This window comes from Vibrio sp. A11 (genome assembly GCF_013048705.1).
Taxonomy (GTDB): Bacteria; Pseudomonadota; Gammaproteobacteria; order Enterobacterales; family Vibrionaceae; genus Vibrio; species Vibrio metschnikovii.
On sequence record NZ_VHSI01000011.1, the window covers coordinates 1 to 57,671 of the forward strand.

Consider the following 57,671-nt stretch of genomic DNA (forward strand, 5'->3'; position numbering starts at 1 on the left):
GGTTAAACGCCTCACGAATAGCCACACCACGCTTTTTCAGTTCAATTTGCACCAAAGGCAAACCATTGACCAAAATCGTCACATCGTAACGGTTGGCATGGCTTCCCGTTTGCTCAAACTGCTTAATGACCTGCACTTTGTTACGAGCAATGGTCTTCTTGTCGAACAAGTAGATATTTTCTATATGGCCATCATCAAAGACAAAATCGAAGATATAGTCACTGTGCACCTTACGGGTTTTATCAAGATTATTGTCGCTTGGGGTGTTTAAGTATTGCTCGCAAAAGCGACCCCACTCGGCATCAGTAAACTCGACCTTATTGAGGGCTTGTAATTGTTTACGCACATTCACCATCATGGCATCGGGCGTGGTTAGCGCAGGTAAATACTCATAGCCCTGATTAGCTAAGTCTTGAATCAGTTCACGCTCTAAATCACCTTCGCTCTGGTAGCCCTCAGCAATTTGGTCTTGGCGTGTGTATTTATCTAAAACAATAAAGTTATTCGATTCTGCAATACTTTTATAGCTGGTCATTGTAACTCCTGCTTCTTGAAGCCATATGTTCTAAACAAGTGATTGACTAAAGCTTCAAGATTTTCCTTATCTTTTTCTTCAATATCTGTAATTTCTTCCCCAGCATGTGCAGAGTGGCTGGCCAAGTTAAGAATTCTGTTTGAAAATGGATCAGGTGAGCCATCAGCGGTTTTTATCAAAAGATCTTCCCAGCGCGGATACCCAAGGAAAGTAGCGGTTTTTTCTAAAATATTTCTCATGAATGAAAAGTGATACTTTCTGACTTGTTTATTTTTAATAGCTTCACGAATTTCAGATAATAAGAATAGATGATACGAAAAGGGGTGATCATTCGAACTGAACAGTTCGAAAGTTTCGTCAATATTTTTAACAAGCCGATGCTTTTCTGATTGATCGCGTTTATACAACCACGTTGGGCTTTTACCTTCTGCTGGGTTTTTAAGGTCGTTATTTAACTCATTGTGTAAAACATTATAAAACAATGGGCTATGAGTAGTGATGACGAATCTGAGACCGCGGCCTTCAAAGTAATAGCTTCTTTTGATTAAGTCAGCTAAATCAACGGCCAGTTCAATAAGGTGGGTATCATCCAATGAACTCACTGGATCATCAATAAATACGTATTCTAAGGCATCAAACTTACGAGTAATTCTATTGGTAGCATCTTGTTCATTAAGGGTGGAAATAACTTGTTGTAAAAGGGTATACATAACACTCCAAACAAAGTTGCTTTCCTCACCTTTTGAAATTTTTATTACTTCGTATTTACCCTGAACGACATTTTCGACACCATCAGACGCAGCAACAGCAGCCTCATAGTCAACTGGTTCATTCGCGGCTACTTGAAAAGTGACCTCAGAAAATGCAGGAACCGTTACTTCTTTTTCATCAATTTTAGCTTTGTATTTTTCATTAAAAATTGGGGTAGCTTTGCTACCCGTATAACGTTGAAAGTTTGTAACGATGTTACCGTCTTCACCTAACTCTTTTAACAAATCTATCAACCAGCCCGTAAAAGTATTTGGTTGTATTTTTAACTTTGGGTTCGAATCTTCTTTTAAATCGTTGTCCCAGTAAAACAAGTCTTCTGTAAAGGCGTTGTAATACAGGAACTTTTCACGCGATTGCCCAGCGTCTCCGTCAGTACCATCGTCTTCTTTAGAAGGAACAATTTCCTCCTTAAATGCTCGTGACAATCGAGTTTTCCCTGTGCCATTAAAGGCATAGATTAACTGTACCTTTTTATTCTTGCTGATTAATTCTTTAGCTATTTCCTTTAGTTCCTTACCCATATTAAGCTGCCGCCTCTTCAGGTTTAGGGAAGCTCAACAACAGGTCACGATAATACTCGTATTGCTTCTGGCGCAGTTCGATTTCGCGGGGAAGGCCTTCCGTGATGGAGTTGGTTAGCGCGTCGAATTTGTCGAGGATGGCGACGATGCGGGCTTGCTCTTCTGGATGTGGAATGGGAATTCTAAACTGCCTTAATGTTGTCAGATTAAGCATTCCGTAGTTACGCATTTCAGATTTAAGCACTTCGTATAAATTTGTTATGTAGTAAAAAACAAATTTGTCACTCACAGCTTCAGGTTTTTTTGACTTAATGCTGGCAATATTTTGATTTGTTGCAGCCGGGAATTCCAAAAACGCAGTTTTGAAAATGGTTGCGCCTACAAGTGCAATCAAGGTGGTTTTTTTCTGCAATAATTTCGCGCTTGACTTTGATAGCCCAAGTTCAGTTATAAAATTATTGGCAAAATAAACTGGCTCGTTGTTGCAAGACTCAGATTTTAGCCAAGGGATGTTTCCGTCATCCCAATACTCTGGCTTCGACTTCGACGGTGTACCACCAGAGCCAACTTCAAAGAAATTTTCATCCCCCAACGTCTTCCACTCAACTTCACCTTCTTCAAAACTTAGCAACTGGTCGCGGTAGTAGTTGTATTGTTTTTTGCGCATGTTAAGCTCGGCGGTCAGCTCGGCGGTCATGGCGGTAAATGCGTCCAGAATGCGTACAATTTCAGCTTGTATTGCCAGCGATTTTTCTGGGTTATCTGGGCATGGGATGGGGATTTTTTTAGCACAGTAATTACTAATCCATTGCCGTTTATGATCACCTTCAATCAAGTCACTCGGTAGCGTATTCATCCAATAATATACGTACTTCAGCATGAACTTCGACTCATCACTAGATTTAATCATTTTCATTGCTGAGGATTTAGCTTTAAAGTCGAAATCAACCCATTTATTAGCAGTAGTGAAGTCATCAAAAATGATTACAGGATTTTCTGAAGCTCGATTTATCCCGTCTATTTCGTCCGTATAACCTAAAATAAAAGTCTTGCCCGCAGTTAATACAGGGACCTCAAACGAATCATCATAGTTTTTTGTTTTTACGAGATATTTTGTCGGCTGTTCGTATTGTGTTACATCCCCTAAAACTAATTCTTTAAGCTCAACCCCACCTGCCTGATCGGCAGACAGGTCCAGCAGTTTCTCTAAATAGTTCAAATGACTCATGCTTCAAGCTCCTGCCTGCCGGCAGGCAGGCCTTCAATGTGCTTTTTCAACCATTCACGGCCAATACCAGACTTGAAATATTTTTCCCTTGCCACAGCTTCTTCTTTGGTATTGAAAATTTCGTAATATGCAATTTTTATAGGTTTATGTTTAGCCGTGTAGTCTGCGCCTTTGCCAATCAAGTGTTGTTGATAACGCTTCTCAAGGTTATTGGTAAAGCCCTTGTAGAAGGCTCCGTTATCACAAAGTAATACATAGGTGTAAAACATTACCTCACCTCCTGCCTGCCGGCAGGCAGGTCAATTTCCGCGATAATGGCGTCAATATCAATGCGAAGCTTATCGATTTTTGCAACAGTGGTTTTTAGATCACGATTGAGTTCCGTAATGTTTGTGACTACGCGATTATCCTTAGCTTCTACATAACTGCTTACCGAAAGATTGTAGCTATTGCCTGCTATGACGTCCAAATCAACCGATTTAGCAAAGTGATCAACGTTCTCTTTGCTGGCAAACACTTTGATGATGTCTTCGATGTGTTGTTCAGTTAGCACGTTGTTATTGGTTTCTTTTTTAAACAAACCGCTTGCATCGATAAACTGGGTGGTAGTATCGGTTTTGTGTTTCGACAGCACTAAAATATTCACCGCAATAGTGGTGCCAAAAAACAGGTTAGGTGCCAGTGAAATCACCGTTTCAACGTAGTTGTTATCAATAAGGTACTGGCGAATTTTTTGCTCAGCACCACCACGGTAAAAAATACCGGGGAAGCAGACAATGGCAGCACGGCCTTTACTTGATAGGTAACTTAGAGCATGCAGCACAAAGGCAAAGTCGGCTTTTGATTTAGGCGCAAGTACGCCAGCGGGCGCAAAGCGGTCGTCGTTGATTAGGGTTGGGTCGTCACTACCAATCCATTTCACTGAATAAGGCGGGTTAGAGACAATCGCATCAAACGGCTTGTCGTCTAAAAAGTGCGGTTCGGTTAAGGTATCACCCAACTGAATATTAAACTTGTCGTAGTTAATGTTGTGCAAAAACATATTCATACGCGCCAAGTTGTAGGTGGTGTGGTTGAGCTCTTGACCAAAAAAACCATCTTCAATGATATGCGCATCGAAGTGCTTTTTAGCTTGTAACAGCAACGAGCCCGAACCCGCCGCAGGGTCATAGATTTTATTGACACTGGTCTGGCCGTGCATGGCGAGCTGTGCGATCAATTTTGAAACGTGCTGAGGGGTGAAAAATTCGCCACCGGATTTACCCGCATTCGCGGCATAGTTTGAAATCAGGAACTCGTAGGCATCACCGAATAAATCAATTTGGTTGTCTTCAAAATTACCGAAGGTTAAACCTGCCACCCCTTTTAACACAGCTGCCAAGCGTTTGTTTTTTGCCTCTACCGTATTACCCAGACGATTACTGGTGGTATCAAAATCCGCAAACAAGCCTTTGATGTCTTTTTCTGAATCATAGCCGTTGGCTGAGTTTTCGATTGCCGCAAAAATTGCTGCCAAATCCGTATTTAAATTTTCATTCTTGTGCGCATTGGCCGCCACATTGCTGAACAACTGGCTAGGGTAAAGAAAATAGCCTTTGGTTTTAATGGCATCTTCTTTAGCAAACTTGATGTTTTCATCATCGTCAGACATGGCGGCATAGTTAACACTCTCATCGCCGCCTGTGATGTAGTTGACAAAGTTTTCACTGATAAAACGGTAGAACAGCGTACCCAGTACATATTGTTTAAAATCCCAACCATCCACTGAGCCTCGAACATCGTTGGCTATCGCCCATATTTGGCGTTGAAGTTCGGCACGTTGTTGTGCAGCACTTTGTTGTGATTGGGTCATCTGTTAATTCCTGTTTTTAATTCGTCATAATTCGTTTATGGGTTACGCAATGTTCACTGTCGTCGAACATCATTGGTTAAACCCTGGAGCTAAATTCAAATTTCCGACCCCGTAGAGTGTCGGAGTATTCTTTAACCAAAGTTGGTATTCAGTGCCTTGAAGGCTGTGTGCTTTGGAACAATCTACATGCCATTGGCGAAGCAAATACCCAGCGGTTGCAGCCCTAATCTCAACCTTTAGAACGCCACCCGTCATGCCATAGTCCAGTTCAATCGCTTCGCTGTACTCTATGCGTGGGTGTGGCACTAACGCCAGCTCAACAAAGCGGTTCCATTGCCGGTCTTGGGTTTCGATCTCGGTTTCAGATAAAGTGGAGTCTTCAAGTACAACCGCTGCTTTAATTCGGGTCAGTACAAAGTCACGGAACTCATTATGCTTGCGATCAAAACCACGAACGTGCCAACGCAGGCCATTGTCCACCAGCGTATGCGGTACAATTTCACGCGTTGTTTCACCGCTCGATAACGACACATAGGTGATACTCAAGGCTTTGCCTTTGTGTATGGCCTCGGTGACTTTCGCCACTATCGATAAACTCGGCTTGTTAAGGTGATAAGGCGCTTCACAAGCAAGGGGTGGTTTTACCTTTCCAGTGAAGCCATCTCCGTACCCTTGGCTAATGGTTGCCAGAGTTCTCACAACGTCGTACTCGAACAATGGGGCAAAAGCTTCACCACGCTTATGCAATTTGAGCTTTTGGTCATACTCAATGTTGCCTGGTGCAAGCTCTCGGTACATTGTGAAGTCTTTCGTTGCTTGTGCAGCGGCAATGCTGAAGCGATCAACTAAATCCGCCCGCACCGCTTCGCCCTTAAACAATAAGGTGAAATCGATGTGGGCAATACGATCCCTGGTTGCTTGTGGCAACTGCGCTATCTGCGAAAGCGTATCTGACTTCGCCACTGCCGTTTGTTTCAGACCATCATTTGTCATGCGTCTTGTTTATCCAATTCAACCAGTTTCTTAAAACTCTGTTTATAAAGTACCGTCATACATCGCGTAATCACATTGAAAGGCATGGTGTAAAGCTGCTCTTTATCCGCAATGACTAATCAATCTCTACTGGTTGAAGCTGGACAGATGGTCATAAAACACTGAATAGGCTTCAACCTAATTAATTTTATTAGGTATCATCCTATCACAAATTATTTTGTAGACAAGCTAACATCAAAACCATAGTTGCTAAAGCTTTTCTGCAACCCTTCCTGCCCAATCTAAGATTGATTCTGTTGGAATCCCTGTATCGTGACCTTCAACAGATTTTGGATGAGATATGCCAATATGTTTTTTGAAGCCAAACATGGCATCCATTTCTTGCGTAGGCCAACTAAGTGAGTTTGCTACTACCCCTTTTTTGATTCGATAAAATTGTTCTTTCCAATTCCGTGTATCAGTCTGTCTAATGCATTTCGTAGAGAGCCACTTACTCAGCCCAGTTACATCCACTTCGAGTAAGTAATTCACCTGGCCATTTAGTTCTACTTCAACGCAGCGAATAGTTCTTTTCGCTCCTGAATCAATCAAATGGCATTTACTACGACCTACTTGATCTAACTCATGTGTGTAGGAATCAATAATTGTGCAGGCATATTTTTCCTCTAACATCTGCACCATCATGTTAAAAGCAGTAAATCGAGAAGCATACTCCTCAGATTGATCAGTGCAATCTTGCATTCCACCTCCCATATCGGCAGCAGGTATTTCACCATCCTGGCCAGGTTCATTTGTACTTACCGTATCACCTGCTTTCTTAGGTGGTTCTTGATTCGAGTCTGGCCTATGGCTCCTTTTTGGCGTAGTGACTTTTGCGGTTGAAAATCGGTTCTTAAATTTTAATGAGCAGGTATTTTCCCCAAGCAAAAATGCTTGGTTAGAATCAGAAGCGTCTCTGTCATCATCGATAACATGATCTTCAGGTAGTTCATATGGTCTAGGTCCTTTTCCACCAATTGTTGGTTGCTGGCTCTCATCTGAATGTGTAAAAGACGGGTTATGGAAGTAGATCCTAGAAGGCATCTGCGCATTAATTTCAATATCCGTGATCTTTTCAACTAAAAAGTATCTACCACTTGAGTCGAGCCTACCGTCATAAGAAAAAGACCACCCTGACATTTGCGGTGGATCAAAATGAAACAACCATCGCTTGTAACCAGACGATACATCTAGGTGGTTCTCGGTGCTGAAGTACCTAAAAATAGATTCAAATGAACGTTTAGCATTTTTATCAATTAGCAACCAGCTTAACATTGCTCGTGTGGCAGAATCGTTGAATGCTGAAGGAGGGAAGTTTGAAGTATGAAGCACTTCAATGTTGGCGTAGTCACGCTGGAAGTTAACGTCTACCCTAAAGTCCGTTAACAATCGTGAAGACATCAGCGACGCTCGCGATAAGTATGAGCTGGCATAAAACAATACCCTAGCCAACTCAAGCTGTGGAATAACCAGTTTTGGCGTATTAACTCTATCTACTACAAATGCACTTTGCTCTGATTCTTTGTTTCTAACAGAGGCTACATTAGTTAGATCTGGAAATTCGGCTAACGTGCTTTTTCTAAGATTATCATTAACGCTAAACCTATGTTCGCCACTTTTGAAGTGGTGTTCAGTCAATGCCCTCTGGTTTATGATTTTACCTCGGTACAAAGCTGGTACATTGGAAAATGCCGTCGCATGAAAACCGTTTTTTTGCTGTGGTGGGTAGCACCACACTTCGATTGAAGGACGGTAGGATGAATCGCTGGTTCGCAGCAACACTTTCCCTATATGTACGATGCGAACATCATCATCACATTTGTAAAATCTAGCTCCCACAGCTCTTCCTTATTTGATGTTTGATTCCGTAACAATCCATTCGAGAAGATTATCTACAATCGGCAATATTCTCTCTTTAGGAAGATTTGCTGAACGCATCAATTGCCAACGACTCAACCCTTCCGCTGCTTTTACCTGCGCTATTACTGTCATGCCAAGCCGTCGCGCCTGAAATTCAACAACACTTTCTTGATATCGATTTAAAGCACTTGCCAAAATTGGCAATAAATATAATTTCTTACCTACCGAATTGGAGTGCTTTAATTGTTTAAGCAAATAGTTCTGCGACCTTCTAGGCCCTTCGACGACAGCATCCAAACGCCCAAGCACTCTAAGCAGCTGCTTAGTCAAAGCCCGATCTCTTGCGCCCCAATCAACTCTGTTCTTTCTTGCTGGCAATTGCGTATGTTTTTGTCGATTAAAGGCCAATAACCAATCTCTATCATTTCGATGCAGCCAAGCATATAGTGCTCCGCCACCTAGAAGAGAGCGAGCCTTCTTAATCGATGTGGTACTAATTAAGTTTATCCACCTTTCACGCTTATCTTCAAAGTCTTTTGGCCCTGGCTGAAAGTAACATTTCGGCACAGCTTCACTTACTTTCCCTTTTGTTTTAACTTCTTTAATGATTTCACTCACCGTCATTTCAGGAACAAAAGCTGACCAAATTGTTAAGTGTTGCAAGTAACTGAACGCTTTACGATGATGACGAAATATTGTGCGTAGCCAATTAGTTTCCTTATCCAAACCAAAACTCAACTCTGGAATGGCAATCTTGCTTACAACAAGGTCTGCTACTTTTTCGTGTGAAACTTGCTTAGCACCTTTACCACAACCGAAGTCATGCGCTAAATAATTATAAAAGCGCCCCCATTGCTCATTAGTCGGGGAATCTTGACTTGGTAAGTGCAACAGCTCTTGCGCTTTTTGAGCTAAATAGCGCATCTGAGCTGTTTTAGTGTTTTCGCAAGGTTGATATGAATGGCATTGCACTCGGCTACATGCATGATACGTATGTCTATTATCATGATATGAGACTGACGACTGGTTCAAAAAACCATGTTCAAGGCAGTAAGGTAAAGATGGCAGAAACCACAATCTAGACCAATAGCTTTCGCCATATTTTTGCTCTTGCTCTGCAACACATACAGGACAAGCACGCAAAGCATCGGACATTTTAACAATGGATGCTGACGCACCTAACATTAAATGAACGGAACCTTGTGAGCGTTTTTCCATTCTAGCCATCGCACGCGACCTTATGTTTTCATTTACAAAGGGAGCGTAGATGGGAAACATTGTGTGCTCATAGATAAGTTGCGAAACATCGTACTTTCCGGTATTGACTAGCAGCTTAGATAGCGCCGACAAATGACTCGGTAAGTCTGTCGTGGCAACCACCTTCCGATCGCCAAACACTTCATCGAGTAGCTGTTTAGAGCTTGTAATAGCACTACGAACCCCAGCCCTAGCGACTAAGCTATAAATCAGTTCATCAGGATAAGGCACTGGAAAATTGCGCAATTCTATCCAGCCTTTTCTAACAATGACTGGATATTTAACACTAGACCCGATTTTGACATTGCTGAGTACATTTCGGTGTCAGAATCGGATTGAGAGTAAACAAACCTCAAGTCATCACTATCAAGTGTATGCCACTGAGCCCGTTTAATTGACGATGCTCTTGCCCCCTTGTTAGGTTTAGCTTCTTTTTTAGGCTGTAATTGTTCAGACTTAGTTAGTTGATCATTGACCATTGGCAGTAAGCCAATCCATGTCAATTCAGGATTTTGGTCAAATAGCTGTCGTATTACGGGCGCTAAAAGCGTTGAGTCAAACTCGTCTTTTAAGGCCATATATACACGGCGCTCTTCATCCGTTCTTAACTGTTGATATGCAAACTCTTCAGGTGTCTGTTGAGCCGATTCCGCAACACGTTGTCGTAGTTCCAATATTTTTTTATCGGTATCACTCAGTTTAAGATCTGAAAACTTAATCATTTCTTCGACATCACCAGAGCGCAGGGCCGCCAGCATTGGGTGAACAGGTTTTAATTCATCTTGATAAACCTGTTGCATTAATTTTGGCGTAATTCTTTCCACTCTTGTGGCAATTGCTCGCAACTGGCACAACACAAATAGTTTTACCACAATGTCTAAAACACCTTGGCTAAGGTCATACCATAACGCTCTAATTTCGTCCGATAGCACTTCATCGCGCTTTTGCAACCATTGGAGTGACCATAACTTATCAGTAAGCGCTTTCCATTCCCGCCCCTCTTCCATAGGGTCCCAAAAAATAGCGCCAAGACCAGATCCTCGTCTTGCAGATCTCATGTCAGCTTCAAATATTTCTCGCGCACGTGGTGTCCCCACTAAAATAACTGGAAGACCAATAGTATTTACCAACGTCACAAAGAAATTGAGCATTTTTTCAGAACCACCAGAACGCGAACGACTAAGGTGCTGTATTTCATCGATAATAAGAACGCCTACCGCATGAGAATTTGCCACTTGCGCCATTGCTGCCAAAAGCGTTTCAATACTGGGCCTTTTGCTCGTTGAATATTGCTTTTGATAGTTGGTAGTCCCTAGCGCTCGATCCATCGCTCGAAAAAAGTTCAAGCACAATTCTTTCAACGAACCATCATGGGAACAATCAATTTTTAGGTATACAACTTGTTCAAAATTTCTATCTGGGTGATAAATCACTTGTGGATATAGTGATAAAAGCTGTTTCATCGCAGTTGTTTTGCCATTACCACTACAGCCTATTAAAGTCATGCTTTGCGCTGTTGAATTAACATCGGTGAATTTTATCGCCTTTAAGTCACCAGATATGACACGTTCATAACCGTTTTGGATGTGCTTTGCCCAATCGCCTGTCTCTGGGTTTCTTCCTACATAACCACCCCGAATCATTAATGAAAGGCGTTCATGTAACTGTATGTGCTGGCTTAGCGGTTGAAAAAAATCATCAATAATACGACAAATACAATGCGCTCTTTCCACACCATTTAAATGAATATCTTCAATGGTGCAACGCAGTGAGCCCTTCAACGCACTTGAGTCATTTAGGAAGCTATTTAGAGGGGGAAGCGCCTCTATCAGCGGGTTACCTTGATAGGCTGATAATTTTGCAGTTTGATAAACAGCAACTACACGATGACTCTCGGCCTTTTTCATCAGCTATCATCCTCATCATCAAATAGTTCGGGTATAAAATCAGGAAGTTGATAGTTTTCTTCCTCGCCTTTTAGCGGTACAACCGTTGCCATTTCCTGTTGTTTAGGCCGATTCGGTTTTATTGCTAATTCCTTTCTCTCTTGCTCACGTGATTGCCGCTTATTAGCTTTAATCTCATTTATTTTTTGTGCATTGCTCAATGTACTAGTTTTACTATTCTTTTTAGCCTTCTTCAGTTTCTTTTCGAGAAGGTCATCAAAATCCCTTTCAACAGGTGCATACTGGTACTTAGCCTCAGCCAAAACTTGCTTTTGGGCCGCTTGACGCTCCCAAACTTGATACCAAGTAAGATCTCTGAATTCACGACTTCTTGTGGAAATATCACAAACCCAAAAAGTATTTTTTCCCTCCTCGGGAAACAGATAAATATGATTAACAGATCCAAGTTCATAGGCAGCATATAGACCTTTAGGCCTAGAAACTTTGGACGAGCGGTGCATCCAGCCTGTTTGAAGAACCTCTTTGCCTGAATAAATGACCCCCCATAGCTTTACGCCTAATTCAGAAACGGAGACCCTTTCGCGAGGTAACAACAAAATTTTTGCAAGATCAGTGTCTATGCTTCTTAACCGTCCTGTGCGGTGTTGAAGCCCCCATCGCCAGAGCTCTATTGGGATAGAAGGAAGGCTTTCTGGCATATCTGGTGCACGATCATATTTCTCTAAAGGTTTATTCAGATTATGAGCAAGAATGGAATAGAGCATAATTTCAACAAAATCGGAGATTGTTACCGCAGCTTCTACTCTATAATCTTTTTCACCATGCTTTTTAACCTTATTGCCGGATACGACACCAGGCATATAAGGTTTAAATTTGGCCTGAAAAGCCCCAAATGACCGTTCAACAATACCTTTGGCATCTCCCCTTCGAGGAGGTGCACTTTCAAGTCGAACTCCAATAGCATCAACTAAGTAGTTAGCTTGATGGCTCATTAATTCCCCACGATCAGCCAGTAACACATCCGGAATACCAACACATGGCCACTGTTCTTCTGAAATATCGATGCCATACCTTGCACACGCTTCAACTTTACTAATAAAGCTGGATATCAAAGCTTTCATTGCAACGGGATAAGACGCATTATCGAAACCAATATAAAAACCAGCAACCATGCGACTAAATACATCGATAACCATGTAGATCGTTGGCCTACCAATAACTTTGTCCGAGTCGTTATCATCCACCAAGTATATATCTGCAATGGTGGCATCAATTTCGTATCGACTACCTGGGCCTAAAGCCTGCTCGGTTGCAGTTCCATGAAGCGGCCTAACATCTTTGTTGTAATTGCCTTGAGGCGTCTGAACACAGAGCAGAGTAACCTTGTTATACTCTGTCTTGTAAAAGTATTGAAACTGTCGAAATGTTGGTATTTGATGCTCTTCGGCATCAGGATGTTTTACTTTGTACGCTTTGCCAAACTTGTTGTATGCGTAGCGAATTGAATAGCCCTTATCGTTCATCAAATACTTATCGCAAATGATTCGAAATTGTTTTCTAATATTTTCTGTTACAGGCTCTCCGCTGCCGATACCGTAAATCCTTGGTCTGCCAGCTTTGCTGGTTGAAAAGTTTCTTCTTTTTCCAGCTGCGCCAGAGTTTTTGTAATCAGGCAAAAGTGCATTTTTTATCTGCCCACGTTGCCAATAGCGCCTAACTAAACGGTAGATCGTTGATTTGCCTTTATCAGAGCTGGCAATAGCATGGTTAAGTCTTCTGGCTCGAATTCTCTTATCGAACGCCTCTTCGCCTTCCACTATAGGCTTGATCAGTTCATAATTACTTTGGCTTTGCTGATAAACACTAGACTCTTTAGCCCAAGATTCACCTTGTAGATAAGCATAGGGATCAGGAATTCTTTCTACACGCCCTTCATCAACCCAATGGTTGCATTCATCAAAGTAAATTTTTTCAGGTAAGCCTTTGTTCTCGTCAAGAGCAATCCAATAGAAGTAACTCGTTTCCGTGAGAAGTATGCGGTAAGGTTTACCATCAAATGAGAGTGTTTCATTAACTTGCCACATAAACATATCCTTCATTTAACGCCACACCTCTAAACGCAAGATCTTCTGCCCTCAAACTATGAAAAGGATAACGAATATCAAACGTAATCAACCTCGCGGCACACATCAGTCGGAGGTCAAACAAGGAGTCACCTAAACCCTGTCCGTATGCCTTGTCATATTCCTTACAAATATCAATCACTTTTCTATTAGGATGGTGAATAAAATAAGTTTTCATGTTTTCATACAATAGTATCAACTCATCAGTGACAAGCTCGTCAAAATAACCTTTAACACCATAAAGCCAGTCAATATTAGTTACGACTACTTTATCTATCTCTTTTTCTGTTACGAGAAACCATGGAATTTTTTTGAGCTGCCAGTACCGGCGCTCAATTTCCAATTTTTCTACCGTTCTCGGATCTTTTAAAGCGTTTGAGTATTTTGCTTGAATAGCGAATTTAGGCTGAGTTTTGGAAGTCGAATTGACCAGAAAATCAGATGACATGACTAGATTGGAACCGCCTTGAGAGGGATGCCAAAGTTGGCCTTCTTTAGAAATATTTAAAGTATCATCCCGGTTAAGTGGGAACTGCTCACGAATATCAGTTACGGCGGAGTTATGATCGAGTAAAAGAAAGACTGCGAATTCAAGATCTGATAAGACATGATGAATCCGGCCAGTAAGATGAGAAAAGACCCTTTGGGAGCGACCTTCCGATGGCACCTCATTAACATACAACCACGGCTTGTAGTTAGAAAGCCTACCAGCACCGCGACCCTCTTTAATCCGCTTGATGATTTGCGTTTCAGTTAAAACGTACTTTGATTTAGCCATAACAAAAATCCGGTCAACTTTTATTCAGTTTAACCGGATTTAAAAAGTTTTCAACTTTAATGTCTCAGTTTCAAACTTTATTGTTTAGTATCAATCTTTATTGTCCACCGACATCAGCTCAGCATCATCGAGGCATGATTATTCCACCGTCACCGCTTTGGCGAGGTTACGTGGCTGATCAACATCCGTTCCTTTGATCAAGGCGACGTGATAAGACAATAACTGCATCGGAATCGTATAATAGATCGGCGCAGTAATGGTACTGACAGGCGGCATGGTGATGATTTTCATCGTCGCATCTTCAGCAAAACCAGCGTCTTGATCGGCAAAGACATACAACAAACCACCACGCGCTCGCACTTCTTCGATGTTTGATTTGAGCTTTTCAAGCAGATCGTTGCTCGGAGCGACCACTACCACTGGCATATCAGCATCAATCAGTGCGAGTGGTCCATGTTTTAACTCACCCGCCGCATAAGCTTCTGCGTGAATGTAAGAGATTTCTTTGAGTTTTAATGACGCTTCAACGGCAATAGGGTAAAACTCACCACGGCCTAAAAATAGCGTGTGGTGTTTATCGGCAAACTCTTCGGCAATCGCTTCAATCTGTTTTTCACAGCCAAGGGCTTGCTCTATTTGTCTTGGTAGAGCATGGAGAGCTTGGACAATCTCCGTCTCTAGTGCACGATCTATCACTTGCTTTTGTTTGCCCAATGCAGTGACAAGCATGAGTAGAGCGGCGAGCTGAGTGGTAAAGGCTTTGGTTGATGCAACACCAATTTCCGTTCCGGCACGAGTCATAAAGGCAAAATCAGACTCGCGCACTAAAGATGAACCCGCGACGTTACAAATCGTCATCGCCGCCATGTAACCTTTCTCTTTCGCTAGACGCAGTGCTGCCAGTGTATCGGCGGTTTCGCCTGATTGAGATAAGGTGATTAATAGGCTATTGGGGCGAGTAACAAATTTACGGTAGCGAAATTCAGAGGCAATTTCCACATCGCAGCTCACGCCGGATAAAGCTTCAAACCAGTAACGAGCCGTCATACCTGCGTTGTACGACGTACCACAGGCGACAATTTGGATGTGCTCAACTTGCGCTAAAATTTCCGCGGCATTGACACCAATACTCTCGGTGATCACGCTATCGTGAGTGATGCGCCCTTCCATCGTATTGATCAACGCTGTGGGTTGCTCGAAAATTTCTTTTTGCATAAAGTGGCGAAACTTACCTTTATCACCAGCATCGTGTTCAGCGTTCGACTCAATCACTTCACGCATTACCTGCTCGCCATTGGCAGCAAAAATATTCACCTCACGGCGCGTCACTTCAGCAACATCGCCCTCTTCAAGAAACATAAAACGGCGAGTCACATTGAGTAACGCCAATTGATCAGAAGCTAAGAAGTTTTCACCCACACCTAAACCAATCACAATCGGGCTGCCTGAACGAGCCACGACAACTCGGCTAGGATCGGTACAATCGAGCACGACGGTACCGTACGCGCCTTCCAGCTGTTTAACCGTTTTTTGTACCGCTTCAAGCAAAGTGCTTGCAGAGCGACGCTCCCACTCAACCAAATGAGCAATAACCTCGGTATCGGTTTGTGATTCAAAGACATAGCCACGGTCTTGTAATACGGTTCGCAGTGATGCGTGGTTTTCAATAATGCCATTATGGACCACGGTAATCGTGCCCGAGAGATGTGGATGAGCATTAATTTCTGACGGTTCACCATGAGTCGCCCAGCGAGTATGAGCAATACCTGTACCGCCAATAACTTTTTGCTGCTCGACCGCATCCGCTAATTCTTGCACTTTTCCTAAGCGACGTACGCGAGTGAGCGTATTCTCACTATCCACCACCGCAACGCCGGCAGAATCATAGCCTCGATATTCCAAACGACGTAAACCTTCGACTAAAATTTCCGCCACATCACGCTGCGCAACCGCGCCAACAATTCCACACATCTTCACACTCCATTTATTTCGATCTTTTTTCCACCAGTAGATCGCCCGTTAACAGCCATATACTGATGAGTAGATAATCATGCTTACGCTCGAATCACTCGCACACGATGCGATTCAATTTGTTTGAGATAGGCGTCGCTGAGATCGCTGTCCGTCACTAAGACATCAATACAATCCCAAGCCAGCTCTAAGTTGGGGATTTTTCGGCCAATCTTTTCTGATTCAATCATCACGATCACTTCACGTGACACATCTGCCATCACTTTGCTTAACCCGGTTAACTCATTGAACGTGGTCGTGCCGCGTTCAAGATCAACACCATCAGCGCCGATAAATAACTGATCAAAGTCGTAAGAACGCAAGACAGACTCCGCCACTTGACCCTGGAAAGATTCAGAATGAGTATCCCAAGTGCCACCGGTCATCAGTAGTGTCGGCTCACTTTCTAGCTCATTGAGGGCATTGGCGACATGCAATGAATTGGTCATAACCACCAAACCACGTTTATCGTTCAACTGCTGGATCAGTGCTGCCGTGGTACTGCCACTATCAATCACAATTCGATTATGATCTCTGATCAGCTTAGCGGCTTGTTTGGCTAGCGCCACCTTTCGAACCGAAACTTTTTCATTCAATTCATCTGCCATCACTTCTTTTGGCAAAGCGATCGCGCCACCATAACGCCTAAGTAATAGACCATTGGTTTCTAATGAGGCAAGATCCTTTCTAATCGTGACTTCTGAGGTGGAAAACTGCTGAGAAAGTGCTTCGACACTGACCTCGCCTTGTTGATTGACTAAACTGGCGATCGCGTGTCTTCGTAGCTGGGTATTTCGTTTCGACATGAGGTTTGATTTTTTAAGTTTCGATTCGAAATCAATTATAATCACTTCGAAACATTTTAGTCTATTTATTTCGATACAAAAAATTAATAATTAGCGCTAAAACCTTGTTCTAAGACAAGTCTTAAATCGTGATATTGGCAGCATTAGATGATAGAATTCGCATCCGAAAAGAAAAAAAATTACAGAACTTGACGTAAATTTTTAACCACAATGGCTATTTGTAGACGTTGTGGGTTTGTTTGTGAAATTTCACCTCAGATAAGCAGTCATAAAATGACTAAATCTGTTGAAAGACTTTCAGCTTTAGAGTGAAACAGACTCGTGAAACCTAAGAGGCAAACGGAGACGCTTGCCATTACCGAGAACACTTTAAGGCTAAGCATTACCCTTTAAATTCATCTTAAATTTATTTACCGGAGAGCACTTTCCATGAAAAAGACCAAAATCGTTTGTACGATTGGCCCTAAAACTGAATCTGTAGAAAAACTGACTGAGCTAGTCAATGCGGGCATGAACGTCATGCGTCTTAACTTCTCTCACGGTGACTTCGTTGAGCACGGTACACGTATCGCGAACTTCCGCAAGGTAATGGAAAACACCGGTAAGCAACTCGCGATTCTATTGGATACCAAAGGTCCTGAAATTCGCACCATCAAACTAGAAAATGGTGATGATGTTGATCTGGTTGCTGGTCAAGAGTTCACGTTTACTACTGATACCTCAGTTGTCGGTAACAAAGACATCGTTGCTGTCACTTACGCAGGTTTTGCTAAAGATCTTGCCGCAGGCAACACTATTTTAGTCGATGATGGCCTAATCGAAATGAAAGTGATTGCCACCACTGAGACTGAAGTAAAATGTAAAGTCCTTAATAACGGCGCACTGGGCGAAAATAAAGGCGTTAACCTACCTAACGTTTCAGTTAACCTGCCAGCGCTTTCTGAAAAAGATAAAGCAGACCTTAAATTTGGTTGTGAGCAAGGCGTTGATTTCGTTGCAGCTTCTTTTATTCGTAAAGCAGACGATGTACGTGAAATTCGCGAATTACTGACTGCCAACGGCGGCGCAGATATCCAAATTATCTCTAAAATTGAAAACCAAGAAGGTGTGGATAACTTCGACGAAATTCTTGAGCTTTCTGACGGTATCATGGTTGCTCGTGGCGACCTAGGTGTTGAGATCCCTGCTGAAGAAGTTATCTTTGCACAGAAGATGATGATCGAAAAATGTAACCGCGCACGTAAAGTGGTTATCACCGCAACGCAAATGCTTGATTCAATGATCAAGAACCCACGTCCAACGCGCGCAGAAGCGGGCGACGTAGCCAACGCGGTAATGGATGGTACAGATGCAGTGATGCTTTCTGGCGAAACAGCAAAAGGTAAATACCCTGTTGAAGCGGTCACTATCATGGCGCAAATTTGTGCTCGCACTGACCGCGTTCTACAAGCGGAGTTGGGTTCTCGTCTAGACAGCCCACGTCTACGCATTACTGAAGCCGTTTGTAAAGGTGCGGTAGATACTGCTGAGAAATTGGCGGCTCCACTTATCGTGGTCGCAACTGAAGCGGGTAAATCAGCTCGTTCAGTGCGTAAGTACTTCCCAACTGCGAACATCATTGCGGTAACAACCAACAAGAAAACGGCCGCTCAACTCGTTCTGACTAAAGGTGTAACACCTGTTGTAGTTGATGCGATTGAAAGCACCGATGATTTCTACCGTCTAGGTAAAGAGATTGCTTTAGAATCAGGTTTAGGTAAGAAAGGCGACATCGCCGTGATGGTTTCAGGTGCATTGGTTGCATCAGGTACAACCAATACCGCTTCTGTTCACGTTCTATAATCGTTGCTCGATACCGAGAAAGTGATCAACTAAACGCAAAACGGGGCTGAAAAGCCCCGTTTTTTTATCTCGCTAATACCGACACCAAGATTATCTTAACCGATGATTAGCTCTCTTGACTTAAAAAAGTCGACACCTGATTGCGCCCCGACTTTTTCGATTCATACAGAGCGATATCGGCGCACTTATAGGAACGCGTTGCATCAAGGGTTAAGTCAGTAATGCCAGCACTGACGGTCACGGATAAATGCGGTTCGGCTTCCACCGCCCCTCTTAATCGCTCAATAATCTGCTGCGCTTGCTCAATGCGGGTTGAGGGCATAATAACGGCGAACTCTTCACCACCAATTCGTGCGATAAAGTCATAACTGCGAAGGTGTTGCGTCAGTAAACGCGCCACGTCGATGATCACTCGATCGCCCTGATCGTGACCTTGTTCATCATTAACACGCTTAAAGAAATCAATATCTAATAACACCAAACAGACGGGATAAGCATCGCCCTCAGCTTGAATACGTTCCACTTGATGGGTGAGCTCTAATTCAAACTTACGTCGATTCCATAGCTGCGTCAGGCTATCTTTCTCACTTAATTCACGCAACTTATTCTCTAATTGCTTACGTTCGGTAATATCAACAATCGACGTAATATAATAACTCACTCGCCCTGACTCTATAATGCCTTGAATGCACATCAGCGTAGTCAACATGTCACCTTGCGCAGTAGCGAACTCGACTTCCCCTTGCCAATAATGCTCGTTGGTAATTCGCTCTAAGACACTTAATATAAATGGCATGCCGTTATGATAAAGCAAGGTTTTCAGTCCGTTACGGCCGATCGCCCACGCTTTTGGTAACCCCGTCATACGTTCAAACTCATTATTAACCATCATGATTTGATGGTGTTTATCGGCAATCATCACCGCTGTCATGCCATTTAGTGCTGCGCGGGCAAGCTTGCTTTCTATATCGCGTCGATGGTAATGCAACACCATCGATAAGGTTGGCAAAGTGAAAAGCATCACCATGAGCAATACAAATAATCCTTCTTTGATTAGGTCATTTAAATCACGTTCGGCGCGCTGTGCTAATTCTTCCGGAGTTAAATGGACAATCAAATACATCGCTTGATCATCGGTTAATGAAATAGATGCAAAGGCAATTAAATGCCCCTGTTCAAGCTGATACCCCGTATTTGCGGTCTGCATACGTTGCCACGTCAGCGGAAAACGGTGTGCGAGATTATCTTCCAGTATAAAAGGCTTCATTAACGCATGTTGTGATAACTTATGGCTCAAGACAACCCCTTGATCAGTAACGATTTCGGGTTGTAAATCGCGTTGTAAGCTATAACTGACTCGCTCTGCTAAACGCCAAAGATTAATATCCATCATGATATAGCCGTAACGCAGCCCAAATACCTTAACGGGCGTGATAAGCTGCATCGATGGCATCGGATGGTGATCATTCCATCCCCAAATACCAATTTGCTCGTCACTGAGCTGCTCAGCAAGTGCAAGTCGTTCGCTACTGGCTTGATTGTCCAGTGCATGGCTGATCACTTTGCTCGACTCTGTAGCCGAGTACATCACCCCGACATTGGCTTGGCCTTCATTATCAAAAAAGACGATTGAGTTATACCATTTTTGGTAATGAGCAACGGACGCAAACGCTTCTTCGAGTAAGCGCTGATTGTTCGGCTCAGGTGAGAAGGCGTAATCGCAGGTCGTCTGACTATGACTGAGTAGATGAATGATAGAAAAAAGCTGATCTTGGATATTGGCGTACTCTCTCACACCGTAAGAGAGTTGATGGAGTGCTTGCTGAGCGGCGTGATTAATATGATTTTGTTTAATTTTTTGATGGCGCTGAGCGTAATAGAAAACGATGATTGAGGTGGTCAAAGCGCAGGCAATGAGAAGAAAAGTAATCGCTCTAGAAAATCTCATAGCCCTAATTATATACACTCAGTCGTCTCAGAATGCGCATTATAACAGCATTTTCTTATTGCTGAACAAAAAACTAGCGCATAGCACTCAAGCGCACCCACGCAACGGAGTGCGCTTGAGGTCAAATTTAGTGGGTCAATTTATAAATCACATCGACTCGATCACGGATAACAATCGTTGAATCTTGATAGCTCTGACTCACTTCTGCGCTATCGGCCATGCTGACTGAACGCATCATCACCGGCTGAGGAGTGATTGAACTGTATTCAATACGCCATACTGGACCCAACTTACTTTGAAACCCAGTAGCCAATGAATTGGCTTTTTGTTTGGCATCTTCAATCGCTGCCATTCTCGCTTGCTGTTGGTATTTCGCTTGTTCACTGACTTTTAGCTGAACGTTATCGACCTGATTAATGCCCAAAGCCAACGCTAAGTCTAAGTACTGATTCAAAGCACTGAGTTTTTCGACCTCAACGGTGACACTTCTCTGCGCTCGATAGCCAACTAACTCAGGCTGTCCAGACTTTGGATAATGATATTGAGGAGTGAGATACAAATTTGAGCTGGAGATATCTTCACTTTTCACACCGGACTGCTTAAGGCTATCGACAAAGTCCGCGACCACTTTATCCACCGTGGCTTTCGCTTGCTCAGCATTCATCGTAGTTTCAACCACCTTAACGGAAAACTGCGCTCTGTCTGGTTGAGCAATGACTTCACCATAACCAGAAGTCACGATATGAGGAAAGTTCATTTGCTGAGCTTGCGCACTCACCGCCGTAAGACTGCATAAGACTATAAGCCATTGACGTAGCGATTTCATATTACTCATCCTTTATGTTGGAAAATGTTGTGATAGATAAATCACGTTAACTCGTTATATCATCATAAACCAATATAGAGTGATTCACTTGGCATTGCTGATAAACTGACACCGTTTTAACTTATTGAACTCACTTAAACTTACTGTGGCAAATGTGTCCTCGCATAATTAACGATCCCTGTTGATAGCTGAGCTAAAATTCCCGTTTCTAATAGCCAATGATGCCAATAGATCACATTGGTTACGGTTTGCCCAGGCGTCACCTCAACCAACTCACCTTTTGCCAACTCCTCTGCAATTTGTAAACGTGGAATTAAACAATAAGCCAACCCCGCTTTTGCAAGGGCAACGAAAGACTCTGAACTGCCGACTTTATGATTGATCCGCATTTCACTCTGCACCGCAAAGTGCTGTTTTAAAAATTGTTTATGTTGGCTATCTTGCATATCAAATGATACCGATGGGGCATGGAGCAGAGTTTGCGCATTCACACCATTCGAAAAATAGCGCGTCATAAAGCTGGGGCTAGCGACACATAAGTAATCCATTTTGCCCAAGTATTCGGCTCGACAACCCGGTAACGGTTGATCATCTAAACTGATCGCTCCCACCACTTCGCCATTCTTCATTTTTTCTATCGAACGGGATTCATCAAGAATAGAGAATTGAAACGCGACGTTTTCTTTACTCATGATCGGCTGTAGAGCTGGAATGACCCAACTGGCTAAACTGTCAGCATTGGTAGCAATTGATAAGGTAACCGGACGTGCCGAGGTATCATTTAATAACTCTGGCATGGTTTCTTGCTCCAGCAAGAGAACCCGACGATACAAGCCAAGCAATTTTTTGCCTATCAGAGTCGGCTTCGGCGGGGCGCTACGCACCAGTGCTGGCTGCGCGATGAATTTCTCCAGTTGTTTGATACGCTGCGAAACAGCAGATTGAGAAATACACAGCTTTTCAGCCGCACGCTCAAAGCCTCCATATTGTAAAACCGCATCCAGTGCTTCTATCCATTTGTAATCTAAGCCACGCATTCTTGTCCACCCTACAGAAAATAAGCCAAACTTATTTGATATTAAAATTATTAATTATACTAATCAAATAACTCTGGGTATCTTGCGGCCATTATTTGGCATTCTATTAATGAGACAACTGTGAACTTCTGGATTTTGCTACAAGGCTTCGGACTCGGGGCAACGATGATTATCCCCATCGGAGCACAAAACGCTTACGTGTTAAACCAAGGCATTAAACGTCATCACCATCTAACCACGGCAACCATCTGTAGCGTATTAGATGTTATCTTTATCTCCTTGGGAATATTTGGCGGCGGCGCATTGCTGTCACAAAATGAAAGTTTATTGATTGCGGTTACTTTAGGTGGGATCGCCTTTTTAACTGGCTACGGATTATTGGCATTAAAAACGGCTTTTAAACCATCGCAAAAACAAGAGTCTTCCTCTGAGATCACGGCAAGAGGTAAACGAACGGTGATTCTTGGGGCATTAGCGGTCACCGTACTGAACCCACATTTATACTTAGATACGGTGGTAATTTTAGGATCGATTGGTGGCCAATTTGAAGGTCATGATCGGCTTTCATTTGCCTTAGGAACGATGATCGCTTCCTTCGTATGGTTTTATTCATTATCGATAGGCGCAGCCAAATTAGGGCCAACCTTATCCAAACCCGCCGTCAAAAAAGGCATCGATCTGGTGATCGCGGCAATGATGTTTACCATTGCTTTTCTATTGGCGAATAACCTTCAGCAGTATTGGAACTAAAATAACAACGGAGGCCTTGGCCTCCGTTGTTATTTTCTGTGGTTGATTAATTTGTTCAACGCAGCCAATAACGTCTGTTAGCTGATTTTATTCAAATGAACATCCATTTGTGGGAATGGAATTTCAATACCATTTTCATCGAGCGCTTCTTTAATCTTATGCGTCAGTTCCCAATAAACGGGCCAGTAATCTGCACTCTCCACCCAAGGGCGAACAATAAAATTAATCGATGAATCACCGAGTTGATGTACTTCAACTCTCACCGCAGGATCTTTTAACACTCGAGGATCGCGCTCAACCACATCACGCAGTACCTGCTTGGTTTTATTCAGATCCGATTTATAAGATACGCCTATCAGTAAATCGACGCGACGCGTGGCGTGGCGTGAATAATTGACAATTGCGCCATTCACTACCGCAGAGTTAGGTAATACCACCATTTTGTTATCGGGTGTTTTTAAAATCGTCTGAAAAATATGAATCGAATCAACCGATCCTGCGGTTCCAGCCACTTCGATATAGTCACCCGATTTAAACGGACGGAAAGCAACGATTAAAACGCCAGCGGCAAAGTTGGATAAAGAGCCTTGCAGCGCTAAACCCACCGCTAAACCCGCAGCACCGATAATTGCCACGACGGAAGCAGTTTGGACTCCGATACGACTTAACGCGGCAACCAATACAATAATAAATAGCGTATAACGTACGATGCCTTGGATAAAATCAACAACCGCCTTATCCATCTCTTTTTTCATCAACACGTTTGCTAAGCTACCCGCAATCGTTTTGACAATGATGTTACCAATAAACAAAATCAAAATAGCGGAAATAATATTCACACCGTATTGAATAAATAAATCTGAGTTATTGGTTAACCAACTATTGACCTGATGTAAGCTTTCAACGCCAGGAACTTCTATTCCCACTGACTCATTCGCCATCTTGTATATCCTCTACAATCAATGATATCGATATTGTTTTTGTTTGATGTATACAAAGGAGTGACAACTGCCTTATGTAATATCCCACGCAAAGTATACTTATTTAAATCTCAGTAAACGATAAGATTATTCTTTAAACTAGCAGATCTATTTCCTAATCACTAGCCATAAAAAAGCCGCCCTAACAAGGACGGCTAATGACTAACTAGACACTAATTACAGTACGTTAACAGCGTTAAGGTCTGCAAAAGCTTTCTCTAGACGAGCCACCATTGAGGTTTGGCCTGCACGTAGCCATACGCGTGGATCGTAGTATTTTTTGTTTGGTGCAGCTTCACCAGTTGGGTTACCGATTTGACCTTGTAGGTAATCGTGGTTTTCCGCTTCATATTTACGGATACCATCCCATGTTGCCCACTGAGTATCAGTATCGATGTTCATTTTGATAACACCGTAGCTGATTGACTCTTTGATTTCCGCTTCAGAAGAACCAGAACCACCGTGGAAAACAAAGTTTAGAGAGTTAGCTGGAAGGCCAAATTTCTCAGAAACGTACGCTTGAGAATCACGTAGAATGGTTGGAGTCAATACCACGTTACCCGCTTGATAAACACCGTGTACGTTACCGAAAGAAGCAGCGATAGTAAAACGATGGCTGACTGCGCTTAGTTTTTCATAAGCGTAAGCCACGTCTTCTGGAGAAGTATACAGCTCAGATGAATCCATATGAGAGTTATCAACGCCGTCTTCTTCACCGCCAGTACAACCCAGTTCGATTTCGATGGTCATACCCATTTTCGCCATACGCTCTAGGTATTTCGCGCACGTTTCGACGTTTTCTTCTAAAGACTCTTCAGAAAGATCTAGCATGTGAGAAGAGAACAGAGGCTTACCTGTTTGAGCAAAGAACTCTTCGCCAGCATCAAGTAGACCATCGATCCAAGGCAGCAATTTCTTCGCAGCGTGGTCAGTGTGTAGAATCACTGGCACACCGTAAGTTTCAGCAACAGCGTGAACGTATTTTGCACCAGCTACTGCACCAAGGATTTGAGCACCTTGGCCTTCAAGTTTAACGCCTTTACCAGCAAAGAAAGCAGCGCCACCGTTAGAGAATTGCACCACGACTGGCGCTTTCACTTTGGCTGCAGCTTCTAGTACCGCGTTGATAGAGTCAGTATTAACAACGTTAACAGCAGGTAGAGCAAAGTTATGCTCTTTCGCTACTGCAAATACTTTCTGTACGTCATCACCAGAAATCACACCAGGTTTTACGAAATCGAAGATCTTAGACATGGATTTGATCCTATTTTTTCTGTCGTTTAAAAATAAAACAGTTAAGTTTACATTCTTGCAAACGTTTGCTCACAACTGGCGCTATTCTAGCAGAATAAATACCCTCGTGCAGCAAACAAGAAAGCGGGAGTTGCCCCCCGCTCTCATCGTCATTATGCTTTCGCGCGTGCTTCTAGCATTTCTACTGCTGGTAGAACTTTACCTTCAACAAATTCAAGGAAAGCACCGCCACCGGTTGAAATATAAGATACGTCAGCTTTGATACCAAACTTATCGATCGCTGCTAGCGTGTCACCGCCACCCGCTACTGAGAAACCTGCCGATTTGGCGATCGCTTCAGAGATACCTTTAGTACCGGCTTCGAAATTTTTGAATTCAAATACGCCGACTGGGCCATTCCACAAAATCGTTTTTGCGTTAGCGATGATTTCAGCCAATGCTGCGGTTGAATCTGGGCCTAGGTCGAAAATCATATCGTCATCTTGCACTTCAGAAACGTGCTTGATTTCCGCTGCGGCGTTTTCATCAAACGCTTTCGCACAAGCAACATCAGTCGCAAGAGGAATAGAGCACTCTTTCATTAACTTTTTCGCTGTATCAAGCAAGTCGGCTTCATAAAGAGATTTACCGACATTGTGACCCGCAGCGGCAATAAAGGTATTCGCGATACCACCGCCAACAACCAGTTGGTCAGCAATTTTAGAAAGGGATTCGAGTACGGTGAGTTTTGTTGATACTTTTGAACCACCAACGATAGCCACTAATGGACGCTCTGGGTTATCCATCGCTTTACCCAATGCTTCAAGTTCTGCCGCCAATAGTGGGCCAGCACAAGCGATCGGAGCGAACATACCAACGCCATGAGTCGACGCTTGAGCACGGTGAGCCGTACCAAACGCATCCATCACAAACACGTCACATAACGCTGCGTATTTTTTCGATAATTCTTCTTCGTTTTTCTTCTCGCCTTTGTTAAAGCGAACGTTTTCAAGAACGACCAATTCGCCAGCGTTCAATTCCAAACCATCAAGGTAATCTTTAGCCAGTTTAACTTCGCAATCTAACGCGTCTTTTAAGTAGTTAACGACGGGTAATAGAGAGAACTCTTCCGTGTATTCGCCTTCCGTTGGACGACCGAGGTGAGAAGTCACCATTACTTTAGCGCCAGCCGCTATGCAGTGCTGAATGGTTGGTAAAGACGCAAGAATACGTGCATCCGAAGTCACTTTGCCATCTTTCACTGGTACGTTTAGGTCAGCACGGATAAATACGCGTTTACCTGCTAGATCCAGGTCGGTCATCTTGATTACAGACATGGTTTGTCCTCTCAAATATTAATAAATAAAGTTTTTGGAAACCCGGCAACCTTGCCGAGCTTAGTTATTCTTCAAACTGGTTATTGATATGGAGACCGTCACGATGTATTTCAAGTTCAATACTCAGCCATCCCCATCATCCTGCTCCTACTCGGATGCTTGCATTGCGAGCGCCGTATCCAGCATGCGGTTCGCAAAGCCCCATTCGTTATCGCACCAAACCAACATTTTAACCAGTTGCCCGTTACTGACTCGGGTTTGTGAACCATCCACAATCGCACTGTGTGGATCATGGTTAAAATCGATGGATACCAATGGAGCTTCAGTATAGTCAACAATGCCATCTAATGTACACCGAGATGCGTGTATGATGGTTTGATTTACGTCATTAACTTTCACATTTGTATTTAATGTGACACTTAAATCCATCGCTGTGACGTTAACTGTTGGCACGCGCACTGAAATTGCCTCAAATTTGTTAGAAAATTTCGGAAAAATTCTTTCAATACCTTTATGCAATTTAGTATCAACGGGAATGATCGATTGGCTAGCAGAACGCGTACGACGCAGATCGGTATGGTAAGCATCAATAACGGGCTGATCATTCATCGCCGAATGAATGGTGGTGATGGTACCAGAGTCAATACCAAAGGCTTCATCCAAGACTTTTATGATCGGCACAATGCAGTTGGTGGTACAAGAGCCATTGGACACCACGCGGTGCTCAGCAGTCAGCGTTTGATGGTTAACACCATAAATGATGGTGTTATCGAGATCATGGCTCCCGGGATGGGAAAAGAGCACTTTCTTAGCACCCGCGGTAATATGGGCTAGACCATCGGCTTTGGAACCATAGACTCCGGTACAATCGAGAACAATATCAACCCCAAGATCGCGCCAAGGCAGTAGTTTGATTTCGCTAAGATGAAGGATCCGAATCGAATCATAGACACCTGCCTCATGATGCACATAGATATGCTCTTGATCATTGGTGATTTTTTTACCAAAACGGCCATGACTCGTATCGTATTGCAGAAGGTGGGCCATCGCATCGGGTAATGCCAGTTCATTGACTGCCACTACTTTGATTTGCTGATTTTTTCCACTCTCATATATCGCTCGCAAGACATTGCGCCCGATACGCCCAAACCCATTGATCGCAACTTTAAGCATCATTCCATCGTCTTAATTGTTTTCGAGAGGAGGATAGTAACTGATAGCCTTTAAGAGCAACACCCCCACTCATCCATCGTCGATAAAAAAAGGCTCACTAAATAAAGTGAGCCCGGTATAACGCTTTTAGAAACTGATATCCGCCCCTATCCAGTAGCTGCGTCCATCCAGCACTTTGCCATGTTTATCTTGTGAAATATCGGTATCGGTGAGGTTATAGATACCAAACAGTAAACGTGTCTCTTTGTTGACTTGATAATTACCACCAATATCTAAGGTTTGGTAAGCATCGTATTTATCTCCAACAGCCCCGCCTCGCACAATCGCATATTCACTGCCTTTGTATTTGGCATGTGTCCAAAACGTTAGCTGCTCACTGGCATCCCAATCTAAATTGATCGATGCTTGATGGCGTGGAGTTCGACTTAATGGATCGCCACGATTCGCCCCACTGCGCTGCTCTGAGTCCGTAAAGGTATAGTTGGCCGATAGAGCGAGTTGTTCCATGACTGGTATTTTAAAACTGGTTTCTATCCCTTGAATCCGTGCTTTATCGACATTTTCTCGTTGCTGAATAAAATCATGCTGACTGCCTGAAGGTGAAACACATCCTCCACCGTTGCTGGCATCATCACATAGAGTGGTAATCAACACTTTATCTTTAAAGTCGGTATTAAATAAGCTGAGTGATGCCTGAAACCCTGTTGGTAGCTGATAGAAGATCGCAATTTCTTGGTTCAATGTTTTTTCAGGTTTGAGATCAGGGTTGCCTAAAATCACCCCATTACGACGCCCACCACCGGTCACTTGTCCCCAATCGCTAGAGACTTCACGCAACCCTGGAGCACTGAAGCCATTAGTCACACCACCTTTTACCGTCCAGTGATCACTTAATTGCCAAACAGCATAGGCACGGGGGGTAATTTCATTGCCATAATGCTGATCGCGATTAAAACGTGCCCCAAGTGTTAAGGCAAAGTCTTGTGTCATTTGCCACTCATCTTCAATGAAAAAGGCACCGCGCCAACGTTCTAATGAATTTACGCTAGGATTGTATTTGTTACCGGCATCATCCAACGATTCGTTAAAGTATTGTCCACCAACAGTCACGAAATGATCGTCAAACGCACGTTGTAAACTGGCGTCAACCACTTGGTTAGTGATCGTCATTTGACGGCTTTCATTGTCTGTTTTTTCGTGACTATAGCTCAATTGGCTGGTTGCAAACTCCCAACGTCCTTCATGAGAAAGGGCATAATACGAACGTTCATAATCCCCTTGTGATGGACGTTCGGCACTTTTTTTAGAACTGTCCCGCTGTTGACGACTTTGATTAATATCGATACGAATATCTTGCGTGTCAGTCGGGGTGAGATCAAAACGGACATTGGCACTGTTCATCTCTTGTTCAGGGTAATAACCGATTTTGTCATCTTCAGCACGTCGAGAAACGGAACCAGAAAGCTGAACCCCAAGTAAACCATCAATCAAAGGACCAGCGATAGTTGCACTGGCTTGCTGGCTATCACCGGCATAACCACGATCGCGCAGTTGGCTTTCTAGACGAAGTGAACCATTCCAAGTATCCGACACTTTTTTAGTGATAATATTAATCACCCCGCCCATTGCATCAGAACCATACAACGAAGACATTGGGCCGCGTACAACCTCGATTCGTTCTATCATATTGAGTGGTGGGATCCAGCCTTGCTCTATGCCTGGTCCATCGCTGTTAGGGCGCGTTTGACGGCTGCCTTGTCTTTTTCCATCGACTAAAATCAGCGTATATTTAGCATCTAAGCCGCGAATACTAATGTCTTGACTGGCGCCGCCACCAGAAATATAAATGCCCGGTACCGAGCGCAACGCATCGGTTAAATCTCTAAATGAGCCCTTGGCCATCTCTTCGGCACTGATCACCGTGATACTGGCTGGCGCATTTCTCACCACCTGCTCAAAACCTGACGCAGTCACGACCAGTGTTTCGTCAACTTGACGCTCTTGCTGAGCACTCACTGGTACCGACGCAAATAGACCAAACGCTACGGCCAAAGCGACGCGGGTTGGATTTAATCTAGACATTCACCACTCCATAAATGATAATGATTATTAATTTCGAAGTGGAATTATTCACAATTTGAATCATTGAGATAGACCGACAGATGGAATAGTCAGTCCCAGATATGGAACAACACGATTATTGAATAACGAGGTCACTGTTATCATGCATGATTTAAGTGCTATCAAAGCCTTCCATGCACTCTGTCAGCACAAAAGTCTGACCGCTGCCGCTAAAGCGCTTGAACAACCAAAATCGACACTAAGTCGACGGCTTGCTATGCTCGAAAGTGATTTAGGGCAAGCGCTGATCACTCGTCAAGGCAACCGACTCACATTAACTAAGGCCGGACAAGTGTTTGCCGTTTATAGCGAGCAATTAGTTGAATTGGCATCAAAAGGTATTGAAGCTCTTCAAGAGCTGAACAATCAAATCAGCGGTAACCTGACGTTAGTCGTTCATCCCAACTTAGTCCGAGGGTGGATAAGCCACGTTCTCGATGAGTTTATGCTGGCACACCCCGAAGTAACCATTCGAGTACACAGTCACTACGTAGCCGAAAATAGCCTGTTAGAACCTGATTTGATGATTTGGATCGGGGCTATCACCCCCTCTGGATGGCGACGCGAGCTTCTCGGTAATTGGCATTATTCACCGTACGCTTCTCCGAATTATTTAGCCACTCACCCTAAGCCCGAACATCCTGAGCAGCTTATAAATCATACTTGGATAGATTTTATCGCCTGTCGCCAAGAAGGATTAACCCTAACTCATCAGACTCAAGGAGATTGGGTATTACCAGCTCTGAAAAGTCGTTTACAAAGTGATAGCTTAGCCATGCAAGCCGACGCGATAGCCAAAGGGCGAGGAATTGGCTTGCTACCCACTTGGTTTGCAGAAGGCTTTGAACGCGCTCATCCGGGGAGTCTTGCTGCTTGTTTACCAGAGTGGTTATCTCCACCCAGTGAGGTGGCTTGTTACTATCCAGCGGGGCGTCACCCTTTGCGTTTACGCTTGTTTATTGATGCTTTGCGTCATGCTTGCCCTAATGAATGGAAAACGGCTTAGCTCCATAGAAAAAGCCCAGCAAATAAGCTGGGCTCAGTTAGAACTCAATATCAACCATTAAGCCAGTAGTTCGTTTAAGCCAACAGTTCGTTAGCTGTTTTCACCACATTTTCAGTCGTAAAACCAAACATTTTGAACAGTTGATCCGCTGGTGCCGATTCACCGAACGTCGTCATGCCGATGATCTTGCCGCCAAACCCAACGTACTTGTACCAGAAATCCGCAATGCCTGCTTCAATCGCGATACGTTTGGTCACGTCTGCAGGTAATACCGCTTCACGATACGCTGCATCTTGCTTGTCGAAAGCATCGGTCGATGGCATTGAAACCACGCGAACGTGCTTACCTTCAGCGGTTAGCTGCTCTGCCGCTTTCACCGCTAGCTCCACTTCAGAGCCGGTCGCAATCAAGATAAGCTCTGGTTTGCCAGCGCAATCTTTAAGGATATAACCACCTTTGGCGATATCAGCCACTTGCGCTGCCGTACGAGACTGCTGAGCGAGGTTTTGACGTGAGAAGATCAACGCTGATGGCGCCTCTTTACGTTCAATGGCCAGTTTCCAGGCGACTGCAGATTCCACTTGGTCACAGGGACGCCATGTGCTCATATTCGGAGTTAAACGCAGTGAAGCGATTTGCTCAACCGGTTGGTGAGTCGGGCCATCTTCACCCAAACCAATCGAGTCATGAGTATAAACCTGAATGTTTTGGATCTTCATCAGCGCCGCCATACGCATTGCGTTACGAGCGTATTCCATAAACATTAAGAAGGTCGCGCCATAAGGGACAAAGCCACCGTGCAACGCGATACCGTTCATAATAGCCGTCATACCAAATTCGCGTACGCCGTAATGGATGTAGTTGCCAGAGAAATCTTCAGCGGTGAGTGATTTTGAGCCAGACCACATGGTCAAGTTTGATGGCGCTAAGTCTGCGGAGCCGCCCATAAATTCTGGTAATAATTTACCGAACGCTTCAAGGGCATTTTGCGAGGCTTTACGTGACGCAATATTGGCAGGGTTAGCTTGTAATTCAGCAATGATAGCATTGGCTTGCTCTTCCCACTGCGCTGGAAGGTCACCATTAACACGGCGTTTGAACTCAGTCGCTTCTACTGGGTACTCGGCAGCGTAAGCGGCAAATTTTTCATCCCAAGCCGCTTCTTTAGCTTGGCCCGCTTCTTTGGCGTCCCACTGAGCGTAAATATCAGCCGGAATTTCAAATGGAGCGTATTGCCAACCCAAGAATTCACGCGCCGCTTTAATTTCATCGTGGCCTAATGGCGCGCCATGGCAGTCATGAGAACCCGCTTTATTGGGCGAGCCAAAACCGATGATGGTTTTGGTACAGATCAATGTTGGACGAGGATCGGCTTTGGCGGCTTCAATTGCTGCGTTAATCGCCTCTGCATCGTGACCATCAACCGCTGGGATCACATGCCAGCCATAGGCTTCAAAACGCTTAGGCGTGTCATCAGAGAACCAGCCTTCAACGTGGCCGTCAATCGAGATGCCGTTGTCATCCCAAAACGCGATAAGCTTACCAAGGCCAAGCGTGCCAGCCAGTGAGCAGGCTTCGTGAGAAATGCCTTCCATCAAGCAGCCATCACCCATAAAGACATAAGTAAAGTGATCAACGATGTCGTGACCTGGCTTGTTGAACTGAGCCGCGAGCGCTTTTTCAGCCATCGCCATGCCCACTGCATTAGTAATCCCCTGACCTAGAGGACCAGTCGTGGTTTCAATACCTGGCGCGTAACCGTATTCTGGATGACCTGGGGTTTTGGAATGCAACTGACGAAAGTTTTTCAGATCATCAATCGATAACTCATAACCACTTAGGTGCAGCAGTGAGTAAATCAGCATTGAGCCATGGCCGTTAGACAACACAAAACGGTCGCGGTCAGCCCATTGTGGATTGTGCGGATTATGGTTGAGGTGTGAGCGCCACAGCACTTCAGCGATATCCGCCATGCCCATTGGGGCTCCCGGATGCCCAGAGTTAGCTTGTTGAACACCATCCATGCTTAACGCACGAATCGCGTTAGCCAGTTGTTTACGCGAAGACATATCAGCTCCTAAAAAGCGATGAAATAAAAAGCGATCTCCCAAACCAATCAAAGTTGCAAATCAACGATGGGTGCTCTCGCTCCTACCAGCAACATTATTGCTCTGAATAGAAGGCAAACCAAATCACTGAACCGCCGCCGCTTAAAGTGGGAAGGGTATAGAAAAAGTGCTCAATATTGTCGCAAAGCCCCTTACGCTCTGCAAACCTTTTACTGCCTCTTAGGCTGATTTTTGCAATCGGTTACATGAAATTTCATCGTAATTATAAAAACATCACAAAACCAAGCAAACGTTTGGCCATAAGATAAACTAAAAAAGAGCTTGTAATTTGAGCATTGAAAACTAGAATAGACGTCTAGATGTAGAAACGCCTACATATTGAACAATTTTACCGACGCGTTTATCGAATAACGGGTCGCTACTAATATGAAAATTGGAGCTATCATGGCTAAACATTTGTTTACTTCTGAATCTGTATCAGAAGGTCATCCTGATAAAATTGCCGACCAAATCTCTGACGCGGTTCTTGATGCCATTTTAGAACAAGATCCAAAAGCTCGTGTCGCGTGTGAAACCTATGTCAAAACCGGAATGGTCATGGTTGGCGGTGAAGTAACGACGTCAGCGTGGGTGGATATTGAAGAGCTTACTCGCCAAACGGTACGTGAAATTGGTTATGTTAACTCTGAGATGGGCTTTGATGCCAACTCGTGTGCGGTACTCAATACCATTGGTAAACAGTCGCCAGATATCAACCAAGGCGTTGATAAAGCCGATCCTAAAGATCAAGGCGCAGGTGACCAAGGCATCATGTTTGGTTACGCTTGTAACGAAACCGAAGTGCTGATGCCTGCACCGATTACCTATGCACACCGTTTAATGCAGCGTCAAGCTGAAGTGCGTAAAAATGGTAGCCTAGCTTGGTTGCGCCCTGATGCAAAATCTCAGGTCACTTTCCAATATGACCAAGGTAAGATCGTCGGTATTGATGCTGTGGTACTGTCTACTCAGCATTGTGATTCCGTCTCTACCGCTGATCTGCGTGAAGGCGTGATGGAAGAGATCATCAAGCCTGTTCTACCTGCAGAATGGCTAACCAAAGACACCAAATACTTCATTAACCCAACTGGTCGTTTCGTGATTGGTGGTCCAATGGGTGACTGTGGCTTAACGGGTCGTAAAATTATCGTCGATACCTACGGCGGCGCAGCACGTCATGGTGGTGGTGCTTTCTCTGGTAAAGATCCATCAAAAGTTGACCGTTCAGCCGCTTACGCTGCTCGCTATGTTGCCAAAAACATTGTCGCTGCCGGTCTTGCGGATCGCTGTGAGATTCAACTTTCTTACGCCATTGGTGTCGCTGATCCAACGTCGATCATGGTAGAAACCTTCGGTAGCGAGAAAGTACCACACGATATTATTATTGAAGCGGTCCGTCAGTTCTTCGACTTACGTCCTTACGGTTTGCAAGAAATGCTCAGCTTACTACAGCCGATCTACAAGAAAACCGCCGCTTATGGTCACTTTGGTCGCGAAGAATTCCCTTGGGAAGCGACAGATAAAGCTGCCCTATTGCGTGACTTTGCCGGTTTAAAATAATTATCCATAGCCGAAGTGGCTTACTCTCCAACGAGTGGTAAGCCATGATTGGATAAACCTCAGATCCGTCTGAGGTTTTTTATTGGAGGTCCTTTGATCAATTTTGAATTGCATTATCGTGCCCAGCAGCAAATACAACGCTGTATTGAACGGGCCTCAGAATACTTTAATACCCCTTTCTCCCGACCAAACCTCAGCCTAAAACTACGCGGTAAAACCGCAGGTAAAGCCTATTTGCAACGCTGGGAAATTCGCTTAAATCCGATTTTATTGGCTGAAAATCCGCAAGCTTTTATCGATGAAGTGATCCCCCATGAAATTGCTCACCTGATCACTTATCAACGTTATGGACGAGTACGTCCTCACGGTCGTGAATGGCAATCCGTTATGTCACAGGTGTTTAATCTGCCCCCCAGAACCACTCACAGCTTCGATGTTGGCTCTGTCCAGGGTAAAATCTTTGCTTATCGCTGCGCGTGTCAAGTTCACTCATTATCAATTCGTCGTCATAACAAGGTGTTACGTCAACAAAGCAGCTATCATTGCCGCCACTGTCAAACACCTCTGGTCTTTACTGGATAAACCGACTCCTCATTCATCTATCAATAGGCAAGTCATTTTTTGAGTGGTAGACTGCGAAAAATCATACTTATCTCAGTCTTTTGCCATGTTTTATTTACGTTTGCTGTCGATTTTAGGTTTATTTGTTTTTACTACCAGTAGCCTCGCTGCTGCCCCAACTTCTTTTGCTCAAGCCAAACGTATCGCCGTTAAACTTTATCAAGATCATCCGGTTAGCTTCTACTGTGGCTGTGAGATTAGCTGGCAAGGTCAACGAGGTATTCCTGATCTTGAAGGCTGTGGCTATGAAGTTCGCAAACAAGCCACCCGCGCCAATCGAATTGAATGGGAGCACGTGGTGCCTGCTTGGCAGTTTGGTCATCAGTTACAATGTTGGCAAGAAGGCGGGCGCAAACACTGTGCACGCCACGATGAGCAATTTCGTCAAATGGAGGCCGATTTACACAACCTCACTCCCGCGATTGGTGAAGTGAATGGCGATCGCTCTAACTTCAATTTTAGTCAATGGAACGGGATTGATGGTGCGACGTATGGTCGCTGTGAAATGCAAATTAACTTTGCTCAGCGTAAGGCTATGCCGCCGACAAGAGCTCGTGGCGCTATCGCCCGTACCTATTTGTATATGAGTCAGCACTATGGGTTTAAGCTATCTAAGCAACAAGCACAATTAATGCAGGTTTGGGATAATCAATACCCGGCTGATGAATGGGAGTGTGAACGTAACCGACGCATTACCACCATTCAAGGTCACTCTAATCCATTTGTTGATACACAGTGTTCTCGTCGCCACCGTGAATAGAGCCAAGATCGTCATCAACAACAATGACTAAAATTTCAAGCTGAGCGCTTAAACGAATAGGGGCAGTGTCATCGCATCTTAAACGGTGACCGTCCCTCAAACGCCGCAGAAAAAGATATTTCCCTTCAACGCGGTGATCAGGTGAGCTATCATCACTAGATTGTGGTTATCAAGACATCGGTCGGGTAACACGGATACTCCATGACTTGAACCCGTCACTTAACGTACCAATATTATCCATACTGTGCGATCTTCAAGTCACCAAAGTATCGCTTTGTCATCAATTATTAGGAACTTGGCATGCGTATTCCTCGAATTTATCATCCCTCCCCTATCCACCAATTGGGCACGCTTGCCCTCAGTGACGACGCCGCCAATCATATCGGTAAAGTTCTGCGTATGCAGCCCGGTCAATCGGTGACGTTGTTTGATGGGAGTGATGCTGAATTTCCTGCGGTGATCAGTGAGATCAGCAAAAAGCAGCTGACCGTTGACATTCAGCAACGCATTGAAAAAAGCATTGAATCACCGCTCAATTTACATCTTGGGCAAGTGATTTCTCGCGGTGATAAAATGGAATTCACCATCCAAAAATCGGTCGAGCTTGGCGTGAATACTATTACGCCTTTATTATCAGAGCGTTGTGGGGTAAAACTGGATCCAAAACGCTTTGAAAAAAAACTTCTGCAATGGCAAAAGATAGCGATTGCTGCCTGCGAACAATGTGGCCGAAATCGGATCCCTGTCATCCGCCCAGTGATGGAATTAGAAGCTTGGTGCGCTGAGCCTAGTCAGGCACTTAAACTCAATTTACACCCTCGCGCGTCCTATTCGATCAATACCTTACCTGAACCGGTAAGCAACGTCCGTTTATTGATAGGTCCAGAAGGCGGCCTATCTGAGCAAGAAATTGCCATGACCGAACAATACCACTTTGCAGAAACGCTGCTCGGTCCTCGCGTATTGCGCACCGAAACCGCAGCACTGACTGCCATTACAGCGCTACAAGTTCGTTTCGGCGATCTTGGCTAACTCGGAGAAATTCAATGATTAAACTTGGCATCGTGATGGATCCCATTTCATCAATTAATATTAAAAAAGATTCCAGCTTTGCCATGATGCTTGAAGCACAGCGTCGTGGTTATCAAATTCATTACATGGAAATGGCTGATCTGCACTTAGAACAAGGTGTGGCTATGGCGGATACCAAAGTGGTCAGCGTCAAAGAAGATCCCGCGGCTTGGTATCAATTTCAGTCTGAGCAAACCATTCGTCTCGCGGATCTTGATGCCGTATTGATGCGTAAAGATCCCCCTTTTGATACCGAGTATATTTACGCAACGTATATTCTGGAAAGAGCGGAAGAAGAAGGCACACTGATCGTCAATAAACCGCAAAGCCTGCGTGATTGTAATGAAAAATTATTTACCGCTTGGTTTCCAGAATTAACGCCTACCACACTGGTGACTCGTAAAGCGGAAAAAATTAAAGCCTTTCGTGAGCAATACGGCGATGTGATCTTAAAACCGCTCGATGGTATGGGCGGATCATCAATTTTTCGCATTAAACAAGGCGATCCTAACGTATCGGTGATCATCGAAACGCTGACCAACCACGGACAAACCTACTGCATGGCACAAACCTTTGTCCCCGATATCAGTAACGGTGACAAACGGATCCTAGTTGTCGATGGTGAGCCAATGCCATATTGCTTAGCACGTATTCCTGCTCAAGGTGAGACCCGTGGTAACTTAGCGGCTGGAGGAAGGGGAGAAGCTCGACCACTGAGTGAAACCGATAAAGCGATTGCGTTAGCTGTGGCTCCAACATTAAAAGAAAAAGGCTTGATCTTTGTCGGTCTTGATGTGATTGGTGATAAACTCACCGAAATCAATGTCACTAGCCCAACCTGTATTCGTGAAATCGAAGCCGCTTTTGATATCTCGATTACCGGCAAGCTGATGGATGCGATTGAACGTCGTATTAAGGCCTTATCTATGTAGGAGCTTAACGCTCCTCAATACCAAAGGATTGAAGATTAGATGAATCTGACTAATCATTTTCTCGTTGCCATGCCCAGTATGCAAGATCCTTACTTCAAACGCAGCGTGATCTACGTCTGTGAACATAATGAAGAGGGTGCAATGGGGCTAATGATCAATGCTCCGATCGATATTACGGTCAGTGGGATGCTAAAACAGGTCGAGATCGAGCCCGCTTACCCACACTCTCGAGAGCAAAGCCTAAAGAAACCGGTCTTTAACGGTGGGCCGATTTCCGAAGATCGTGGATTTGTTCTGCATCGAATGAAAGATCATTATGAGTCGACCATGAAGATGACCGACGATATTGCGGTAACCACTTCGAAAGATATCCTCTGTGTACTCGGTACTGAGGCGGAACCGAATGGTTATATTGTCGCATTAGGTTATTCTGGTTGGTCTCCAGGCCAATTAGAACAAGAGTTAACCGACAACTCTTGGCTAACCATTGAAGCGGATGCCGATTTAATCTTTGATACGCCAGTCCATGAAAAATGGCAAAAAGCGATTCAAAAATTAGGCATTAATCCCGCCCAACTGGCTCCTCAATCAGGCCATGCCTAACTTAACCTTTAAGGCGCATTAACCATCGAGTTAATGCGCCACAGCAATGAGACGTCTATTATGTCGCGTACCATTATGGCCTTTGATTTCGGCACTAAAAGTATCGGTAGTGCTATCGGTCAAGAAATTACCGGAACGGCCTCGCCATTAAAAGCCTTTAAAGCCAATGATGGCATCCCCAATTGGGATGAGATAGAAAAACAGATCAAAGAGTGGCAACCCAATCTATTAGTGGTTGGCTTACCCACTGACTTACATGGCAAAGATTTAGATACCATCACTCCACGGGCGAAAAAATTTGCTAACCGCTTACACGGACGCTTCGGCTTACCCGTTGAGCTGCACGATGAACGCCTATCGACCGCAGAGGCACGCTCCGAGCTGTTTGCCCACGGCGGCTACAAGGCACTCAGTAAAGGCAATATAGACTGCCAATCAGCGGTCGTGATCTTAGAAAGCTGGTTTGAAAGACAATGGGCAAACTAGTCTCACTCCATATCAATCTTAATATTATCCAACGCACCAGAAGAGTAGCCCTCTCCCCGCTGGGTTTTGAGCATAAGGCGTAAATCATTGGCTGAATCGGCGCTGTGCAGCGCATCTTGCTCAGTGATTTTATCGTCAATCACCAATTGATACAGCGCTTGATCGAAGGTTTGCATTCCCACTTCTTTCGATTTAGCCATGGTTGCTTTTAATTCGTGCAAATCGCCACGGCGGATCAAATCCGCCATTCTTGGACTATTGAGCAAAATCTCAAACACGCCATGACGCCCTTTACCTTGTTTATCACGCAGCAGTTGCTGACCAATCACTCCTTTTAAGTTCATCGATAAATCAAACAGAAACTGTTCTTTTTTCTCTTTCGGCATCAAATGTAAAATACGCTCTAAGGCTTGGTTGGCATTGTTGGCGTGTAAGGTTGCCATACATAAATGCCCGGTTTCGGCAAAGGTCATCGCGTATTCCATGGTTTCACGACTGCGTATTTCACCAATCAAAATCATGTCCGGCGCTTGGCGAAGTGAATTTTTCAATGCCACTTCATAGCTCTCAGTATCTAAGCCGACTTCACGCTGAGTCACAATACAGCCTTGATGAGGATGAACAAATTCAATCGGATCCTCGACAGTAAGAATGTGCCCGCGGGTTTTCAAATTACGATAACCGGTCATCGCCGCCATGGTGGTTGATTTTCCCGAGCCTGTCGCACCGACCACTAACACTAAACCCCGCTTGGTTAGCGCCAGATCTTTAAGCACCTCCGGTAACTGCAAGTCATCAAAACTAGGAATTTGCGTTTCGATCCGGCGAATCACGGCACCCGGTAGCTCACGCTGAAAAAAGGCACTGACTCGGAAACGGCCAAAATCACGCACAATCGCAAAATTGGCCTCACGCGTTTGGTTAAACTCCGTTTGTCGGTCGCTATCCATCATCCGCAACAACAACTCTTTGACCTGAGCTTCACTTAACGCTTCCCCCTGAGGTTGGAGATCACCATTAACGCGATACAAAATTGGAGCCGCGACAGTGATGTAGAGATCGGACGCCCCTTGGGTGAGCATCTCTTGTAATATTTGATCCAATTGCATGATGCGCTCCTTAGAATGATGAGCTGTCTAAACCAAGTTTTTGTTGGACCTCTGGTAAATCCACAACCCCTTGAGCGACCAACTGCTTAGCATGCTGCTCCATAGTTTGCATCCCATGCGCAGCGCCCGTTTGGATGATCGAATACATCTGTGCGACTTTATCTTCCCGGATCAAGTTACGAATCGCAGGAGTCGCTAACATAATTTCGTGACACGCCACGCGCCCCCCTCCGACTCGCTTAAACAGTTTTTGCGCAATCACCGCACGCAGCGATTCCGATAACATCGAACGCACCATGTCTTTATCGCTGCCCGGGAATACATCGATAATCCGATCAATGGTTTTTGCGGCAGAACTAGTGTGTAGCGTACCAAACACTAAATGTCCCGTTTCAGCGGCGGTTAACGCTAAACTGATTGTCTCTTGATCACGCAGCTCACCGACTAAGATCACATCAGGGTCTTCTCGCAGCGCCGAACGTAACGCATTTTTAAAACTATGGGTATCACGATGAACTTCACGCTGGTTAATCAAACACTTATTATTGCTATGCACAAATTCTATCGGATCTTCAATGGTCAAAATGTGTTTATTATGATGAGTATTGATATAATCAACCATTGCCGCTAACGTTGTCGATTTACCGGATCCAGTGGGGCCAGTAACAAGGACTAACCCTTTCTCATAATTGGATATTTTTCGAAAGATCTCCGGAGCATTCAACTGATCCAACGTTGGGATCACTGTAGGAATCGTTCGAAATACGGCGGAGCTGCCGCGCGACTGATGAAAGGCATTAACCCGAAAACGTCCCACATTCGGTAGCTCAAATGAAAAATCGACTTCGAGGCGCTCTTCATATTCACTGCGCTGGGCATCATTCATGATGGCAAAGATTAATCGATGCACGTCAGCATGACTAAAAGCAGGCACTCCCAGCTTACGGACTTCACCATCAATCCGGACCATGGGCGGAACACCTGCAGAAAGATGTAGATCTGACGCATTATGCTTTACACTAAAATCCAGTAACTCTGAGATATCCATTTATTTTTCCTTAATAAAGTCGAGCCATGAGTAGTATTCAACAAAACATTGAACAGATCACCTCACAGATTAAGAGCGCACAACAAAAGTGTGGTCGCTCTCCAAGCTCTGTGCAACTTTTAGCGGTCAGTAAAACCAAACCTGTCGAGGCAATTCTCGAAGCAGCCCTTGCTGGGCAACTTGCTTTTGGAGAAAACTATGTTCAAGAAGGGGTGAATAAAATTCGCTATTTTGCTGAGCATCATCCACAACTCGATTTAGAATGGCATTTTATTGGCCCATTGCAATCCAATAAAACTCGTCTTATTGCCGAACATTTTGACTGGATGCACACCGTGGATAGAGCAAAAATCGCTCAGCGACTGAGTGAGCAACGTCCGGCTCACAAAGCACCGTTACAGGTCTTAATTCAGGTAAACACCAGTGGTGAAACCTCAAAATCCGGTATTAGTGAGCAAGCGTTGTTTCCATTAGCAGAGTTGATTTCTGAACTACCGAACCTCACATTAAGAGGGTTGATGTCCATCCCAGAGAACGTCGCTGATTATGCTGAGCAATTGGTTGCTTTTCAGCGCTTAGCTGACCTGCAAGCACGCTTAAGGGAACGCTATCCAGCACTGGATACTCTATCAATGGGGATGAGTGGTGATATGCAAGCGGCCATCGAAGCCGGAAGTACGATGGTACGCATTGGAACGGCGATTTTTGGCCAGCGCGATTATCCAACCTCAACGAAACCATGATCCTTGCTCAAAGCAGGTTTACTTTTCGTCGAACAATGACCCGCTACCACCAGAGTAGCCAACTGTAGGATAGAACATCATTATGGAACAAAGAACGATTGCTTTTATTGGCGCAGGAAATATGGCTCATGCGATCATCGCTGGCCTGATTGCCAGTGGTTATCCAGCGCAGCGGATCATTGCCAGCGCGCCGTCCCAAGCCAACTTAGCCTCGTTACATACTCAGTATGCGATTAAAACCACCAGCGATAATCTCGCCGCCGCTCAGCAAGCGGATGTCGTGGTGCTGGCGGTAAAACCTCAATTAATGGCTGAAGTATGTCAACCGATGCAAGCTATTGATTGGTCAAATAAATTAGTTATTTCTATCGCCGCGGGGATTTCGGTAGCGCGCTTGCAACAATTGCTCAATACTCAACCTGCGTTAGTACGGGTGATGCCAAACACCCCCTCATTGGTTAATCAAGGCATGGCAGGGTTATTTGCCGCACCAGAGGCAAGTGAAAGTGACAAAAACTTCACTGAGCAGTTGATGAGTTCGGTGGGAAAAACTTGCTGGGTGAGTGAAGAATCAGCAATCAATAGTGTCATCGCCGCCGCAGGTAGCGCACCGGCCTACTTTTTCTTGTTTATGGAAGCCATGCAAGCCGAGGCAATCGCTCAGGGATTTGATAAGCAAACCGCACGCTTATTGGTGGAGCAGTCGGCGTTAGGCGCAGCGCAGATGGTTGCAGCAAACCCGCAGCTAGAGCTAGCAATCTTACGTGAGCAAGTGACGTCCAAAGGAGGCACGACAGCACAAGCTATCGCAACCTTTGAGCAGCATCAGCTATCGGATATTGTTGCTAAGGCCATGCGTGCCGCAGTCCATCGTGCGCAAGAGATGGAAAAACTATTTTAAATAGACCGCCATTTCAGTACTCTATTCATTAATTTATCATAAGGGCTTTCTCATGAATGCTATGAGCTTTTTAATCTCCACCTTGTTTGATATCTATATCATGGTGGTTATTCTGCGTGTTTGGCTACAAGCCGCTCGCGCCGATTTTTATAATCCGTTTTCACAATTTATTGTCAAAACCACTCAACCCGTGGTTGCGCCATTACGTCGAATGATCCCCTCGGTGGGTAATCTGGACCTTGCCACCATCCTCTTTGCTTATGTGTTATCGGTGCTCAAATTCGTCGTTCTGATCCTGATGGTCTCTAAGGGTGCGATGGTCTTCAGTCTCGATTTCTTATGGTTTGGCTTATTGTCTTTAGTCAAAGCAGCCGGTGGATTACTGTTTTGGATCTTACTGATCCGGGCAATTTTGAGCTGGGTCAGCCAAGGACGTAGCCCAATAGAGTTTGTTTTCCATCAATTAACCGAACCTATGCTAAGCCCTATTCGCCGGATCATCCCAGCGATGGGTGGTTTCGATTTAAGCATTTTAGTGCTGTTTATTATTCTACAATTCGCTAACTTTTTAATGGGTGATTTCATTGGCCCCATTTGGTATCAGTTGTAATGTCAATCGCTTGGCTTGATGGGCAAGATCTTTGCCTGCGGATTTATGTCCAACCTAAAGCCAGCCGCGATAGTTTAGTGGGGCAGCACGGTGATGAGCTCAAAATAGCCATCACTGCGCCACCTGTTGATGGAAAAGCGAATGCCCATTTAAGCCGCTATCTTGCCAAACTGTGTAAAGTATCGAAAAGCGCGGTTGAAATAGAAAAAGGCCAGCTAGGGCGGCATAAACAAGTACGCATCCTCTCACCTACGGTGATCCCTGCCGAAATTCAAGCTCTGTTCCCCACTTAATGTGGGGAATTTTTTTCTCCGAACTGTTGTACAATAACCGTTAGCGATGACGACAAGTCTCATCGAGCTCCCTATTCAGACGTGAGAGATTTATGAATAAGATTGTTTTAGCCACTGGTAACCGAGGAAAAGTCGCGGAAATGGCCGATTTATTAGCCGATTTCGGTTTTGAGGTTATCGCACAAAGTGAATTAAATGTGCCAGATGCTGATGAAACAGGCTTAACCTTTATTGAAAATGCCATCATCAAAGCACGTCATGCCGCTGCCCTTACTGGTCTACCAGCGATTGCCGATGATTCTGGACTCGAGGTTGACTATCTTGATGGCGCACCGGGCATTTATTCTGCGCGCTATGCCGGAGCCAATGCTTCAGATAACGATAACCTGCAAAAGTTATTAACCCGCTTAGAAGGTGTGCCGAGTGAACAGAGAACCGCTCGCTTTCACTGTGTTTTAGTCTATCTGCGTCATGCTAACGACCCAACACCTCTGGTTTGTCATGGTCAGTGGCAAGGTGAAATCTTAACTGAGCCTCGTGGTGAGCATGGCTTTGGTTACGATCCCATTTTCTGGGTTCCCGAAGAAAACTGCGCTTCTGCCCAGTTACCTGCCGCCCGTAAAAAGCAGCTCTCTCATCGCGCTAAAGCTCTACAATTACTGTTCCAAGCCTTAAAAGAGCAACGCGCCTCATGCTAACACCGCCCAAGTTGAGCTTGTACGCCCATATCCCGTGGTGCGTACAAAAATGCCCTTATTGCGATTTTAACTCTCACGCCTTAAAAGAAGAGATCCCTGAAACGCAATATATCGCTGCACTACTGGAAGATCTGGATCGTGATATTGAGCGCTATCAGCTTGCTAACGATCCAAGGCGATTGCATTCGATCTTTATCGGCGGGGGGACGCCGAGCTTAATTTCACCACAAGGCATCCAAGATTTGATTGACGGCATTGCCGCGCGCATTCCGTTTCAACCTGAGATTGAGATCACCATGGAAGCCAACCCTGGTACGATTGAAGCTGAGCGTTTCGCGGCTTATCGCCTCGCAGGCGTCACTCGAATCTCGATTGGCGTACAAAGCTTTGCCACCGAGAAGTTAGCCCACTTAGGTCGTATTCATGGCCAACAAGAGGCAGTACGTGCGGCAAAACTGGCGCATGCCATTGGTTTAAAAAGCTTTAATTTGGATTTAATGCACGGCCTGCCCGATCAAAGCCTAGCGCAAGCCTTGGATGATTTAGACCAAGCGATAGCGTTAAATCCTCCTCACCTGTCTTGGTATCAATTAACCATTGAACCTAATACGCTGTTTTATTCTAAGCCCCCCACTCTGCCCGATGATGATGCACTGTGGGATATTTTTGAACTTGGCCATCAAAAACTCACTGAGGCAGGTTATGTACAATATGAAATCTCTGGCTACAGTAAGCCTGGTTATCAATGCCAACATAACCTCAATTACTGGCGATTTGGTGACTATCTGGGCATTGGCTGTGGAGCGCACGGTAAATTGAGCTTTGCTGATGGCCGAATTATTCGCACCACTAAAGTGAAACATCCACGTGGTTACTTAGCGGCTTATCAAAATATGGTGAAGCCTTATTTGAGTGATGAACAGCTCGTTGCCGCCGGCGATCGCCCTTTTGAATTTTTCATGAACCGATTTCGTCTGCTCGAAGCGTGTCCAAAACAAGATTTCACCACCACCACAGGGCTAGCGTTAAGTGTAATTGAGCCAACCATCCAATGGGCGTGTGAGATGAATTACTTAACCCAAGATGCGACTTCGTGGCAGATCACTGAACATGGTAAGTTATTTTTGAATGATTTACTGGCGGCATTTATGGCTGAAGAGTAACTCAACAACAACTCGCTACTGACAATCGAATGATTGCCAGTAGCCATTTTAATCAGCTAGAAAATTGAGCGGCCAATGCGCTCGGACAACAGCTCCAGCGCTTTAGTGCCCGCTAACGAATTACCTGATGGATCAAGCTCAGGAGACCAAACCGCAATGGTCATTTCACCGGGCACAATAGCGATGATGCCACCACCGACCCCCGATTTACCCGGCATGCCCACTCGATAAGCAAATTCACCCGCACCATCATAAAGACCACAGGTAGCTAATAACGCATTGATTTGCTTACTTTGCGTCACACTAACCACGCGCTGCCCCGTGTGTACCGAGACCCCTTTGTTGGCCAAATAGCTGAATGTTTTCGCTAATTCAACACAGCTCATTTTTAGTGCACAAGCGTGAAAATAGTTATTTAAGACCGGAATCACTTCGTTTTCAAAATTACCAAACGAGCGCATTAAATAAGCAATCGAAGCATTACGATCACTGTGCATCATTTCCGACGCTGCCACCACTTTGTCATAGATGATCTGCTCTTCACCACTTAACTGACGCACAAATTCCAGCAAACGCTGGCGAGGGGCGGATAAGCGGCTATAAAGCATATCCGCGATCACAATCGCTCCGGCATTAATAAATGGATTACGCGGGATGCCCTGCTCCATTTCCAGCTGAATCAATGAATTAAAAGCTTGTCCAGAAGGCTCTTTGCCAACCCGCTGCCACAGCTCCTCTGGCTGATATAAACCCATCGCCAAGGTTAAACTTAACGCTTTGGAAATCGATTGGATGGAAAATCCCTCCTGCGCATCACCAGCAGCAAAGATCTCGCCTTGGTTAGTGTAAACCGCGATACCGAGTTTATCGCTCGCCACTTGGGCCAGAGCGGGAATGTAGTTAGCCACTTTGCCTTGTCCAATCAATGGACGAACTTCATCGAGAATGGTCGCTAAAATAGCGGAGCTTGGTTTCATAGTCTGAGTTTACTTTTATTATTATTGCCGCTGAAAACAATGGAACGGCCAAATGAGTTACCGTCTCATCGCCCAACAGATTTTTAATGTAGGGAGAGTCAAAAAAGCCAACACGATAAACCATGTTGGCTAAGTTCTAAGCAGTATCTTGCCGAGCTTGATACTTGTCCAGCATAAACTGGTAGGACAGGTTAACTCACTCGTTGGAATTTAATATCCCATACGCCATGGCCTAGGCGATGGCCGCGCTGTTCAAACTTGGTTAACGGACGCTCTTCTGGACGTGGAATATAATCCCCTTCCAGGGCGAGATTACGATAACCAGGTGCTTGATTCATCACTTCAATCATATGCTCAGCGTAATTTTCCCAGTCCGTTGCCATATGAAATACCCCTTCGCCAACGATCAGTTTTTGTCGCACCATTTCTGCAAACTCTAACTGCACAATACGGCGCTTATGGTGACGTTTTTTATGCCAAGGATCAGGAAAAAACAGTTGTAGCGTCGCCAAGCTATTATCAGGGATCATGTTAGCAAAAACTTCAACCGCATCGTGGCACATCACTCGTAAGTTAGTCACACCAGCATCGCGGGCGGAAGCCAAACAAGCACCAACACCAGGGCTATGCACTTCAATACCAATGAAATTTTTATGTGGGGCATTTTTTGCCATTTCAACCAATGAGGCTCCCATGCCAAACCCAATTTCTAACACCACTGGATTTTGGTTACCAAACACCTGAGCCCAATCCAGTAACTCGGTTTGATAATCAATCCCCATGGTTGGCCAGCAGGCTTTCATCGCCGCTTCTTGACCTTTGGTTAGTCGACCTTCACGACGCACAAAACTACGGATTCTACGTAGCACTTTGCCATCTTCTGTCAATTGATTGGTGGTAACTTCACTCATTGCGATTGCCTGTCTATTTTTTCGTCTTCACTCAAAGGGAGTGTGATTATCCAAAGAATTGCTTGCCATGCAAGTGTTATTATAGTCCAGCGCTTCACTAGAACGATCACCTGAAACCTTAAAGATACCCTTATAATTTATCGGTTGTACTCGACGGGCATTCTGTGGTGCAATTTTGATTCATTATTTTTATTATTACAGAGCATGTCGTGACTCCATTCGCTTCCGCAATTTTGACTTGGTATGACGCCTATGGGCGAAAGCATCTGCCTTGGCAGCAAAATAAAACGGCCTATACGGTATGGCTATCAGAAATCATGCTGCAACAAACCCAAGTAACCACCGTGATCCCTTATTACCAGCGCTTTGTTGAACGTTTTCCTAGTGTTGCTGACTTAGCGGCGGCTCAACAAGACGAAGTGCTGCACTATTGGACCGGCCTTGGTTACTACGCTCGGGCGAGGAACTTACATAAAACTGCAAAGATCATTGTCGATCAGTATCAAGGCCAGTTTCCAACCGAGCTGGAGGCGATGAATGCGTTACCTGGTGTTGGTCGCTCGACAGCAGCGGCAGTGCTCTCTTCAGTGTTTAAAAAGCCGCATGCTATTTTAGATGGCAACGTTAAACGGACCCTAGCTCGCTGCTTTGCTGTTGATGGATGGCCGGGAAAGAAAATCGTTGAAAACCAGCTTTGGCTGCATGCGGAGCAACAGACCCCAAGCGTCGATGTCGATAAATACAATCAAGCGATGATGGACATGGGAGCGATGATCTGTACCCGTAGCAAGCCAAAATGTACACTGTGTCCAGTGGAATCCTTATGTATTGCCAAGCAACAAGGTAACCCCTTAGATTATCCTGGTAAAAAACCGAAAAGCGACAAACCAGTCAAGCAAACGTGGTTTGTCATTCTTTATCATCAGGGTCAAGTCTGGCTTGAACAACGCCCACAAGTCGGGATTTGGGGCGGATTATACTGTTTTCCACAACATACCGATCAGCAGATTGAAACAACGTTAGCGCATCGTGCTGTACAAGATAACCACATTCAATCTCAGCGCCCATTAATTGCCTTTCGGCATACTTTTAGTCATTACCATTTAGATATTACCCCGATTCTATTGGAACTGACTCATAAACCAGACATCATCATGGAAGGAACGAAAGGTCTTTGGTATAACTTACAACAGCCTGAAGAAATCGGCTTAGCAGCCCCTGTAAAGCAGTTGTTGCACAGCTTACCCTTTGAAATTCATCCGTAAACGATTAAGAGGAAGTCATTATGAGCCGCACGGTATTTTGTGCTCGATTACAGAAAGAAGCTGACGGTTTGGATTTTCAGCTCTACCCCGGAGAGCTGGGTAAACGTATTTTTGATCATATTTGTAAGCAAGCTTGGGCAGAGTGGCAAACCAAACAAACTATGCTGATCAATGAAAAAAAACTCAATATGATGGATCCTGAACACCGCAAATTTCTCGAAAATGAAATGGTCAATTTCCTCTTCGAAGGTAAAGAGGTCCATATTGAAGGTTATACTCCACCAAGCCAAGCTTGAGTTTCACAGATAATCTCTAGACAATTTGATCTTGCAGCTGTTTATTTTCGCTGCAAGATCAAATCAGCAGGGAAATTGATTTGCCTAGGAAAGCGATGAAAAAATCACTGTACTGTTTAACCACACTCTTACTCTTAGTCGGCTGCAGTCGTGAGTTTGTTGAACGTTTCTATGCGGTGGATTATGAGCCAACCAACCGTTTTGCAAAAAATCTCGCTCAATTACCCGGGCAATTTGAAAAAGACACCGCCGCATTAGATAGCTTGATCCTCAGTTTCTCTGGCAATATCGAACGCCGCTGGGGTAGCCGAGAAATCAAAATTGCTGGTAAAAGTAATTACGTAAAATACATCGATAATTACCTTAGCCGAACAGAAGTCAATTTTAGTGATGGTAAAATATTGGTTGAAACCATCTCACCCACGGATCCTCAAGGACACTTAAAAAGAGCGATCATCACCACGTTATTAACGCCTGACGATCCGGCTAGCGTCGATCTTTTTTCATCACAAAACATTGAGCTAAAAGGACAACCTTTCTTATACCAACAAGTTGTCGACCAAGATAAGCAACCCATTCAGTGGCGCTGGCGTGCCAACCGCTACGCCGATTACCTGATTGCTCATCACCTCAAAGTCAAACAAGTTGATTTTAAGAAAGCCTATTATGTTGAAATTCCGATGGTCGCGGATCAAATGCAGATCCGTAGCTACCAATACGCCGACATTGTTCGCCGAGCTTCCCGTAAATATGGTATTCCGGAAGATCTTATTTACGCGATCATCAAAACAGAAAGTAGCTTCAACCCTTATGCGGTCAGCTGGGCTAACGCTTATGGCTTAATGCAAGTAGTGCCGAAAACTGCGGGACGGGATGTGTTTAACTTGGTAAAAAATAAACCCGGTGAGCCAACACCTGAATACCTCTTTAATCCAGAAAATAACATAGATACCGGTACCGCCTATTTTTATCTACTCAAAAACCGTTATTTGAAAGATGTCCGTCATCCTCTTTCTCTTGAGTACAGCATGATTTCTGCTTACAACGGAGGCGCTGGCGGTGTTCTGCGAACATTCCATCAAGATCGACAGCGAGCCATGAATAATTTAAATAGCCTACAACCTAATCAGGTGTATTGGGCTTTGACCAACCGTCATCCTAATGCGGAAGCACGGCGCTACTTAGAAAAAGTAACTCAATTTAAACGAGAATTTAACGCGAAGTAATCTTTCACGCCCTACTTGCCTAAAATAGCGACACTTAAACCAGTTTTCTATTTTTTTTTAAAATAGTGGTTGACGTACAGAGGGAAAATCCGTTTAATAGCGCTCCGTTGCCCGGATAGCTCAGTCGGTAGAGCAGAGGATTGAAAATCCTCGTGTCGGTGGTTCGATTCCGCCTCCGGGCACCACAAATTTTATTGTTGGTGCTGTCGTCAGTAACAACAAGCAATAAATTAAGTGCGCCGACTTAGCTCAGTAGGTAGAGCAACTGACTTGTAATCAGTAGGTCACCAGTTCGATTCCGGTAGTCGGCACCATTTATTGCCTCGATAGCTCAGTCGGTAGAGCAGAGGATTGAAAATCCTCGTGTCGGTGGTTCGATTCCGCCTCGAGGCACCATATTAAAGCTGTTCCTCCTTAGCTCAGTTGGTAGAGCGACGGACTGTTAATCCGCAGGTCGCTGGTTCGAGCCCAGCAGGAGGAGCCACTTTTCAAAGCCCAGTCATTGACTGGGCTTTTCTTTATCTAAACATCACTGACGATCACTCGATTCCCTCTGCCCCGTTCCATGGTAGGCAAACGGTTTAAACTCATCAGTCGATACTCTGTTCTACACCTTACCGAGAAGATAAGGTGGTTTCCTTTTTGCGCGATTAAAAAACTTTTATCGCGGACAACGTTTAACCGCAAACCATTCACTTGTTCCAGCTTGAGCTTAATCAAACGATTCTTCCCTATCCGATTAGCGACACGATAAAGACGTTAAGTCGAAGGATAGGTAAGAATTTACCGCTGTTTCTGTTAGCTTTTCTAAACAAAAATGGATAAAAACAGCCCACTAAGTATAGAAAATCAGCAAACGAGTTTTTTTTTGCATTTTACTGTTGACGAAGGATCGGAAAACTCGTTTAATACACCCCGTTGCCTCGATAGCTCAGTCGGTAGAGCAGAGGATTGAAAATCCTCGTGTCGGTGGTTCGATTCCGCCTCGAGGCACCATATTCTGATAGATATTGGTGCAAGCGCAACCAGTATCTTAACTGATAAAGTGAGCCGGCTTAGCTCAGTTGGTAGAGCAACTGACTTGTAATCAGTAGGTCGCCAGTTCGACTCCGGCAGCCGGCACCATTATCAAAAAATCTGTTCCTCCTTAGCTCAGTTGGTAGAGCGACGGACTGTTAATCCGCAGGTCGCTGGTTCGAGCCCAGCAGGAGGAGCCACTATTATTAACTGATGATACGTCATCCGTTATTAATGCCGACTTAGCTCAGTAGGTAGAGCAACTGACTTGTAATCAGTAGGTCACCAGTTCGATTCCGGTAGTCGGCACCATTATTAAAAAATCTGTTCCTCCTTAGCTCAGTTGGTAGAGCGACGGACTGTTAATCCGCAGGTCGCTGGTTCGAGCCCAGCAGGAGGAGCCAAATTTTAAAGCCCAGTCATTGACTGGGCTTTTTTTATGGTGATTCAATGGTGAGTAAAAAGGCTTATCCCTCTCAAAGATAAGCCTTACTAGCACTAATCGTTACGCCTTCAATCAGCGTAAAGAAACGCGATCACTTAAACCCCTGCTCTTTCTTTATCAAATCATAAGCATGTTGGATCTCTTGTGATTTCTCTTTTGCCATGTTCATCATCTCAGGGGGTAAGCCTTTAGCCATTAATTTATCTGGGTGATGCTCATTCATCAATTTACGATAGGCCCGTTTAATGGTTTGTACATCCGCATCTTGATTGACACCCAGCACAGAAAAGGCATCCGCCAATCTATCTCGACTAGAGGGTTGCTGCCATTGACTTGAACCCGATGACCCGCCCTGCTGACCGGTAAAACCACCACTTTGCTGAAAACGAAATGCCGCTTCTTGCATACGTAAACGGCGCTCTAGCTGATCCGATGAGAATCCAAGTCCCTGAGCAATTTTATGTAAAACCTGACGTTCGCTAGGGTGTAAATCACCATCAGCAAAGGCAGCAGACACTTGTAATTCAAGGAAGAATTGCATTAAATCAAATCGACCACCCGTAAAAAAACGGACATTTTCTAATGTTTGTTGCAAAGGAAAGTCGGCTTCTTTACCTTCGCGAAAAGCATCTTGTGCAGCGCGGCGCTGGTCACCATGCAAGTTCATTCTGTCCATCATGATGCTGGCCAATTGAATCTCTTGCTGGGTGACTTGACCTTTCGCTTTGGCAACGTGTCCCATTACTGCGAAAGCAGATTTAAAGAATTCTTCTTGCCTCTCGGTTTGTGTTGGTCCTGAACTGAACTGCCCATTAGCAAACGGGTTTTGGCTTCGATAGCGAGCCTTATCAAACTGGTGGCCAAGAAATAGACCAAAGATTGCGCCCAATGGGCCGCCAAATAGCAGGCCAAAGAAAGCGCCAAGAATTTTGCCAAAAATATGCATTATGTGCTCTCAATCTATGAATTTTTTAGGTGTGCTGTGGTCTGATAGTGCCGGGAGCGTTATTTTCCTTTATGATAAGGAAGCATTTTATTGACTTAACACTCTTAAAGTCGGAATCAAACAGAACAACAGGATAGTACAACTCGATGTCACGTTTTTCCCGCACATTTTTAGCCGCTTCGATCAGCGCCGCGCTCTTTGCGCCACAGACTCAAGCAGAAGCAACGGTGGATAACAGTGTGCAGGAACTGCCCACTCTTGATCAATGCTTAGTGAATGAACCCGAGTCGGAAAATCCGAATCCACAGCCTATCAAGGTCAAAGCGGATAAGCTAGAAGCAATTAGTGGTCAACGCGCCACTTATTCTGGCGATGTCGTCGTTTTACAAGGACAAAAGCAGATCCGCGCTAACAATGTGACACTCCATCAACAAGAAAATATTGTTGTGGCCGAAGGTAATGTGACCTTTAGTGATGGCCAAGTCAAAGCAACCTCAGATAGAGTGACCAATCAACTCAATATTGATCAAATCACATTAGAGAACACCCAATATCAGTTTTTATGTCAACCGGGTCGCGGTCATGCGGCTTATATCGCCAAAACCGGTAAAGCCGTTTATGAGATTGAAGATGGCTCAATCACCTCTTGTCCAGAAGGTGATAGCGCTTGGCGTTTGCGTGCCTCAAGTATTGACGTTGACCAAGACGCTGAACAAGCGACGTTTTACAATCCTCGTTTAGAAATACAAAACGTCCCCGTGTTCTATTTACCTTATCTTACCGTACCGATTGGTGATACTCGTAAAACGGGTTTCCTCTATCCAGACATTTCCTATGGTTCACGTGATGGTTTTGAAATCTCAGTTCCTTTTTATTGGAATTTAGCGCCTAACTACGATTTAGAAACCACCCTGCGTTATATGGATAATCGTGGAACTCAGTTGAATACCGTGTTTCGTTATCTCACCGAATTTGGTTCAGGTAGCCTTAAAGGCGAATTTTTACCTGATGATGAACTTCATCCTGAACAAGGGAAACGTTGGGGTTTCCAATATCGCCACGATGGTATTTATCAACAAGCATGGAAACTGGATCTGGATTACTCCCGCGTTAGTGATGTCGAGTATTTTTCCGATTTAAGCTCAGGGATTGGTAATCGAGAAGATGGTCAACTGATGCAGCAAGCACGAGTGACTTACCGCTCTTCGGCTTGGGATACCTCATTGTTGGCAAGAGACTTTCAAGTATTAACTGATAAAGATAACCTCCCCTATCGATTGATGCCGCAAGTCGCTTTTAACTACTATGCACCAGAGCTGCTGCGCTATCTAGATTTAGACATTAAAAGCCACATTTCACGTTTTGAAACCGATGCAATCGGTAAACCTTCGGCAACTCGTGCCCATATCGAACCCGGCATTAGCATCCCGCTAGGAAACACATGGGGAACATGGACCACAGAAGCAAGGCTGTTAGCAACCTATTACCAACAAGATTTATCTGGCGTTATCAGTAGTGATTACCAAGAGTTAGAAGAGAGCGTGTCGCGGGTTATCCCTGAATTCAGAACGCATGCCGGTATCGTCTTAGAACGAGACACCACGCTATTTAATGGCTATACCCAAACGCTTGAGCCACAAGTTCAGTACTTGTATGTTCCAAAAGAAAACCAACAAAACATCGCACGTTATGATACGACATTATTACAAACTGATTACTACGGCCTATTCAGAAGTAGAAAGTACAGCGGAGTAGATTTTATCTCTGCCGCCAATCAAGTCAGCTACGGCGCATCAACACGGTTTTTTGATGACCAATACAAAGAACGATTAAACATCGCGTTTGGACAAATTTTCTATATCGATAAAGGTTTAAAATCAAGCAATACCGATAGTAGCCAAGTGGAAGATACTCAATCGAACTATTCCGCTTGGGCCGTAGAAATGGATTTTAATTATGATGATTTTCTCTTTTATCACGGCGGTATTCAGTACGACATCGACACCAGTGCGATGCAATTGGCCAACAGTACGTTGGAATACCGCTTTAACGGCGGCTACCTACAAACCAATTATCGTTATGTTACCAAAGAGTATATCGAAGATACGGTGGGCGACAGTATTCCGGTGAGCAGTATTACTCGACGAGGAATATCTCAAGCAGGCCTACTTGGCGGCTATCAGCTTTCTCATAAGTGGCATGTCACTGGACAGTATTTTTACGACATGACAACCAATGAAGCACTGGAATGGCTAGTGGGCATTCGCTATACCTCTGATTGCTGGTACATGGGTTTCTCTTACAGTAATCAGTTAAAAGATTGGAATAGAACCCCAAGTGGCAATTATCTGGGTTTCGAAGATCCAAACTATGAAAATAACTTTAGTTTTAACATTGGTATTATCGGCTTTGGCACCAAAGTGAGCTCCAGTGAAAGCATGGCTGGAATTAAAAGTTCTGATAATTCCTTGGGTTATGGACGCCCGTTTTTCTTAAATAATTAGGGCAGTAAATTTGGGCATCGTAGCCTAAAAAACTCTGAATTTTTCGAATATACCCAAACCACTTGAAGTTGCAGGTAGGCGGTAAGTGAGTCTCCATGAGCATAGACAGACTATGTGATTGCGGCGAACGAACGTAGCCAACATCGCTGTAGCTTCAAGTAGAAAGGGGATAATGACCGTGAGCAACAACGATTAACGCTCGATAATGAATAGGATTTCTAATGAAACTGTGGACATTGGCTTTATATACGTTAACCAGCTTAGTGAGTATTGCGACGGTGCAAGCTCAACCCGTCGAGCTTGATCGCGTAGCCGTGATTGTGAATAGTGGGGTGATTTTGCAAAGCGATATAGACAGCGCCTTACTAACAGTAAGAGCGAATGCAAAAACAAACCAGCAAACACTCCCCCCTGAAAATATTTTGCGTGAACAAATCATCGAAAAACTGATTGTCGATACTTTGCAACAGCAAGAAGCCGATCGTATTGGGGTACGTATTGATGACAATACCCTAAATGACGCGATTACCGAGATTGCTCACAATAATCAACAAACACCGGAACAACTTCGCTTATCGATTGCTGAACAAGGATTAACCTACCCAGAATTTCGTGAACAGATCAGAAAAGAGATCGCCGCCAGCGAAGCACGTAACGCATTAGTACGCCGTCGTATTAACATTATTCCAGCCGAAGTCGATACCTTGGCAGAGCTGCTCGCTCAAGAAACCAGCGCGACCGTACAATATAAAATCAGCCATATTCAACTGCGTTTTAACGATGGACAAGACAAATCCGAGGTTGAAGCACAAGCCAATAAATTAGTCGCTGAACTCAACCAAGGCGCAGACTTTAGCACCATGGCCATCACCTATTCAAAAGGCCCACGGGCACTACAAGGGGGAGATTGGGGATGGATGCGTAAAGAAGAAATGCCGACGATTTTCGCCGACCAAATTAAAATGCAAAATAAAGGCAGTATTATTGGCCCATTTCGTAGTGGTGTCGGTTTCCACATTCTAAAAATTGATGATATCAAAGGCTTAGAAACGGTTGCGGTGACGGAAGTCAATGCACGTCACATTCTGATTAAACCAACGATTATTTTGAGCGATGAAGGTGCCAAAAATCAACTTAATGATTTAGTACGTCGCATCAATGCTGGCGAAGCCAGCTTTGCTGAATTAGCCCAACAATATAGCCAAGACCCAGGCTCTGCAGCGCAAAATGGCGAATTAGGTTATCAAACACCTGAACTGTATGTTCCTGAGTTTAAACATCAAATCGAGACACTTCCGGTTGGAATAATTAGTGAACCCTTTAAAACCGTACACGGCTGGCATATTGTGGAAGTCTTGGATCGCCGCGAAGTTGACCGTACTGATGCCGCAATGAAAAATCGAGCTTATCGCATTTTGTTTAACCGTAAATTCAATGAAGAAGCCAGTACTTGGCTACAAGAGCTGCGCGCCGGTGCTTTTGTTGAAATCCTACAGGATGATCAAGATGACGATTAAACGTATCGTAGTCACCGCCGGAGAACCTGCCGGTATCGGACCTGATTTAGTACTGGCACTATCGCAAAATGATTGGCCACATCAACTGGTGATTTGCGCCGATAAACAGATGCTCGCAGAGCGCGCCAAAGCACTGGGAATTGCAGTAAAGCTACTTGATTATCAGCCCGATCAAAAAGCCACACCGCAAAAAGCGGGGTATTTGCTGGTTGACTCAATTGCCGTATCAGAACAGGTCATTGCTGGACAGCTCAATTCCGCGAACGGTCATTATGTATTAAAAACGCTAGAAAGAGCGGCATTGGGCTGTATGAATGGTGAATTTGATGCTATTGTCACCGGCCCAGTGCATAAGGGCGTGATTAATCGCGCAGGCGTCGCTTTTAGTGGTCATACGGAGTTTTTTGCCGAGCTATCCAATACCCCATTAGTGGTAATGATGCTGGCAACGGAAGGACTACGCGTCGCTCTCGTGACCACACACATACCATTGGCAACCGTCTCTGCTGCGATAACGGCTGAACGTCTAGAAAGCATCATTCGTATTCTTCACCATGATTTGGTCGAGAAATTTGCGATTGCTCAGCCGACAATTTATGTTTGCGGTCTTAATCCTCACGCAGGAGAAGAAGGGGTATTGGGTCATGAAGAGATAGATACCATCACCCCAAGTTTAGAAAAACTTCGCCGACAAGGTATCGATTTAGTGGGCCCTTTACCGGCAGATACCATCTTTAGCGAAAAATATTTGCAAAAAGCGGATGCCGTTTTAGGAATGTATCACGATCAAGTTCTCCCTGTACTAAAATACAAAGGCTTTGGTCGTTCAGTTAACATTACCTTAGGCTTACCTTTTATTCGAACCTCGGTAGACCATGGAACAGCGCTCGATTTAGCCGCAACGGGATTAGCCGATGTGGGCAGTTTT

49 protein-coding genes and 9 tRNA genes (1 of these 58 running past the window's edge) are annotated in these 57,671 nt (G+C 44.5%); 31 read left to right on the forward strand and 27 right to left on the reverse strand.

Annotation, left to right across the window (positions count from 1 at the left end; genetic code table 11):
- The 13 genes from FKQ60_RS12090 to FKQ60_RS12150 form a co-directional block, all read right to left on the reverse strand.
- Window positions 1–535, reverse strand: a 535-nt coding sequence (locus FKQ60_RS12090; RefSeq protein WP_249374292.1) for a type I restriction endonuclease, incomplete at its 3' end; no start/stop codon positions are given.
- The gene (locus FKQ60_RS12095) at window positions 532–1,827 is read right to left on the reverse strand and encodes an AAA family ATPase (RefSeq protein ID WP_032482324.1); all 1,296 of its coding nucleotides are present in this window, start codon (window positions 1,825–1,827) and stop codon (window positions 532–534) included. The genes FKQ60_RS12090 and FKQ60_RS12095, both read right to left, overlap by 4 nt.
- Window position 1,828: 1 nt before the next feature.
- The gene (locus FKQ60_RS12100; protein ID WP_170906560.1) at window positions 1,829–3,055 is read right to left on the reverse strand and encodes a restriction endonuclease subunit S; all 1,227 of its coding nucleotides are present in this window, start codon (window positions 3,053–3,055) and stop codon (window positions 1,829–1,831) included.
- Complete coding sequence (locus FKQ60_RS12105) at window positions 3,052–3,324, reverse strand: GIY-YIG nuclease family protein (RefSeq protein ID WP_170906561.1); 273 nt, start codon at window positions 3,322–3,324, stop codon at window positions 3,052–3,054. The genes FKQ60_RS12100 and FKQ60_RS12105 overlap by 4 nt, the downstream gene beginning before the upstream one ends.
- A complete protein-coding gene (locus FKQ60_RS12110; protein WP_170906562.1) occupies window positions 3,324–4,907 on the reverse strand; it encodes a type I restriction-modification system subunit M in 1,584 nt (527 codons plus the stop codon). Before FKQ60_RS12110 ends, FKQ60_RS12105 begins: the two co-directional genes overlap by 1 nt.
- Before the next feature lie 69 nt (window positions 4,908–4,976).
- Complete coding sequence (locus FKQ60_RS12115) at window positions 4,977–5,900, reverse strand: WYL domain-containing protein (protein WP_170906563.1); 924 nt, start codon at window positions 5,898–5,900, stop codon at window positions 4,977–4,979.
- Window positions 5,901–6,149: 249 nt separating this feature from the next.
- A complete protein-coding gene (locus FKQ60_RS12120; RefSeq protein ID WP_170906564.1) occupies window positions 6,150–7,778 on the reverse strand; it encodes a Tn7-like element transposition protein TnsE in 1,629 nt (542 codons plus the stop codon).
- 9 nt (window positions 7,779–7,787) lie between these two features.
- Window positions 7,788–9,302, reverse strand: a complete 1,515-nt coding sequence (locus FKQ60_RS12125; protein ID WP_170906565.1) for a TnsD family Tn7-like transposition protein — start codon at window positions 9,300–9,302, stop codon at window positions 7,788–7,790.
- Between the two features lie 2 nt (window positions 9,303–9,304).
- The gene (locus FKQ60_RS12130; protein WP_166697017.1) at window positions 9,305–10,963 is read right to left on the reverse strand and encodes an AAA family ATPase; all 1,659 of its coding nucleotides are present in this window, start codon (window positions 10,961–10,963) and stop codon (window positions 9,305–9,307) included.
- On the reverse strand, window positions 10,963–13,047 hold the full coding sequence (locus FKQ60_RS12135) for a transposase (RefSeq protein ID WP_249374293.1): 2,085 nt from the start codon (window positions 13,045–13,047) through the stop codon (window positions 10,963–10,965). The genes FKQ60_RS12130 and FKQ60_RS12135 overlap by 1 nt, the downstream gene beginning before the upstream one ends.
- Entirely contained in the window at window positions 13,034–13,864 is an 831-nt protein-coding gene (locus FKQ60_RS12140) for a TnsA endonuclease N-terminal domain-containing protein (protein WP_170906567.1), read from the reverse strand. The genes FKQ60_RS12135 and FKQ60_RS12140 overlap by 14 nt, the downstream gene beginning before the upstream one ends.
- Window positions 13,865–14,002: 138 nt before the next feature.
- On the reverse strand, window positions 14,003–15,835 hold the full coding sequence (glmS, locus tag FKQ60_RS12145; RefSeq protein WP_154169213.1) for a glutamine--fructose-6-phosphate transaminase (isomerizing): 1,833 nt from the start codon (window positions 15,833–15,835) through the stop codon (window positions 14,003–14,005).
- A gap of 83 nt (window positions 15,836–15,918) precedes the next feature.
- The gene (locus tag FKQ60_RS12150) at window positions 15,919–16,680 is read right to left on the reverse strand and encodes a DeoR family transcriptional regulator (RefSeq protein ID WP_170906568.1); all 762 of its coding nucleotides are present in this window, start codon (window positions 16,678–16,680) and stop codon (window positions 15,919–15,921) included.
- A gap of 429 nt (window positions 16,681–17,109) precedes the next feature.
- Here FKQ60_RS12150 and pykF point away from each other — a divergent pair, with 429 nt between their 5' ends.
- A complete protein-coding gene (gene pykF / locus FKQ60_RS12155) occupies window positions 17,110–18,522 on the forward strand; it encodes a pyruvate kinase PykF (protein ID WP_004396037.1) in 1,413 nt (470 codons plus the stop codon).
- A gap of 106 nt (window positions 18,523–18,628) precedes the next feature.
- On the opposite strand, the gene FKQ60_RS12160 is transcribed toward pykF, so the two are convergent.
- From FKQ60_RS12160 to FKQ60_RS12170, 3 genes are all read right to left on the reverse strand, one after another.
- The gene (locus FKQ60_RS12160) at window positions 18,629–20,470 is read right to left on the reverse strand and encodes a diguanylate cyclase (RefSeq protein WP_170904733.1); all 1,842 of its coding nucleotides are present in this window, start codon (window positions 20,468–20,470) and stop codon (window positions 18,629–18,631) included.
- Window positions 20,471–20,597: 127 nt separating this feature from the next.
- Window positions 20,598–21,305, reverse strand: a complete 708-nt coding sequence (locus FKQ60_RS12165) for an oxidative stress defense protein (protein WP_170906569.1) — start codon at window positions 21,303–21,305, stop codon at window positions 20,598–20,600.
- 131 nt (window positions 21,306–21,436) lie between these two features.
- Complete coding sequence (locus FKQ60_RS12170; protein WP_170906570.1) at window positions 21,437–22,333, reverse strand: LysR family transcriptional regulator ArgP; 897 nt, start codon at window positions 22,331–22,333, stop codon at window positions 21,437–21,439.
- A 120-nt stretch (window positions 22,334–22,453) separates the two neighbouring features.
- Between FKQ60_RS12170 and FKQ60_RS12175 the strand changes: the two genes are divergently transcribed.
- On the forward strand, window positions 22,454–23,083 hold the full coding sequence (locus tag FKQ60_RS12175; protein WP_154169220.1) for a LysE/ArgO family amino acid transporter: 630 nt from the start codon (window positions 22,454–22,456) through the stop codon (window positions 23,081–23,083).
- Between the two features lie 77 nt (window positions 23,084–23,160).
- On the opposite strand, the gene mscS is transcribed toward FKQ60_RS12175, so the two are convergent.
- From mscS to FKQ60_RS12200, 5 genes are all read right to left on the reverse strand, one after another.
- A complete protein-coding gene (gene mscS / locus FKQ60_RS12180; RefSeq protein WP_154169222.1) occupies window positions 23,161–24,024 on the reverse strand; it encodes a small-conductance mechanosensitive channel MscS in 864 nt (287 codons plus the stop codon).
- Window positions 24,025–24,240: 216 nt separating this feature from the next.
- Window positions 24,241–25,317, reverse strand: coding sequence for a class II fructose-bisphosphate aldolase (gene fbaA / locus FKQ60_RS12185; protein ID WP_004396043.1), 1,077 nt, complete (start codon window positions 25,315–25,317; stop codon window positions 24,241–24,243).
- 152 nt (window positions 25,318–25,469) lie between these two features.
- The gene (locus FKQ60_RS12190) at window positions 25,470–26,633 is read right to left on the reverse strand and encodes a phosphoglycerate kinase (protein ID WP_040904704.1); all 1,164 of its coding nucleotides are present in this window, start codon (window positions 26,631–26,633) and stop codon (window positions 25,470–25,472) included.
- A gap of 147 nt (window positions 26,634–26,780) precedes the next feature.
- Complete coding sequence (epd, locus tag FKQ60_RS12195; protein WP_154170701.1) at window positions 26,781–27,806, reverse strand: erythrose-4-phosphate dehydrogenase; 1,026 nt, start codon at window positions 27,804–27,806, stop codon at window positions 26,781–26,783.
- 126 nt (window positions 27,807–27,932) lie between these two features.
- Window positions 27,933–29,888, reverse strand: a complete 1,956-nt coding sequence (locus FKQ60_RS12200; protein WP_158137786.1) for a TonB-dependent receptor — start codon at window positions 29,886–29,888, stop codon at window positions 27,933–27,935.
- 142 nt (window positions 29,889–30,030) lie between these two features.
- Here FKQ60_RS12200 and FKQ60_RS12205 point away from each other — a divergent pair, with 142 nt between their 5' ends.
- The gene (locus tag FKQ60_RS12205) at window positions 30,031–30,933 is read left to right on the forward strand and encodes a LysR family transcriptional regulator (RefSeq protein WP_154169226.1); all 903 of its coding nucleotides are present in this window, start codon (window positions 30,031–30,033) and stop codon (window positions 30,931–30,933) included.
- A 74-nt stretch (window positions 30,934–31,007) separates the two neighbouring features.
- Here the strand turns inward: FKQ60_RS12205 and tkt are convergent, their stop codons facing one another.
- Window positions 31,008–33,002: a transketolase gene (gene tkt, locus FKQ60_RS12210; protein ID WP_154169228.1), complete on the reverse strand. Its 1,995-nt coding sequence runs from the start codon at window positions 33,000–33,002 to the stop codon at window positions 31,008–31,010.
- 444 nt (window positions 33,003–33,446) lie between these two features.
- Here tkt and metK point away from each other — a divergent pair, with 444 nt between their 5' ends.
- From metK to ruvX, 7 genes are all read left to right on the forward strand, one after another.
- The gene (gene metK, locus FKQ60_RS12215) at window positions 33,447–34,601 is read left to right on the forward strand and encodes a methionine adenosyltransferase (protein WP_154169230.1); all 1,155 of its coding nucleotides are present in this window, start codon (window positions 33,447–33,449) and stop codon (window positions 34,599–34,601) included.
- Between the two features lie 93 nt (window positions 34,602–34,694).
- Window positions 34,695–35,183, forward strand: a complete 489-nt coding sequence (locus tag FKQ60_RS12220) for a SprT family zinc-dependent metalloprotease (protein WP_170906571.1) — start codon at window positions 34,695–34,697, stop codon at window positions 35,181–35,183.
- A gap of 85 nt (window positions 35,184–35,268) precedes the next feature.
- Window positions 35,269–35,982, forward strand: a complete 714-nt coding sequence (locus tag FKQ60_RS12225; RefSeq protein ID WP_161439132.1) for an endonuclease — start codon at window positions 35,269–35,271, stop codon at window positions 35,980–35,982.
- Window positions 35,983–36,282: 300 nt separating this feature from the next.
- Window positions 36,283–37,014 carry a 16S rRNA (uracil(1498)-N(3))-methyltransferase gene (gene rsmE, locus FKQ60_RS12230; protein ID WP_154169232.1) on the forward strand — a complete coding sequence of 244 codons (732 nt, stop codon included), beginning with the start codon at window positions 36,283–36,285 and terminating at the stop codon, window positions 37,012–37,014.
- Between the two features lie 14 nt (window positions 37,015–37,028).
- Entirely contained in the window at window positions 37,029–37,985 is a 957-nt protein-coding gene (gene gshB, locus FKQ60_RS12235; protein ID WP_170906572.1) for a glutathione synthase, read from the forward strand.
- Between the two features lie 39 nt (window positions 37,986–38,024).
- Window positions 38,025–38,588, forward strand: a complete 564-nt coding sequence (locus tag FKQ60_RS12240) for a YqgE/AlgH family protein (RefSeq protein ID WP_170906573.1) — start codon at window positions 38,025–38,027, stop codon at window positions 38,586–38,588.
- 60 nt (window positions 38,589–38,648) lie between these two features.
- Window positions 38,649–39,074, forward strand: coding sequence for a Holliday junction resolvase RuvX (gene ruvX / locus FKQ60_RS12245; RefSeq protein ID WP_004396054.1), 426 nt, complete (start codon window positions 38,649–38,651; stop codon window positions 39,072–39,074).
- Window positions 39,075–39,076: 2 nt separating this feature from the next.
- On the opposite strand, the gene FKQ60_RS12250 is transcribed toward ruvX, so the two are convergent.
- A complete protein-coding gene (locus tag FKQ60_RS12250) occupies window positions 39,077–40,183 on the reverse strand; it encodes a PilT/PilU family type 4a pilus ATPase (RefSeq protein WP_158144300.1) in 1,107 nt (368 codons plus the stop codon).
- Between the two features lie 10 nt (window positions 40,184–40,193).
- The gene (locus tag FKQ60_RS12255; RefSeq protein ID WP_154169236.1) at window positions 40,194–41,231 is read right to left on the reverse strand and encodes a type IV pilus twitching motility protein PilT; all 1,038 of its coding nucleotides are present in this window, start codon (window positions 41,229–41,231) and stop codon (window positions 40,194–40,196) included.
- Between the two features lie 26 nt (window positions 41,232–41,257).
- Between FKQ60_RS12255 and FKQ60_RS12260 the strand changes: the two genes are divergently transcribed.
- The 6 genes from FKQ60_RS12260 (at window position 41,258) to hemW (ending at window position 45,639) form a co-directional block, all read left to right on the forward strand.
- Window positions 41,258–41,974 carry a YggS family pyridoxal phosphate-dependent enzyme gene (locus FKQ60_RS12260; protein WP_154169238.1) on the forward strand — a complete coding sequence of 239 codons (717 nt, stop codon included), beginning with the start codon at window positions 41,258–41,260 and terminating at the stop codon, window positions 41,972–41,974.
- Window positions 41,975–42,056: 82 nt separating this feature from the next.
- Entirely contained in the window at window positions 42,057–42,875 is an 819-nt protein-coding gene (gene proC, locus FKQ60_RS12265; RefSeq protein ID WP_158144302.1) for a pyrroline-5-carboxylate reductase, read from the forward strand.
- Window positions 42,876–42,927: 52 nt separating this feature from the next.
- Window positions 42,928–43,485, forward strand: coding sequence for a YggT family protein (locus tag FKQ60_RS12270; protein ID WP_040904707.1), 558 nt, complete (start codon window positions 42,928–42,930; stop codon window positions 43,483–43,485).
- Window positions 43,485–43,778, forward strand: a complete 294-nt coding sequence (yggU, locus tag FKQ60_RS12275; RefSeq protein ID WP_004396060.1) for a DUF167 family protein YggU — start codon at window positions 43,485–43,487, stop codon at window positions 43,776–43,778. The genes FKQ60_RS12270 and yggU overlap by 1 nt, the downstream gene beginning before the upstream one ends.
- A gap of 92 nt (window positions 43,779–43,870) precedes the next feature.
- Entirely contained in the window at window positions 43,871–44,476 is a 606-nt protein-coding gene (locus tag FKQ60_RS12280; RefSeq protein WP_158137781.1) for an XTP/dITP diphosphatase, read from the forward strand.
- Complete coding sequence (gene hemW / locus FKQ60_RS12285) at window positions 44,470–45,639, forward strand: radical SAM family heme chaperone HemW (RefSeq protein WP_170904737.1); 1,170 nt, start codon at window positions 44,470–44,472, stop codon at window positions 45,637–45,639. The genes FKQ60_RS12280 and hemW overlap by 7 nt, the downstream gene beginning before the upstream one ends.
- Window positions 45,640–45,695: 56 nt before the next feature.
- Here hemW and glsB read toward each other — a convergent pair whose 3' ends face one another.
- Entirely contained in the window at window positions 45,696–46,616 is a 921-nt protein-coding gene (gene glsB / locus FKQ60_RS12290) for a glutaminase B (protein ID WP_154169242.1), read from the reverse strand.
- Between the two features lie 191 nt (window positions 46,617–46,807).
- On the reverse strand, window positions 46,808–47,527 hold the full coding sequence (gene trmB, locus FKQ60_RS12295) for a tRNA (guanosine(46)-N7)-methyltransferase TrmB (RefSeq protein WP_154169244.1): 720 nt from the start codon (window positions 47,525–47,527) through the stop codon (window positions 46,808–46,810).
- A 209-nt stretch (window positions 47,528–47,736) separates the two neighbouring features.
- Here trmB and mutY point away from each other — a divergent pair, with 209 nt between their 5' ends.
- The 12 genes from mutY (at window position 47,737) to FKQ60_RS12355 (ending at window position 51,735) form a co-directional block, all read left to right on the forward strand.
- Window positions 47,737–48,792 (forward strand): A/G-specific adenine glycosylase, encoded by a 1,056-nt coding sequence (gene mutY, locus FKQ60_RS12300; RefSeq protein ID WP_161425471.1) that lies wholly within the window; start codon window positions 47,737–47,739, stop codon window positions 48,790–48,792.
- Window positions 48,793–48,812: 20 nt separating this feature from the next.
- A complete protein-coding gene (locus FKQ60_RS12305; protein ID WP_004396066.1) occupies window positions 48,813–49,088 on the forward strand; it encodes an oxidative damage protection protein in 276 nt (91 codons plus the stop codon).
- Between the two features lie 95 nt (window positions 49,089–49,183).
- Window positions 49,184–50,314 (forward strand): membrane-bound lytic murein transglycosylase MltC, encoded by a 1,131-nt coding sequence (mltC, locus tag FKQ60_RS12310; protein ID WP_004396067.1) that lies wholly within the window; start codon window positions 49,184–49,186, stop codon window positions 50,312–50,314.
- A gap of 109 nt (window positions 50,315–50,423) precedes the next feature.
- A tRNA-Phe gene (locus FKQ60_RS12315) sits at window positions 50,424–50,499 on the forward strand.
- 53 nt (window positions 50,500–50,552) lie between these two features.
- Window positions 50,553–50,628: transfer RNA gene (locus tag FKQ60_RS12320), tRNA-Thr, on the forward strand.
- Window positions 50,629–50,634: 6 nt separating this feature from the next.
- Window positions 50,635–50,710, forward strand: a tRNA-Phe gene (locus FKQ60_RS12325).
- Window positions 50,711–50,722: 12 nt separating this feature from the next.
- A tRNA-Asn gene (locus FKQ60_RS12330) sits at window positions 50,723–50,798 on the forward strand.
- A 436-nt stretch (window positions 50,799–51,234) separates the two neighbouring features.
- A tRNA-Phe gene (locus tag FKQ60_RS12335) sits at window positions 51,235–51,310 on the forward strand.
- Window positions 51,311–51,363: 53 nt separating this feature from the next.
- Window positions 51,364–51,439 (forward strand) — tRNA-Thr (locus tag FKQ60_RS12340).
- Between the two features lie 16 nt (window positions 51,440–51,455).
- Window positions 51,456–51,531 (forward strand) — tRNA-Asn (locus tag FKQ60_RS12345).
- Between the two features lie 36 nt (window positions 51,532–51,567).
- Window positions 51,568–51,643: transfer RNA gene (locus tag FKQ60_RS12350), tRNA-Thr, on the forward strand.
- Window positions 51,644–51,659: 16 nt separating this feature from the next.
- Window positions 51,660–51,735, forward strand: a tRNA-Asn gene (locus FKQ60_RS12355).
- A 132-nt stretch (window positions 51,736–51,867) separates the two neighbouring features.
- Here the strand turns inward: FKQ60_RS12355 and djlA are convergent.
- Window positions 51,868–52,722 (reverse strand): co-chaperone DjlA, encoded by an 855-nt coding sequence (gene djlA / locus FKQ60_RS12360; protein ID WP_158144308.1) that lies wholly within the window; start codon window positions 52,720–52,722, stop codon window positions 51,868–51,870.
- A gap of 146 nt (window positions 52,723–52,868) precedes the next feature.
- Here djlA and lptD point away from each other — a divergent pair, with 146 nt between their 5' ends.
- The 3 genes from lptD to pdxA form a co-directional block, all read left to right on the forward strand.
- Window positions 52,869–55,226 (forward strand): LPS assembly protein LptD, encoded by a 2,358-nt coding sequence (gene lptD, locus FKQ60_RS12365; RefSeq protein ID WP_170906574.1) that lies wholly within the window; start codon window positions 52,869–52,871, stop codon window positions 55,224–55,226.
- Window positions 55,227–55,447: 221 nt separating this feature from the next.
- Window positions 55,448–56,743, forward strand: coding sequence for a peptidylprolyl isomerase SurA (surA, locus tag FKQ60_RS12370; protein WP_154169252.1), 1,296 nt, complete (start codon window positions 55,448–55,450; stop codon window positions 56,741–56,743).
- On the forward strand, window positions 56,733–57,671 hold the 5' portion of the coding sequence (gene pdxA / locus FKQ60_RS12375; protein WP_161425473.1) for a 4-hydroxythreonine-4-phosphate dehydrogenase PdxA. It continues 51 nt past the right edge of the window; the window shows 939 of its 990 coding nt (coding positions 1–939); it begins with the start codon at window positions 56,733–56,735; its stop codon lies off the right edge, out of view. Before surA ends, pdxA begins: the two co-directional genes overlap by 11 nt.

Coding starts and splice junctions, on each gene's coding strand:
- rsmE (WP_154169232.1), top strand. CDS start 36,283: ATGCGTATTCCTCGAATTTATCATCCCTCCCCTATCCACCAATTGGGC.
- epd (WP_154170701.1), bottom strand. CDS start 27,806: ATGCTTAAAGTTGCGATCAATGGGTTTGGGCGTATCGGGCGCAATGTC.
- glmS (WP_154169213.1), bottom strand. CDS start 15,835: ATGTGTGGAATTGTTGGCGCGGTTGCGCAGCGTGATGTGGCGGAAATT.
- FKQ60_RS12135 (WP_249374293.1), bottom strand. CDS start 13,047: ATGTGGCAAGTTAATGAAACACTCTCATTTGATGGTAAACCTTACCGC.
- fbaA (WP_004396043.1), bottom strand. CDS start 25,317: ATGTCTAAGATCTTCGATTTCGTAAAACCTGGTGTGATTTCTGGTGAT.
- FKQ60_RS12150 (WP_170906568.1), bottom strand. CDS start 16,680: ATGTCGAAACGAAATACCCAGCTACGAAGACACGCGATCGCCAGTTTA.
- FKQ60_RS12095 (WP_032482324.1), bottom strand. CDS start 1,827: ATGGGTAAGGAACTAAAGGAAATAGCTAAAGAATTAATCAGCAAGAAT.
- FKQ60_RS12255 (WP_154169236.1), bottom strand. CDS start 41,231: ATGGATATCTCAGAGTTACTGGATTTTAGTGTAAAGCATAATGCGTCA.
- FKQ60_RS12130 (WP_166697017.1), bottom strand. CDS start 10,963: ATGAAAAAGGCCGAGAGTCATCGTGTAGTTGCTGTTTATCAAACTGCA.
- mltC (WP_004396067.1), top strand. CDS start 49,184: ATGAAAAAATCACTGTACTGTTTAACCACACTCTTACTCTTAGTCGGC.
- proC (WP_158144302.1), top strand. CDS start 42,057: ATGGAACAAAGAACGATTGCTTTTATTGGCGCAGGAAATATGGCTCAT.
- FKQ60_RS12160 (WP_170904733.1), bottom strand. CDS start 20,470: ATGAGATTTTCTAGAGCGATTACTTTTCTTCTCATTGCCTGCGCTTTG.
- surA (WP_154169252.1), top strand. CDS start 55,448: ATGAAACTGTGGACATTGGCTTTATATACGTTAACCAGCTTAGTGAGT.
- FKQ60_RS12240 (WP_170906573.1), top strand. CDS start 38,025: ATGAATCTGACTAATCATTTTCTCGTTGCCATGCCCAGTATGCAAGAT.
- lptD (WP_170906574.1), top strand. CDS start 52,869: ATGTCACGTTTTTCCCGCACATTTTTAGCCGCTTCGATCAGCGCCGCG.
- FKQ60_RS12105 (WP_170906561.1), bottom strand. CDS start 3,324: ATGTTTTACACCTATGTATTACTTTGTGATAACGGAGCCTTCTACAAG.
- gshB (WP_170906572.1), top strand. CDS start 37,029: ATGATTAAACTTGGCATCGTGATGGATCCCATTTCATCAATTAATATT.
- FKQ60_RS12260 (WP_154169238.1), top strand. CDS start 41,258: ATGAGTAGTATTCAACAAAACATTGAACAGATCACCTCACAGATTAAG.
- FKQ60_RS12305 (WP_004396066.1), top strand. CDS start 48,813: ATGAGCCGCACGGTATTTTGTGCTCGATTACAGAAAGAAGCTGACGGT.
- FKQ60_RS12110 (WP_170906562.1), bottom strand. CDS start 4,907: ATGACCCAATCACAACAAAGTGCTGCACAACAACGTGCCGAACTTCAA.
- hemW (WP_170904737.1), top strand. CDS start 44,470: ATGCTAACACCGCCCAAGTTGAGCTTGTACGCCCATATCCCGTGGTGC.
- mscS (WP_154169222.1), bottom strand. CDS start 24,024: ATGGCGAATGAGTCAGTGGGAATAGAAGTTCCTGGCGTTGAAAGCTTA.
- metK (WP_154169230.1), top strand. CDS start 33,447: ATGGCTAAACATTTGTTTACTTCTGAATCTGTATCAGAAGGTCATCCT.
- trmB (WP_154169244.1), bottom strand. CDS start 47,527: ATGAGTGAAGTTACCACCAATCAATTGACAGAAGATGGCAAAGTGCTA.
- tkt (WP_154169228.1), bottom strand. CDS start 33,002: ATGTCTTCGCGTAAACAACTGGCTAACGCGATTCGTGCGTTAAGCATG.
- FKQ60_RS12165 (WP_170906569.1), bottom strand. CDS start 21,305: ATGAGTAATATGAAATCGCTACGTCAATGGCTTATAGTCTTATGCAGT.
- djlA (WP_158144308.1), bottom strand. CDS start 52,722: ATGCATATTTTTGGCAAAATTCTTGGCGCTTTCTTTGGCCTGCTATTT.
- FKQ60_RS12205 (WP_154169226.1), top strand. CDS start 30,031: ATGCATGATTTAAGTGCTATCAAAGCCTTCCATGCACTCTGTCAGCAC.
- FKQ60_RS12200 (WP_158137786.1), bottom strand. CDS start 29,888: ATGTCTAGATTAAATCCAACCCGCGTCGCTTTGGCCGTAGCGTTTGGT.
- pykF (WP_004396037.1), top strand. CDS start 17,110: ATGAAAAAGACCAAAATCGTTTGTACGATTGGCCCTAAAACTGAATCT.
- FKQ60_RS12140 (WP_170906567.1), bottom strand. CDS start 13,864: ATGGCTAAATCAAAGTACGTTTTAACTGAAACGCAAATCATCAAGCGG.
- FKQ60_RS12225 (WP_161439132.1), top strand. CDS start 35,269: ATGTTTTATTTACGTTTGCTGTCGATTTTAGGTTTATTTGTTTTTACT.
- FKQ60_RS12270 (WP_040904707.1), top strand. CDS start 42,928: ATGAATGCTATGAGCTTTTTAATCTCCACCTTGTTTGATATCTATATC.
- FKQ60_RS12190 (WP_040904704.1), bottom strand. CDS start 26,633: ATGTCTGTAATCAAGATGACCGACCTGGATCTAGCAGGTAAACGCGTA.
- FKQ60_RS12280 (WP_158137781.1), top strand. CDS start 43,871: ATGAATAAGATTGTTTTAGCCACTGGTAACCGAGGAAAAGTCGCGGAA.
- FKQ60_RS12100 (WP_170906560.1), bottom strand. CDS start 3,055: ATGAGTCATTTGAACTATTTAGAGAAACTGCTGGACCTGTCTGCCGAT.
- FKQ60_RS12170 (WP_170906570.1), bottom strand. CDS start 22,333: ATGCGTGGCTTAGATTACAAATGGATAGAAGCACTGGATGCGGTTTTA.
- FKQ60_RS12115 (WP_170906563.1), bottom strand. CDS start 5,900: ATGACAAATGATGGTCTGAAACAAACGGCAGTGGCGAAGTCAGATACG.
- ruvX (WP_004396054.1), top strand. CDS start 38,649: ATGTCGCGTACCATTATGGCCTTTGATTTCGGCACTAAAAGTATCGGT.
- yggU (WP_004396060.1), top strand. CDS start 43,485: ATGTCAATCGCTTGGCTTGATGGGCAAGATCTTTGCCTGCGGATTTAT.
- glsB (WP_154169242.1), bottom strand. CDS start 46,616: ATGAAACCAAGCTCCGCTATTTTAGCGACCATTCTCGATGAAGTTCGT.
- FKQ60_RS12250 (WP_158144300.1), bottom strand. CDS start 40,183: ATGCAATTGGATCAAATATTACAAGAGATGCTCACCCAAGGGGCGTCC.